This window comes from Tabrizicola sp., from assembly GCF_041913445.1.
Lineage (GTDB): Bacteria > Pseudomonadota > Alphaproteobacteria > Rhodobacterales > Rhodobacteraceae > Tabrizicola.
Window position 1 is genome coordinate 108,072 of the sequence record NZ_JAYSFG010000006.1, and the last position, 49,408, is coordinate 157,479.

Annotated in this window: 48 protein-coding genes; 22 read left to right on the forward strand and 26 right to left on the reverse strand. The window is 67.3% G+C overall.

Annotated elements, in window-relative coordinates:
* Window position 1: 1 nt before the first annotated feature.
* Window positions 2-1,837, reverse strand: coding sequence for a beta-N-acetylhexosaminidase (locus tag ACE3Q6_RS09300; protein WP_374431354.1), 1,836 nt, complete (start codon window positions 1,835-1,837; stop codon window positions 2-4).
* Window positions 1,834-2,595, reverse strand: coding sequence for a GntR family transcriptional regulator (locus tag ACE3Q6_RS09305; protein ID WP_374431356.1), 762 nt, complete (start codon window positions 2,593-2,595; stop codon window positions 1,834-1,836). Before ACE3Q6_RS09305 ends, ACE3Q6_RS09300 begins: the two co-directional genes overlap by 4 nt.
* Window positions 2,596-2,828: 233 nt before the next feature.
* Here ACE3Q6_RS09305 and ACE3Q6_RS09310 point away from each other — a divergent pair, with 233 nt between their 5' ends.
* The 10 genes from ACE3Q6_RS09310 to ACE3Q6_RS09355 all read left to right on the forward strand — a co-directional run bounded on the left by ACE3Q6_RS09310 (window position 2,829) and on the right by ACE3Q6_RS09355 (window position 13,993).
* On the forward strand, window positions 2,829-3,755 hold the full coding sequence (locus ACE3Q6_RS09310; protein ID WP_374431358.1) for a carbohydrate ABC transporter permease: 927 nt from the start codon (window positions 2,829-2,831) through the stop codon (window positions 3,753-3,755).
* A gap of 1 nt (window position 3,756) precedes the next feature.
* Complete coding sequence (locus ACE3Q6_RS09315; protein ID WP_374431360.1) at window positions 3,757-4,599, forward strand: carbohydrate ABC transporter permease; 843 nt, start codon at window positions 3,757-3,759, stop codon at window positions 4,597-4,599.
* A 32-nt stretch (window positions 4,600-4,631) separates the two neighbouring features.
* A complete protein-coding gene (locus ACE3Q6_RS09320) occupies window positions 4,632-5,840 on the forward strand; it encodes an ABC transporter substrate-binding protein (RefSeq protein ID WP_374431363.1) in 1,209 nt (402 codons plus the stop codon).
* 56 nt (window positions 5,841-5,896) lie between these two features.
* Complete coding sequence (locus ACE3Q6_RS09325; protein ID WP_374431366.1) at window positions 5,897-6,991, forward strand: ABC transporter ATP-binding protein; 1,095 nt, start codon at window positions 5,897-5,899, stop codon at window positions 6,989-6,991.
* A 14-nt stretch (window positions 6,992-7,005) separates the two neighbouring features.
* Window positions 7,006-8,148: a Gfo/Idh/MocA family protein gene (locus ACE3Q6_RS09330; protein ID WP_374431368.1), complete on the forward strand. Its 1,143-nt coding sequence runs from the start codon at window positions 7,006-7,008 to the stop codon at window positions 8,146-8,148.
* Between the two features lie 235 nt (window positions 8,149-8,383).
* Window positions 8,384-9,391 carry an SIS domain-containing protein gene (locus ACE3Q6_RS09335; protein WP_374431370.1) on the forward strand — a complete coding sequence of 336 codons (1,008 nt, stop codon included), beginning with the start codon at window positions 8,384-8,386 and terminating at the stop codon, window positions 9,389-9,391.
* Window positions 9,392-9,632: 241 nt separating this feature from the next.
* On the forward strand, window positions 9,633-10,691 hold the full coding sequence (locus ACE3Q6_RS09340) for a tagatose-bisphosphate aldolase (protein WP_374431371.1): 1,059 nt from the start codon (window positions 9,633-9,635) through the stop codon (window positions 10,689-10,691).
* A complete protein-coding gene (locus ACE3Q6_RS09345) occupies window positions 10,688-11,593 on the forward strand; it encodes an ROK family protein (protein ID WP_374431373.1) in 906 nt (301 codons plus the stop codon). The genes ACE3Q6_RS09340 and ACE3Q6_RS09345 overlap by 4 nt, the downstream gene beginning before the upstream one ends.
* Window positions 11,586-12,845, forward strand: coding sequence for a class II D-tagatose-bisphosphate aldolase non-catalytic subunit (locus ACE3Q6_RS09350; protein ID WP_374431376.1), 1,260 nt, complete (start codon window positions 11,586-11,588; stop codon window positions 12,843-12,845). Before ACE3Q6_RS09345 ends, ACE3Q6_RS09350 begins: the two co-directional genes overlap by 8 nt.
* Window positions 12,842-13,993, forward strand: coding sequence for an N-acetylglucosamine-6-phosphate deacetylase (locus tag ACE3Q6_RS09355; RefSeq protein ID WP_374431378.1), 1,152 nt, complete (start codon window positions 12,842-12,844; stop codon window positions 13,991-13,993). Before ACE3Q6_RS09350 ends, ACE3Q6_RS09355 begins: the two co-directional genes overlap by 4 nt.
* Before the next feature lie 213 nt (window positions 13,994-14,206).
* Here ACE3Q6_RS09355 and ACE3Q6_RS09360 read toward each other — a convergent pair whose 3' ends face one another.
* Window positions 14,207-14,683 (reverse strand): D-galactarate dehydratase, encoded by a 477-nt coding sequence (locus tag ACE3Q6_RS09360; RefSeq protein ID WP_374431380.1) that lies wholly within the window; start codon window positions 14,681-14,683, stop codon window positions 14,207-14,209.
* An 85-nt stretch (window positions 14,684-14,768) separates the two neighbouring features.
* Here ACE3Q6_RS09360 and moaA point away from each other — a divergent pair, with 85 nt between their 5' ends.
* On the forward strand, window positions 14,769-15,770 hold the full coding sequence (gene moaA, locus ACE3Q6_RS09365) for a GTP 3',8-cyclase MoaA (protein ID WP_374431381.1): 1,002 nt from the start codon (window positions 14,769-14,771) through the stop codon (window positions 15,768-15,770).
* Window positions 15,771-15,834: 64 nt separating this feature from the next.
* Here the strand turns inward: moaA and hemP are convergent, their stop codons facing one another.
* Window positions 15,835-15,993: a hemin uptake protein HemP gene (gene hemP / locus ACE3Q6_RS09370; RefSeq protein ID WP_374431383.1), complete on the reverse strand. Its 159-nt coding sequence runs from the start codon at window positions 15,991-15,993 to the stop codon at window positions 15,835-15,837.
* 253 nt (window positions 15,994-16,246) lie between these two features.
* Here hemP and ACE3Q6_RS09375 point away from each other — a divergent pair, with 253 nt between their 5' ends.
* Window positions 16,247-17,269 carry a phosphotransferase gene (locus ACE3Q6_RS09375; protein WP_374431385.1) on the forward strand — a complete coding sequence of 341 codons (1,023 nt, stop codon included), beginning with the start codon at window positions 16,247-16,249 and terminating at the stop codon, window positions 17,267-17,269.
* Window positions 17,266-18,579, forward strand: a complete 1,314-nt coding sequence (locus tag ACE3Q6_RS09380) for an aspartate aminotransferase family protein (RefSeq protein WP_374431387.1) — start codon at window positions 17,266-17,268, stop codon at window positions 18,577-18,579. The genes ACE3Q6_RS09375 and ACE3Q6_RS09380 overlap by 4 nt, the downstream gene beginning before the upstream one ends.
* Here ACE3Q6_RS09380 and ACE3Q6_RS09385 read toward each other — a convergent pair.
* The 4 genes from ACE3Q6_RS09385 to pstB form a co-directional block, all read right to left on the reverse strand.
* A complete protein-coding gene (locus ACE3Q6_RS09385) occupies window positions 18,576-18,980 on the reverse strand; it encodes a nuclear transport factor 2 family protein (protein WP_374431390.1) in 405 nt (134 codons plus the stop codon). The two genes, ACE3Q6_RS09380 and ACE3Q6_RS09385, sit on opposite strands and share 4 nt — an antisense overlap.
* 418 nt (window positions 18,981-19,398) lie before the next feature.
* Window positions 19,399-20,091, reverse strand: a complete 693-nt coding sequence (gene phoB, locus ACE3Q6_RS09390; protein WP_374431392.1) for a phosphate regulon transcriptional regulator PhoB — start codon at window positions 20,089-20,091, stop codon at window positions 19,399-19,401.
* Window positions 20,092-20,093: 2 nt separating this feature from the next.
* Window positions 20,094-20,795 carry a phosphate signaling complex protein PhoU gene (gene phoU, locus ACE3Q6_RS09395; protein ID WP_374431394.1) on the reverse strand — a complete coding sequence of 234 codons (702 nt, stop codon included), beginning with the start codon at window positions 20,793-20,795 and terminating at the stop codon, window positions 20,094-20,096.
* 11 nt (window positions 20,796-20,806) lie between these two features.
* On the reverse strand, window positions 20,807-21,604 hold the full coding sequence (pstB, locus tag ACE3Q6_RS09400) for a phosphate ABC transporter ATP-binding protein PstB (protein WP_374431395.1): 798 nt from the start codon (window positions 21,602-21,604) through the stop codon (window positions 20,807-20,809).
* Window positions 21,605-21,787: 183 nt separating this feature from the next.
* Here pstB and ACE3Q6_RS09405 point away from each other — a divergent pair, with 183 nt between their 5' ends.
* Entirely contained in the window at window positions 21,788-22,591 is an 804-nt protein-coding gene (locus tag ACE3Q6_RS09405; RefSeq protein WP_374431397.1) for an alpha/beta hydrolase, read from the forward strand.
* 167 nt (window positions 22,592-22,758) lie between these two features.
* Here ACE3Q6_RS09405 and ACE3Q6_RS09410 read toward each other — a convergent pair whose 3' ends face one another.
* The 8 genes from ACE3Q6_RS09410 to ACE3Q6_RS09445 all read right to left on the reverse strand — a co-directional run bounded on the left by ACE3Q6_RS09410 (window position 22,759) and on the right by ACE3Q6_RS09445 (window position 30,161).
* On the reverse strand, window positions 22,759-23,619 hold the full coding sequence (locus ACE3Q6_RS09410) for an ABC transporter permease (protein WP_374431398.1): 861 nt from the start codon (window positions 23,617-23,619) through the stop codon (window positions 22,759-22,761).
* 14 nt (window positions 23,620-23,633) lie between these two features.
* Window positions 23,634-24,560 carry an ABC transporter permease gene (locus ACE3Q6_RS09415; protein ID WP_374431400.1) on the reverse strand — a complete coding sequence of 309 codons (927 nt, stop codon included), beginning with the start codon at window positions 24,558-24,560 and terminating at the stop codon, window positions 23,634-23,636.
* A 2-nt stretch (window positions 24,561-24,562) separates the two neighbouring features.
* The gene (locus ACE3Q6_RS09420; protein WP_374431401.1) at window positions 24,563-25,642 is read right to left on the reverse strand and encodes an ABC transporter ATP-binding protein; all 1,080 of its coding nucleotides are present in this window, start codon (window positions 25,640-25,642) and stop codon (window positions 24,563-24,565) included.
* Between the two features lie 174 nt (window positions 25,643-25,816).
* Window positions 25,817-26,944 carry an extracellular solute-binding protein gene (locus ACE3Q6_RS09425; protein WP_374431403.1) on the reverse strand — a complete coding sequence of 376 codons (1,128 nt, stop codon included), beginning with the start codon at window positions 26,942-26,944 and terminating at the stop codon, window positions 25,817-25,819.
* Between the two features lie 257 nt (window positions 26,945-27,201).
* Entirely contained in the window at window positions 27,202-28,284 is a 1,083-nt protein-coding gene (modC, locus tag ACE3Q6_RS09430) for a molybdenum ABC transporter ATP-binding protein (RefSeq protein ID WP_374431568.1), read from the reverse strand.
* Window positions 28,281-28,979 carry a molybdate ABC transporter permease subunit gene (modB, locus tag ACE3Q6_RS09435; protein ID WP_374431404.1) on the reverse strand — a complete coding sequence of 233 codons (699 nt, stop codon included), beginning with the start codon at window positions 28,977-28,979 and terminating at the stop codon, window positions 28,281-28,283. The genes modC and modB overlap by 4 nt, the downstream gene beginning before the upstream one ends.
* An 18-nt stretch (window positions 28,980-28,997) precedes the next feature.
* Window positions 28,998-29,741, reverse strand: coding sequence for a molybdate ABC transporter substrate-binding protein (gene modA, locus ACE3Q6_RS09440; RefSeq protein WP_374431570.1), 744 nt, complete (start codon window positions 29,739-29,741; stop codon window positions 28,998-29,000).
* Between the two features lie 57 nt (window positions 29,742-29,798).
* On the reverse strand, window positions 29,799-30,161 hold the full coding sequence (locus ACE3Q6_RS09445) for a winged helix-turn-helix domain-containing protein (protein ID WP_374431406.1): 363 nt from the start codon (window positions 30,159-30,161) through the stop codon (window positions 29,799-29,801).
* Between the two features lie 106 nt (window positions 30,162-30,267).
* Between ACE3Q6_RS09445 and ACE3Q6_RS09450 the strand changes: the two genes are divergently transcribed.
* From ACE3Q6_RS09450 to ACE3Q6_RS09480, 7 genes are all read left to right on the forward strand, one after another.
* Entirely contained in the window at window positions 30,268-31,290 is a 1,023-nt protein-coding gene (locus tag ACE3Q6_RS09450) for a substrate-binding domain-containing protein (protein WP_374431408.1), read from the forward strand.
* Between the two features lie 135 nt (window positions 31,291-31,425).
* Window positions 31,426-32,703 (forward strand): ABC transporter substrate-binding protein, encoded by a 1,278-nt coding sequence (locus tag ACE3Q6_RS09455; protein WP_374431409.1) that lies wholly within the window; start codon window positions 31,426-31,428, stop codon window positions 32,701-32,703.
* A gap of 110 nt (window positions 32,704-32,813) precedes the next feature.
* On the forward strand, window positions 32,814-33,764 hold the full coding sequence (locus ACE3Q6_RS09460; RefSeq protein WP_374431411.1) for a carbohydrate ABC transporter permease: 951 nt from the start codon (window positions 32,814-32,816) through the stop codon (window positions 33,762-33,764).
* Window positions 33,761-34,594, forward strand: a complete 834-nt coding sequence (locus ACE3Q6_RS09465; protein WP_374431412.1) for a carbohydrate ABC transporter permease — start codon at window positions 33,761-33,763, stop codon at window positions 34,592-34,594. Before ACE3Q6_RS09460 ends, ACE3Q6_RS09465 begins: the two co-directional genes overlap by 4 nt.
* A gap of 4 nt (window positions 34,595-34,598) precedes the next feature.
* On the forward strand, window positions 34,599-35,600 hold the full coding sequence (locus ACE3Q6_RS09470) for an ABC transporter ATP-binding protein (protein ID WP_374431414.1): 1,002 nt from the start codon (window positions 34,599-34,601) through the stop codon (window positions 35,598-35,600).
* A 61-nt stretch (window positions 35,601-35,661) separates the two neighbouring features.
* Complete coding sequence (locus ACE3Q6_RS09475) at window positions 35,662-36,447, forward strand: ThuA domain-containing protein (protein WP_374431416.1); 786 nt, start codon at window positions 35,662-35,664, stop codon at window positions 36,445-36,447.
* Window positions 36,447-37,502 (forward strand): Gfo/Idh/MocA family protein, encoded by a 1,056-nt coding sequence (locus tag ACE3Q6_RS09480; protein ID WP_374431418.1) that lies wholly within the window; start codon window positions 36,447-36,449, stop codon window positions 37,500-37,502. Before ACE3Q6_RS09475 ends, ACE3Q6_RS09480 begins: the two co-directional genes overlap by 1 nt.
* A gap of 90 nt (window positions 37,503-37,592) precedes the next feature.
* Here the strand turns inward: ACE3Q6_RS09480 and ACE3Q6_RS09485 are convergent, their stop codons facing one another.
* Together ACE3Q6_RS09485 and murD are read right to left on the reverse strand one after the other, a co-directional pair.
* The gene (locus ACE3Q6_RS09485) at window positions 37,593-38,207 is read right to left on the reverse strand and encodes a hypothetical protein (RefSeq protein ID WP_374431420.1); all 615 of its coding nucleotides are present in this window, start codon (window positions 38,205-38,207) and stop codon (window positions 37,593-37,595) included.
* A 21-nt stretch (window positions 38,208-38,228) separates the two neighbouring features.
* Complete coding sequence (gene murD / locus ACE3Q6_RS09490; protein WP_374431422.1) at window positions 38,229-39,629, reverse strand: UDP-N-acetylmuramoyl-L-alanine--D-glutamate ligase; 1,401 nt, start codon at window positions 39,627-39,629, stop codon at window positions 38,229-38,231.
* 117 nt (window positions 39,630-39,746) lie between these two features.
* On the opposite strand from murD, the gene ACE3Q6_RS09495 reads away from it, so the two are divergent.
* On the forward strand, window positions 39,747-40,541 hold the full coding sequence (locus ACE3Q6_RS09495; protein ID WP_374431425.1) for an FkbM family methyltransferase: 795 nt from the start codon (window positions 39,747-39,749) through the stop codon (window positions 40,539-40,541).
* 42 nt (window positions 40,542-40,583) lie between these two features.
* Here ACE3Q6_RS09495 and ACE3Q6_RS09500 read toward each other — a convergent pair whose 3' ends face one another.
* The 8 genes from ACE3Q6_RS09500 to ACE3Q6_RS09535 form a co-directional block, all read right to left on the reverse strand.
* Window positions 40,584-41,354, reverse strand: coding sequence for an imm11 family protein (locus tag ACE3Q6_RS09500; RefSeq protein ID WP_374431427.1), 771 nt, complete (start codon window positions 41,352-41,354; stop codon window positions 40,584-40,586).
* A 36-nt stretch (window positions 41,355-41,390) separates the two neighbouring features.
* The gene (gene mraY / locus ACE3Q6_RS09505; RefSeq protein ID WP_374431429.1) at window positions 41,391-42,473 is read right to left on the reverse strand and encodes a phospho-N-acetylmuramoyl-pentapeptide-transferase; all 1,083 of its coding nucleotides are present in this window, start codon (window positions 42,471-42,473) and stop codon (window positions 41,391-41,393) included.
* Entirely contained in the window at window positions 42,474-43,913 is a 1,440-nt protein-coding gene (gene murF / locus ACE3Q6_RS09510) for a UDP-N-acetylmuramoyl-tripeptide--D-alanyl-D-alanine ligase (protein WP_374431431.1), read from the reverse strand.
* Window positions 43,914-44,205: 292 nt separating this feature from the next.
* Window positions 44,206-45,687: a UDP-N-acetylmuramoyl-L-alanyl-D-glutamate--2,6-diaminopimelate ligase gene (locus ACE3Q6_RS09515; protein WP_374431433.1), complete on the reverse strand. Its 1,482-nt coding sequence runs from the start codon at window positions 45,685-45,687 to the stop codon at window positions 44,206-44,208.
* Window positions 45,688-45,699: 12 nt separating this feature from the next.
* Entirely contained in the window at window positions 45,700-47,490 is a 1,791-nt protein-coding gene (locus ACE3Q6_RS09520; protein ID WP_374431436.1) for a peptidoglycan D,D-transpeptidase FtsI family protein, read from the reverse strand.
* A 1-nt stretch (window position 47,491) separates the two neighbouring features.
* Window positions 47,492-47,854 carry a cell division protein FtsL gene (locus ACE3Q6_RS09525; RefSeq protein ID WP_374431438.1) on the reverse strand — a complete coding sequence of 121 codons (363 nt, stop codon included), beginning with the start codon at window positions 47,852-47,854 and terminating at the stop codon, window positions 47,492-47,494.
* On the reverse strand, window positions 47,855-48,877 hold the full coding sequence (rsmH, locus tag ACE3Q6_RS09530) for a 16S rRNA (cytosine(1402)-N(4))-methyltransferase RsmH (protein WP_374431440.1): 1,023 nt from the start codon (window positions 48,875-48,877) through the stop codon (window positions 47,855-47,857).
* Between the two features lie 4 nt (window positions 48,878-48,881).
* On the reverse strand, window positions 48,882-49,391 hold the full coding sequence (locus ACE3Q6_RS09535; protein WP_374431442.1) for a division/cell wall cluster transcriptional repressor MraZ: 510 nt from the start codon (window positions 49,389-49,391) through the stop codon (window positions 48,882-48,884).
* Window positions 49,392-49,408 lie beyond the last annotated feature (17 nt).

Sequence of the window (49,408 nt, forward strand, 5' to 3'; positions counted from 1 at the left end):
CTCATGCTCCGCGATGACGTGTCCAGCCGATCCTGTCGAGAAGCGGCGCATAGGCCCCGGCGAGCGCCCTGATTCCCCCGCCGTCGGTCTTCCCGGCCGGCTCCCATGCCTTGGTCGCGATCCCCAGGATGCGAGGGGCGATCATGCCCTCGGCCTGGCCGTCCTCGGTGGTGAACTCGCCCCAGAAACAGGCCTCGACCCCGGCGATGCGGGGGGCGATGTCCTCGGCACCCTTGGGGACCGGGTCCCAGGCCACGGTCTTTTCCAGGGGCACGAAACCCGCCCAGGCCGCGCCCCAGTCGTCGGGGTCGGGCGAATGCGCGAGGTCGAAATAGGCGTGTTGCGCCGGGCACATCACCACGTCATGCCCCCGCCGCGCGGCCTCGATCCCCGGTCCCTGCCCCGTCCAGGAGAACAGGAGCGCCCCATTGCCGATCCCGCCCTGACAGCCCTTCGCCGCCTCTTCCCAGGCCGCAACCCGGATGCCGTCTGACCCCAACTCCTCGGCCAGCTTGGCCAGCATCCACCCTTGCACGTCGTCCGAAGTCGAAAGCCCCTCCCGGGCCTTCAGCGCCGCCACCGCGGGCGAGCCGTCCCAGGCTCCATGCGGCGCCTCATCCGCGCCAAGGTGGAGGATGCCAAGGGGGAAGAGGCTTGCCACCTCCTTCGCCAAGGGCACCAGCAGGTCCCAGGTCGCCGGGATCGCCGGGTTGACGATGTTGTCGAGATAGCCCTGGACCGAGACCTCTTCGCCATTGTCGCCGGGGTCGCGCAGACCGGGCACCGCCTTGACCATCGCGTGGGAATGCGCCGGAACCTCGATCTCTGGCAGGATGTCAATGTGCAGGGCCTTGGCGTGGGCCACGACCTTCGAAACGTCGGCCTTGGAGTAACTCCCCCCCGCCCTTATGCCGCCACCAAAGACCCCTGGGACCAGCTCGCCCTCGCCCCGGAAGGCCGTCCGTTGCCAGAGGAGCGGCTGGGTGTCGACCTCCAGCCGGAAGGCCTCGTCATCGGCGAAGTGCCAGTGGAAGCGGTTCAGCTTCAGAAGGGCCATCACGTCCAGAAGCCGCAGGATGAAGTCGACCCCGAAGAAATGCCGCGCGCAATCAAGGTGTTGGCCGCGGTAGCCGAAGCGCGGGGTGTCGGTGATCGTCCCGCAGGGCAGCTGCCCCCCGCATGTCTCGCGAAGGGTCAGAAGGGTGATCCCAGCGTAGTGCAGGCCCGCCGGCCCGCCCACCGTGACCGACAGGCCGGTGGGCGCGATGGTCAGGCGATAGCCCTCGGGGCCAAGCGAGGCGTTCTCGCTGACCGACAACTTCGATCCACCCGCGGCCACGACCGGGGCGAGACCAAGGCGCTCCGCCAGGCCAGCCACGCCCTCAAGCCCCGCCACCGGAGCCACGGCCGCAAACGCCAACGTCCCGCCCGCAGCCTTCCACTCCGTCGGCTGCGGGACCAAGGGCAATGTCCCGACAGGAAGCGCGGGCGCGGGCGGCCCCTCATCCTCGCGCAGCCCGATGTCGTTCCCCGGCGGCAGGGGCAGGCACTCCTTCCCCACCCGAAGGTAGGCGCCGAGCGGTAGCCAGGCCCGGTTCCGCGGCCCGAACTCCTTCACCGCGTGTTCCAGCACCACCTCATGCGCCACCCCCGGAGCCAGGTCCGGCAGCGCCACCTCGGCATAGCCAGCCACCCGCCGCACCATCGTCCCGCCCGAAATCACCTTCGGCGCGGCCATCAGCGAGAAGCAGAGGACCGGGGCCGTAAGGAGCTTGTCCGAACCAACAAGGCAGCGGATCTGGTTTCCGTCGATGCGGGTCCGGAAAGTCAGGGTCATGGCGCGTCCAGCCTCAATTCGGCAATGAAATCATAGATGTCGCTGCGGTAGAGGCCGCGCGTGAACTCGATCGGCCGGCCCGAGGGCAGGTAGGCCGTCCGGTCGATCCGCAGCACGGCCGCCCCTTCGGCGAGGAGCAACAGCTTCGCATCCACCGCCGTCAGGTTCACCGCCGTGATCCGCTGCACCGCCCTTGTCGGCGCCTTCCCCGAGGCCCGAAGCACGTCATAGAGAGAGGTTTCCACCGCCTCCGGGTCCGGCAGCACGTCCGTGGGCAGCGACGACCATTCCAGTGCCAGCGGCGTATCGTCGGCAAAGCGGAGTCGGTCCACCCGCGCCACCCTCTCTCCAGGAGGCAAGCCCAGCGCCATCATTTCGTCCGGGCTGGGTAGGAACAGCCCGCGCCGCATGATCCGGCTGGAGGAGGTCTTGCCCCGTTGCCGCATGTAGTCGGTGAAGGACAGAAGCGCAGAGAGCGACTGTTCGATCTTCGACTTCGGCGGCCGCACGAAGGTCCCCGCCCCGCGCCGCTGTTCCAAGACGCCATCCTCGACCAGCTGGCTGACGGCCTTCCGCACCGTGACCCGCGACACATCCGCGATCAGCGCCAGCTCGCGCTCGGGCGGGAGCTGCGCCTCGGGCGGCAGTTCCCCTGCCGCGATGGCTGCGGACAAATGCCGATACAGCTGCTCATACCGTGGCCCCCGCGCGGCGCGGAACCAGGCATCGGGGCGATACAGCGCCAGGTCGTCTTCCATCGGAAGCCCCCGAATTGGTATTGTTTCTATGGGACCAATCCCGTCGGTTCCGCGCAAGATGGACCAAGATAGCCTGTGAAAACAAGGGAAATCGGCACATGGTCCGGTTTTTCTGCAGACTTGGTATTATGATGGTAGCTTCACAGAAGTTTTTTGGTAACGTCATCCCAACGACATGATTCGACCCGCGCCGCCCCTGCCAGGGTGGCCCAAGGCTGAACAGGGGGAACCGCATGACGCTTGTCGCCGAAGGCACCGCACCGGACCGGATGCAGCGGCGTGAGCTGTCGGACAAGGCCTTCGCCTGGCTCCTGATCTCGCCTGCGCTCCTCTTCATCCTGGTCATCGTCGTCTGGCCTTTGGTGGAAACCATCCGCCTCTCCTTCACCGACGCCACGCTGGGGGGCGAGAACTTCGTCGGCATCGCCAACTATGCCGCGCTCTTCGGCGATCCGAAGTTCTGGCAGACCGTGGGCCGCACCTTCTACTGGATGGTCCTGGCCGTCAGCCTGAAGCTGATCGTGGGCCTGATCGGGGCGAGCCTCCTCAACGCCGCGATCCCCGGCAAGGCGCTGTTCCGCGTCCTCGTCATGCCGCCCTGGGTGATCCCGGTCGCCATTGGAGTGATCGGCTGGAAGTGGATGTACAACGGCTATTTCGGCCTGATCTCGGGCCTTCTGCAGGAGTTCGGGCTGGTCGAGGACCGCGTCGCCCTCCTCGCCACCAAGACCTCGGCCTTCTATTCCGCCATCGTCACCGACGTCTGGGTCGGCACACCGATGGTGACGCTCTTCTTCCTCGCCGCCATGCAGGGGGTCTCGAAGGACCTCTACGAGGCCGCCTGGGTCGACGGGGCCAGCCGCTGGTACCGTTTCCGCCGCATCACCATTCCCCAGATCATGCCGGTGATTGTCTCGATGGCGCTTCTCTCCGCGATCTGGACCTTCAACAGCTTCGAGATCATCTGGATCCTCACCGAAGGCGGCCCGCGCGGGGCGACGACGACCCTCATCATCGACACCTACAAGGTCGCCATCTCCTCGCAACGCTTCGGCGAGGGCGCGGCGCGGGCGGTGGTGATCGTGGTGCTGCTGGCCACCTTCTCGCTCTTCTACCTGTGGTTCCTGAACCGCGTGAACCGGCATTACGGGGCGAAATGACATGATCGACCGTCTGACCCTCCTCCAGAAGATCGGCGTCTACTTTGCCACCTTCCTGTTCCTGCTCTTCATCCTGATGCCCTTCATCGAGATGATCCGGGTCTCCCTCCGGCCCATGAGCCACCTGATGACCGCCGACTTCACCTGGTGGTCCGAGGATTTCAGCCTGCAGGCCTACCGCGACATGTGGAACACCGTGCCGCTTCTCGGCCGCTACATCTTCAACTCGATCTTCGTCGCCAGCGCCGTGACCCTGGTCACCATGATCGTCGTGATCCCTGCCGCCTACGCCTATGCCCGGCTGGAGTTCCCGTTCAAGGCCCTGTCGCTGGGCGGCTTCCTTGCCGTCAACATGTTCACCGGCGCGGTCCTGCTGATCCCGCTCTACCGGGTCCTGCGCAGCCTGTCGCTTCTCAACACCTACTGGGCAATGATCATCCCGGGCGTGGCCTTCCTGATCCCCACGGGCATCTGGCTTCTCCGCTCCTACCTGGAAAAGATTCCGAAGGAACTTGAAGAAGCCGCCTACGTTGACGGCGCCTCGCGCCTCTATACCCTCCGCCGAGTCGTGATCCCGCTGGCGATCCCGGGCCTGATCGTCGTCGGCACCGCGGTCTTCATCGGCGCCTATGCGCAGCAGTTCCTCTTCGCCATCACCTTCAACAACGTCCGCGAAATCCAGCCCCTGCCCGCGGGCCTCTTTGAATTCGTCGGTTACCAGGACACCACCTGGAACGAGCTGATGGCCGCCGCGCTGACGGGCGTCCTGCCGGTGATGCTCGTGTTCCTCTTCCTGCAGAAATACCTCGTCGCGGGCCTGACCGCAGGCGCGGTGAAAGAATGACCAACCAAGACCACCAACAAGGGAGACTACCAATGACCCACCTCAAGACCCTGACGGTCGCTGCCGCGCTGATGGCCGGCACCGCGCTGTCGGCCCAAGCGCAAGAGCTGCACTTCATCATGTGCGGCGGCGAAGTGCGCCCGGCCGACCAGGTCGTGATCGACAAGTTCCAGGCCGACAATCCCGGCGTCACCGTGAAGATGGAAGCGGTGGAATGGGGCACCTGCCAGGACAAGTCGATGCAACTTGCCGCCGCCGGTGACCCGCCGGACGTGGCCTACATGGGCTCGCGCACGCTGCGCCAGCTTGCCAACAACGACCTGATCGTGCCGGTGACCTTCACGCCCGAGGAAGAGGCCGCCTACCAGCCCGGCGTCCTCAAGACCGTGACCAACGGTGGCCAGTACTGGGGCATCCCGCACGCCTTCTCGACCAAGGCCCTCTACATCAACTGCACCGTGGTCGAGGCTGCGGGGGCCGAGTGCAAGGCGCCCGCCACCTGGGCTGACCTCGTGGCACTGGCGAAGACCGTGACCGACAACACCGACGCCGCAGGCATCGGCATTGCCGGCAAGGACTTCGACAACACGATGCACATGTTCCTCGACTTCCTCTATTCGAACGGCGGGAAGGTCTACAACGACGACGGCACCCCGGCGCTCGACAGCCAGCAGACCCGCGAAACCCTGCAGCTTTACGCAGACCTCCTGCCCTACATGCAGTCCGGCCCGACCGAATGGGAACGCGACCAGATGAAGGACCTGTTCAACGACGGCCAGATCGCGATGTACGTCTCCGGCCCCTGGGGTGAAGGCCAGCACAAGGAAAAGGTGCCGAACCAGATCGTCGCCCCGATCCCGGCCGGTCCTTCGGGCGTGTCGGGCACCATCCTGATCACCGACTCGCTGGCGGTCTTCAAGGGCACGGGCAACGAGGAACTGGCGACCAAGCTCGCCAAGGCGCTGACCTCGGGCGATGCGCAGTATGACCTCGACTCGTCCTGGGGCCTGACGCCGATCCTCGACTACGAAAAGCTCGGCAAGACCGACGTCTACTACAAGCAGGGCAACTGGCCGATCTTCGTGGCCGGGATCTCGACCGGCGGACCGGAGCCGATGGTCGAGGACTTCAAGGCGCTGCAGGCCGTCTTCACCAACATGATCCAGGGTATCATGCTGGGCGAAGGCACCGTGGACGAGCTGGTGACGCAAGCTGGCGTCGAGCTGGCCGCCGTCCGCTGATCCTGAACGGGGGCGCGGCCTGACGCGCCCCCACCCTACCGCAAGAGGACCCGCCGATGGCCACGCTTGACCTCCAAGGCATCACGAAAAGCTTCGGCACCGCCCAGGTGCTGTCCGGCATCGACCTCGCGATCCGCGACAAGGAGTTCGTGGTCTTCGTCGGGCCCTCGGGCTGCGGCAAGTCCACCCTCCTCCGCATCATCGCGGGGCTCGAGGCCGCGACCTCGGGCCACATTCTGATCGACGGCGTCGATGTCTCCGCCGCCGCCCCCGTGGATCGCGGCATCTCGATGGTCTTCCAAAGCTATGCGCTTTACCCGCACCTCTCGGTCTTCGAGAACATCGCCTTCCCCCTCCGCGTCGCCCGCCTGCCCGAGGCCGAGGTCAAGGCAAAGGTCGGCCGTGCGGCCGAGATCCTGCAACTGACCGAGAAGCTGTCGCTGAAACCCGGCCAGCTCTCCGGCGGCCAGCGCCAGCGCGTCGCCATCGGCCGCAGCATCGTGCGGAACCCCAAGGTCTTTCTCTTCGACGAACCGCTCTCAAACCTCGACGCCGCCCTCCGCGGCGAGATGCGGGTCGAACTCTCCGCCCTCCAGCGCGACCTTGACGCGACGATGGTCTACGTCACCCACGACCAGGTCGAGGCGATGACGATGGCCCACCGCATCGTCGTCCTCAACAAGGGCCGAATCGAACAGTTCGGCACGCCGATGGAGCTTTACCACCACCCCGCCACCCGCTTCGTCGCGACCTTCATCGGCCAGCCCAACATGAACCTCCTCCCCGCCACGGTCACCGGCGCGGATACGGACGGTCTGACGGTCGAATTCCACGGCGGCGCCCGGATGACCCTTCCGGTCGAAGCCACCGCGAAACCGGGAGACAAAGTCGACGTCGGCGTCCGCCCGGAAAACCTCAAGCTCGGCCAGGGCCTTGCCATGCGCCTCAGGGTCCTCGAACGCCTCGGCGGCACCGCCATCGCCTATGGCCAGATGGCCGACGGGCTGAAACTCTGCGCCGCCCTTCCGGGCGACACCACCGTCCACGAAGGCGAGGAGGTCGGCCTGACCTTCGCCCCCGCCGACGCCCATGTTTTCGACACCCAAGGCCGCGTGATGCGGCGGCGGCAGGCCCCCGCGCTCGCCGCCTGAAGAAGGAGACCGTTATGCGCATCGTCACCTCAGGCATCGGCCTGCGGGCCGGTCATGTCTTGACCACGCTGAAAGAGGAAATGCCGGAAGCCGAAGTGGTCGGCTACTACGACCCCCAGCCCACGCATCTGGAGATGATCGGCACCGACACCCCCCGCTATCCGTCGGTGGAGGCGATGCTGTCGGACGCCAAACCCGACCTCTATTGCGTCTTCTCGCCCAACGTCTTCCACCTCGACCAGATCCGCGCAGGCCTGGAAGCGGGGGTTCAGGTCTTCACCGAAAAACCCGTCGTCGTCTCGATCGAGGAAACCCTCGAACTCGCCCGCCTCCTCGCCAAACACGGCGGGGTGAACCGCGCCATGGTCGGCCTCGTCCTGCGCTATTCGCAGCACATGGTCGACCTCCGCGCTGCCATGGCGCAAGGCTGGCTCGGCGACATCACCAGCCTTGAGGCCAACGAACACATCGGCCCCTACCACGGCGCCTTCTTCATGCGCGACTGGCGGCGGAAGACCGGCCTTGCTGGCGGCTTCATGCTGGAGAAATGCTGCCACGACCTCGACATCTACAACATGGTCACCGGCTCGCGGCCCCAAAGGGTCGCCAGCTTCGGCGGCCGCAAGTCCTTCGTCCCGGCGAACGCGCCCAAGTCGAACGCGGAGGCCGAAATCTTCCACGTCAAGAAATCCGTCTGGGAATACACCGATGATCCCTTCAACTCCGACGGCGACATCATCGACTACCAGACCGCGATCCTGCAGTACGAAACCGGCGCCAGCCTCGCCTTCCACACCAACCTCAACGTCCCCGACGAACACCGCCGCTTCTGCGTGATCGGCACCCACGGCATGGCCGAGGGCGACTTCGTGCGCGGCTTCCTGAAAGTCACCGCCCGCGACGGCCGCCGCCTGGCCGACCACGACTACACCCAAGGCACCGCGATGAAAGGCGCCCACTATGGCGCCGACCAGCTGATGTGCCGCGACATCACCGCCTATCTGCGCGGCCAGGCGGACAGCCTCCCCGTCTCCATCCTCGACGCGATGGAGGCCGGCATCGCCGCCATCGCCCTGGACCAGGCCCGCACCACCGGCCAGGTGGTCGACCTCACCGAGACCTGGGCGCAGCTCGACCAACACGGCCTCCGCCAATGACCCTCCTCACCTTTCATACTGGCCCAAATATCCCCGCCGGAGGCTCCGACCTCGGCCGCCGCTCTGCGGCACCCCGCACCGTCCAACCCTTTCATCTTTGTGCAAATATCCCCGCCGGAGGCTCCGCACCCACAACCCGCGCCACCGCCTGCCTACCGCACCCCCGCCATCCCAAGCGCCTCCCGTCCACCTGCGTGGGGAGGGGCCTGGGGTGGGGGACCATCGGAACTACGAAATGACCGACCTCCCCGCAAACGCCGGCCAGCACATGGCGAGCGAGATCGCCGAGGCTCCGGCGGTCTTCGCCACCGCCATCGCGCAACCCGTCACCCTGCCGAGCCTCCAAGACCTCCGTGCGATCTACACCGTCGCCCGCGGCTCCTCCGACGCCGCCGCGAACATCCTCGCCTATGAACTCATGCGGGAAACCCACCTCCCCGTGACCTCCCTCCCCCCCTCGATCTTCTCCGTCGGAGACGGCGTCCGCCTGACCGACGCCGCCGTCCTCGTCGTCAGCCAGTCCGGGGCCTCCCCCGACCTCGTCCGCTCCACCGAAGGCGCCAAAGAAGCCGGGGCCACCGTCCTCGCCCTCACCAACGCCCCGGGCAGCCCCGTCGAAGCCAAGGCCCACGCCACCCTGAAGATCAGCGCCGGCCCCGAACAGGCCGTCCCCGCGACCAAATCCGTCGTCGGAGCCATCGCCGCCGGCATGGCCCTCCTCTCCACCCTCTCCCCCGCCTATGCCCCCCGTGCCAGGGCTTCCGCCCAAACCATCGCCGCCCTCCAAGGCAAGCAACTCCCCCAGACCAAAGCCCTCCTCGCCGCCCTCCTCCGCACGTCACACGTCTACGTCATCGGGCGCGACACCGGTTACGGCGCGGCGCAGGAACTGGCCCTCAAACTCAAGGAATGCTGCGCCCTTCACGCCGAGGCCTATTCCTCCAGCGAAGTCCTCCACGGCCCGCTTCAACTGGTCACCAACCCCCTCCTCATCCTGATCCTCGACACCGAGCAACCCGAAGTGCAGGACTCCCTCGACACCGCCGAACACCGCTTCAAGGCCGCGGGAGGCACCACCTTCCGCCTCCGCCCCTCCGACGTCGGCGCCACCAATCTCACCCCCGCCGCCGCCGCCGCCGCCCTCCTCATCCTCACCTACCCGCTGGCCCTGCAAACCGCCCTCGCCCTCGGCCACGACCCCGACCGCCCCACAACGCTCGCCAAGGTCACCCAAACCCGATGACCCGCCCCCTGCCTTTCACCTGGCCCCAAATATCCCCGCCGGAGGCACTTCGCCCGAGCCGGTTGGCCGCAGGCCAGAGGCGAGACAAAAGGCTCGCGCCGCAGGCGCTCCGCTTTGCAGCCGCAGCCATCAAGCCCACCGGCATCCCGTTGAGCACACGCACAGCCCCAAGCGCCTCCCCTCCCCCCCGTGGGGAGGGGCCGGGGGAGGGGGGCACCACAGAAGACCGAGAAGCACAGACATGACCGACCTCACCCGCCACGCCACCTTCCGCGAAATCCTCGCCCAGCCCGCCATCTGGCGCGACTGGGGCGCAGAACTCCCCGTGGCCGACCTCCGCCAATGGATCGCCAGCACCGGAACGCAGGAAGTCTGGTTCTGCGGCGCCGGCACCTCCGCCTACATCGGCGACATCCTGACGGCGGGCCTCGAAGGCCAGGACGGCCCCCGCCTCCGCGCCACGCCGACCACCGACATCGTCGCCCGCCCCCAGGCCTACCTGCGCGGGTGCCCCAAACTCATCGTCAGCTTCGGCCGCTCCGGCAACTCCACCGAAAGCGTCGGCCTCCAGGCCGCATTGGACGCCCTCGCCCCGCACTGGCCCCGCCTCCACATCACCTGCAACGCCCGGTCCGCCCTCGGCCAGGACTCCAAAGCCAAAGTCATCACCCTGCCCGAAGCCACCCACGACCAGGGCTTCGCGATGACGTCGAGCTTCTCCACCATGCTCCTCACCGCCGCTGCCCTCTTCGACCGCAGCCTCCCTGCCGACCAAACCCCACTGCGCCTCAAAACCCTCGCGGGCAGCCTCCAAACCCTCCTCCCCACCTTCACCGAGGCCGCAAGAACCGCCCGCCGCCCCGACCGGGCCGTCTTCATCGGCTCCGGCCCCCTCGCCTTCGCCGCTCGCGAAGCGGCCCTCAAGGTCATGGAACTCGCCGCAGGCCGCATCCCGGCCCTCTGGGACTCCACCCTCGGCTTCCGCCACGGCCCGAAAAGCTTCACGGTGGGCGCGACCGACCTCTGGCTCTTCCGCTCCGCCGACCCCCACGCCCGCGCCTATGACGAGGACCTCCTCGCCGAGCTTCGCAGCCAATACCCGGCCAGCCACATCACCGCCCCCGACATCCCCCAACCCTTCGGCGACCTCTGGTCGGCCCCCCTCTACGTCGCCCTCGCCCAACTCCTCGCCGTCCACTGGTCCGACGCGCTTGGCCTGAACGTCGACGACCCCTTCGCGGGCCAGGGCACCCTGACCCGCGTCGTCTCCGGCGTGCGCCTCCATCCGGTGGCCCCATGATCGCAGGCGGCATCGACCTCGGCGGCACCAAGATCGAGGCGCAGGTCTTCGCCCCCGACTGGAGCCTTCTGGCCCGGAACCGCTGGCCCACGCCCAAGGACTACCCTGCCTTGGTTCAGGCCATGACCGACGCGATCCATTGGTGCGCAACCCACGGAGAAGCCCCCATCGGCATCTCCGCCGCAGGCCTCATCAACCCCGCCACGGGCCTCGCCCTCACCTCGAACCTCTCCGCCACCGGCAAACCCTTCCCCGCTGACGTCTCAAAAGCCGCCAACCGCAAGATCGCCTGGATCAACGACTGCCGCGCCCTCACGCTATCCGAGGCCACCCTCGGAGCCGCCAAAGGCGCAGACCCCGCCGTCGGCCTTATCCTCGGCACCGGCGTCGCAGGCGGCGTCGTCACCGGCGGAAAACTCCTCCCCTCCCCAGCCCAAACCGGAGGAGAATTCGGCCACTTCCCCCTCGCCGCACCGCCCATCGCCGCGCACAACCTGCCCATCCTGACCTGCGGCTGCGGCCGCGACGGCTGCGTCGAAACCTACCTCTCCGCCCCCGGCCTCACCCGCATCGCTGCCCACCTCACCGGCACCCAGCACGCCCCCGAAACCATCGTCGCCGACCGCGCCACCACCCCCGCCTTCGCCATGGCCTGGGACATCTGGCTCGACCTCGCGACCGAGTTCCTGATCACCCTCTGCCTCACCATCGACCCCGAAGTCATCGTCCTCGGCGGCGGCCTCTCCCGCGCCCCCGGCCTCACCGACGACCTCACCCAACGCCTCGCCAAAGCCACGCTGAAAGGCTTCCCCATCCCCGCCATCCGCCTCGCCGAAGGCGGCGACGCCAGCGGAGCGCGCGGTGCGGCCCTCCACGCATTGAACGAGGGCCAGCATGCCTGACCTCCGCCAGATCATCGCCCGCAACCGAGCCGGGGAAGCCATCGCCATCCCCTCCGTCTGCACCGCCCACCCCGACGCGCTTGAAGCTTCCCTCACCCTGGCCGAGAACCTGGACCAGCCCGTCGTCGTCGAGGCCACCTCGAACCAGGTCAACCAGGATGGCGGCTACACCGGCCTGAAACCCGCTGACTTCATCAGCTTCGTCAAGGACATCGCCGCCAAAGCTCACGTATCACATGAACGCATCCTCTTCGGCGGCGACCACCTCGGCCCTCAGGCCTGGCGCAAGCTCCCCGCCGACGAGGCAATGACCAAAGCCCACCGCATGGTCGCCGACTATGCCGCCGCTGGCTTCACCAAGATTCACCTCGACTGCTCCGAAGGCTGCCAGGGCGAACCCGCCCAGCTCCCCGATCAAATCACCGCCTCCCGCTCCGCCGCGCTGGCCGCCACCGCGCTGAAACACGCCCCGAACCCCGACCACCTGCTCTTCGTCATCGGCACCGAAGTCCCGCCCCCCGGCGGCGCGCGCACCGACGATCATGGGCTGATCCCGCCCACCACGCCCGCCTCCGCCAAGGCCACCCTCGCCGCCCACCGCGACGCCTTCACCGCCGCGAACATCCCCCTCGACCTGATCGGCGGCCTCGTCGTCCAACCCGGCGTCGAGTTCTCGCCGATGGAGGTCCACCACCTCCCCCTCAAACGCGACCCCCAGCTCCTCGACGCCCTGGCCGACTGGCCGGGAATTTGCCTGGAGGCCCACTCCACCGACTACCAGCACCCCGAGGCCTACCCCCGCCTCGCCCAGCTCGGCTTCGCCTTCCAGAAGGTCGGTCCCGCCCTCACCTTCGCCTGGCGCGAAGCGCTCTACGCCCTCGACAGCATCCGCACGCAAAACGGCTGGTCCACTGGCCAAAGCCTCCCCGACGTGATGGAAGACATCATGCTCGCCAATCCCACCTACTGGCAGGCCCATATCCACGGCCCCGACCCGCGCCTGCAACGCCACTTCGGCCTCGCCGACCGCATCCGCTACTACTGGCCCGACCCGAGGGCGCAGCGGGCCGTCGACCGCCTCCTCTCGGACCTGTCAGACAAACGCCTCCCCGACCCGCTCCTCCTCGCGCATTTCCGCCCGGATGAGATTGCATTCGCCCGCGAAAGCCGCCATTCGCTGCCCCGCGCGCTGGCACTCGCCCGGGTGCAGACGGCGCTCCGCCCCTATTTCTTCACGGGACACAGGCCATGACCGCCAAACCCGACCTCTGGCTGATCCCCGGCGCGATCTTCGACGGCACGCGCCTCTGCCCCGGCGCGGCCATCGGTATCGCAGGCACCCGCAGCCTGACCATCGGCACCCCGCCCAAGGACGCCCCCATCCGCCGCATCAAGGGCACCCTCACCCCCGGCTTCCTCGACCTGCAGGTGAACGGCGGCGGCGATGCGCTTCTGAACAACGACCAGTCGCCCCAGGCGCTCCACACAATGGCCGCCGCCCACCGTCGCTTCGGCACCGTCGGCATCCTGCCCACCGTCATCACCGACGCGCCCGAGGTTCTGACGCGCGCGGTCGAGGCGACCCTCGCCGCCCACAACGAACCCCAACCCGACCGGAGCCTCCTCGGCCTCCATATCGAGGGCCCGCACCTCAGCGTCCCCCGCCGCGGCACCCATGCCGCCGAATACATCCGCCCCTTCGACGCCACGACCCTCGCCCATGTCCAGCGCCTCCGCGCCGCGGGCATCTTCGTCAAGATCACCGTGGCCCCTGAGAGCACCACGCCTCAGGACGTGGCCCGCCTCGCCAGCCTTGGCGCCGTCGTCTCCATCGGCCATTCCGACACCACCGCCGAAGCCGCCCGCGCCCTCCTCGACGCAGGCGCCACCTGCTTTACCCATCTTTTCAACGCCATGTCCCCGATGCTGAACCGCGCCCCCGGCGTGACGGGCGCCTGCATCAACTCGACCGCCTACGCGGGCATCATCTGCGACGGCATCCATGTCGCCGACGAAATGGTCGGCCTCGCCATCCGCGCCCGCCCCCTGCCAGGCCGGATGTTCCTCGTCTCCGACGCCATGTGCACCGTCGGTGGCTCCGACCACATGCGCCTCTACGGCCAGGACATCTGGCTGAAGGACGGACGTCTGGTGAATGCCGAAGGCTCCTTGGCGGGGGCCCATGTGACCATGGCCGAAGGCCTTCGCCGCCTGATCACCGTGGTCGGCACCCCGCCCGACACCGCCCTCGACATGGCCGTATCCGCGCCCGCCCGTGTCCTGAACCGACCCGACCTCGCCACACCCGAAGCGCGCGACCTGGCCGACCTCCTCCTCCTCGACGCCGACTGGCGTGTCATCGCCAGTCTCGCCGACGCACTCTCCACCCAGCCGGCCTGACCCAGGCTTTCATCTTTGCCCAAATATCCCCGCCGGAGGCAGCAAACGCTCCCCTGCGAACAAGCCTTTCATACTGGCACAGATATCCCCGCCGGAGGCCCGACGCCCGCAGCACCGATCAAACCCGAGGAGGAGGGGTGCTAAGCCCCGACGACGAGACAAAAGGTGCGCGCGTAAGCGCTCAATTCGATAACCGCCCCGCAGCCCCGGGGACTACGGCCCGTAGATCGTCACCTGAGGCAGCTCGGTCAGCGACAGCCCCAGCGCCTGGAAGGCCGCCAGCGACAACAGCGCCCCGCCCGTCCCAGGCCGCAACTCCACCGCCAGCGACTTGCCCGCTGCCGTCACGATGCGACCTTGCGCCTTGGCCTTGACCAGCGGCGAGGACAGCCAGATCCCCTGCTCCACCGGCGGACCCAGCGCCACGACAGTCTTGCCGAGCTCGCGCTCCCCGCCCGAAGCCGGGGCCGCGAGAGCCGCCGCCTTCTCCTCGGCCGTGGTCTTGTCCAGCGCCGCCGCGCTTGTGGCCCGGGTTGTGCCAAGCACGCTCGTCGATACAGCGGGCGCGAATTCGGTCGCGGGCTGCGGCTCGGCCGGTCCGGTCACGCCCGACCGGCCCCCCTGCTTTTCGAACAGGGCGCAGCCCGACAGGGCCACGGCGAGGACGGGGATCATGGCAAGTTGTCTCATGGTCGTAGGCTACCCTGCCGCCCCAGGTGCCGCAATCGTCGCTCTCGCACTTGTGCGGCCCCCCGCTCGGGCCTACCTTCCCCCTATGGCTCCGCTCATCGATCCCTTCGCCCGCGCGATCAGCTACCTGCGCGTCTCGGTCACCGACCGCTGCGACTTCCGCTGCACCTATTGCATGTCGGAGCACATGACCTTCCTGCCCAAGGCCGACCTCCTTTCCTTGGAGGAACTCGACCGCCTCTGCTCCACCTTCGTCCGCCTCGGCGTCCAGAAGCTCCGCATCACCGGCGGAGAGCCGCTCGTCCGCAAGGGCATCCTGACCTTTTTCGAGGCGATGTCGCGCCACCTCGCCACGGGCGCCCTGAAGGAACTGACGCTGACCACCAACGGCAGCCAGCTCGCCAAATTCGCCCAGCCCCTGGCCGACCTGGGCGTGAAGCGCATCAACGTCTCCCTCGACACGCTCGACCCGAAGAAATTCCAGGACATCACCCGCTGGGGCCGCCTCCCCCAGGTCCAGGGCGGGATCGAGGCTGCCAAGGCCGCCGGCCTCCGCGTCAAGATCAACGCCGTGGCCCTTAAGGGCTTCAACGAGGACGAGCTCTTCTCCCTTCTCGACTGGTGCGCGCAAGAAGATCACGACCTCACCTTCATCGAGGTCATGCCGATGGGCGAGGACATGTCCCCTCTGCGCCTCGACCAGTACTGGCCGCTGAAGGACCTCCGCGCCCGGCTCGCCCAACGCTTCACCCTGACCGACCTCACCGAGCGCACGGGCGGCCCGGCCCGCTATGTCCGCATCGAGGAAACCGGCCAGAAGGTCGGCTTCATCACGCCGCTGACCCACAATTTCTGCGAAAGCTGCAACCGCGTGCGGCTCACCTGCACAGGAGAGCTCTACATGTGCCTCGGCCAGGAAGACATGGCCGACCTCCGCGCCCCCCTGCGCGCCAGCCCGGACGACGCGGTTCTTGAGCAAGCCATCCGAGCCGCCATCGCGCGCAAGCCCAAGGGCCACGACTTCGACTACAGCCGCCAGAAGGTCGCAGGCCAGATGACCCGCCACATGAGCCACACCGGGGGCTGAGTGGGCGGCTGAGGGTCCAAATTCCTTAAGCAAGGAATTTGCCCTTGGGCCCGACCGCCGCGCCCTATTTAGTAAGGATCAGCTTCCCCGCCCGCGTGATACGCAGGGAATAGACCTGCCCATCCAGCACGATCCGCGCCAGCGATCCGCCCTCGGTCAGCACCCGAGCCTCATGCACCGGCGTCGCATCCGTGGTCAGCCAGGTTTCCACATGCGCATTCATCCCCGCACCTCCAGCCGCGCAATCAGCGCTTCCAGGACCGGGCCGGGAAAGACTGCGGCCACGCTCAACAGGTCAAGGAACTCCCCCCAGGGGGCACGGCGTTCGGGCATGACATCCTCCAGACTGACGATCACACCGGGCGTGCCCCGACAGGGCTGGCTAGGCTTGCCGCTATATCCTGACTAAATCACTCAACCATGTCAACGCATATTCCGCTGGCCCCCCGCGCGCCAATCCTTATCCTGCCCGCAACATGACCCAAGACCCCGCCGGAAGCCTCCTCTCCCTCCCCCCGCCGCAAGTGCCAACTGAGGCTCTGGCGACCCTGGCCGCCAGCCACTGGGGCCTCACCGGCACCCTCCACCCTCTCACCTCCGAGCGTGACCAGAACCACCGCCTCGACACCGGCACCGCCAGCTACACCCTGAAACTCGCCAACCCGGCCGAGCCCACCGCCCTCACCGACTTCCAGACCCAGGCCCTCCTCCACACCGCCCGTGAGGCACCCAACCTCCCCACCCCCCGCGTCCTCCCCACCCGCGACGGCCAGTCCATCCTCCCCACCCCCGACGGAGCCCTGAGGCTCCTCACCTGGCTCCCCGGCACCCCTCTCGCGCACCTGCCCCGCACCCCGGCCCTCGCCGCCTCCATCGGCCGCGCCCTCGGAGAACTCGACGCCACCCTCGCCCACTTCCACCACCCGGCCTCGGACCACCACCTTCTATGGGACATCCAGAACACCCCCGACCTCGCCCCCCTGACCGAGGCCTTGCCGGGCGACCTGAAACCCAGGATCATCACCTTCCTCGCCCGCTTCACCACCCACATCGCCCCGGCCCTGAAACAACTCCCCCGCCAAGTCATCCACGGCGACTTCAACCCCCATAACCTCCTCGCCGACCCTGCCGACCCAAGCCACCTCACCGGCATCCTCGACTTCGGCGACATGACGCTCTCCCGCCGCATCTGCGACCTCGCCGTCGCCGCCTCCTACCTGATCGACCCCACGGACCCGGCCTCGCTCCTCATCCCACTCACCCAGGCCTACCACCAGGCCAACCCATTGACAGCACAGGAACTCCACCTCCTCCCCGACCTCATCACCGCCCGCCTCGTCACCACCCTCACCATCTCCGCCTGGCGCGCCGCCCGCTACCCTGAAAACGCCCCCTACATCCTGCGGAACGCCCCGACCTCCCGAGCGGGCCTGGACGCGCTGACGAACCCCGGTGCACTTGCCGAAACCCTTACAAAAGCCTGCGGAACCCCGACATGACCCGCCAGACCACCATGCTGAACGCCTACACCCCCGGCGCCGGGCACCTCTCCCCGGCCGACGAGGCCCTGGCCTACCGCCGCGCCAAGTCCCTCGGCCCCGCCTACCGGCTCTTCTACGAAACCCCGGTCCACCTGGTGCGGGGCGAGGGCGTAAACCTCTACGCCCCCGACGGCACCGCCTACCTGGACTGCTACAACAACGTCGCTTCCGTCGGCCACTGCCACCCCCGCGTCGTCGAAGCCCTCTCCCGCCAGGCCGCCACTCTCGCCACCCACACCCGCTACCTCCACGATGGCATCCTCGCCTATGCCGAGCGCCTCCTCGCCCTCTTCCCGCCCGAGCTCTCCCACGTGATGTTCACCTGCACCGGGTCCGAGGCGAACGACCTCGCCCTCCGCATCGCCCGCGCGGCCACCGGCGGCACCGGGGTCATCGTCACCGACAACGCCTACCACGGCGTCACCCTCGCCACGGCCGAGATGTCGATGTCCATCGGCCCCGCCGTCGCCCCCGGACCCACGGTCTTCCCGATCCCGGCCCCGTCCGCGCAGAACTACCCGCAGGGCATCGCCGAAGGCTTCGCTGCAGCCGTCACCGAAGCCTGTGACCGCATGGCCGACCAAGGCATCAAACCCGCCCTCCTGATCGTCGACACGATCTTCTCCTCCGACGGCGTCTACCCCGAGCCCGCCGGCTTCCTCGCCCCCGCCGCCGCCGCGATCCGCGCACGCGGAGGCCTCTTCCTCGCCGACGAAGTCCAACCCGGCTTCGGCCGCACCGGCAGCCACTTCTGGGGCTTCCAGCGCCACGGGGTGATCCCCGACATGGTCAGCATGGGCAAGCCGATGGGCAACGGCTACCCGCTCGCGGGCCTCGTCCTCAAACCCGAAACCATCGCCGAATTCGGCGCAAAGGCGCGCTACTTCAACACCTTCGGCGGCAATGCCGTGGCCGCCGCCGTCGGCCTCGCCGTCCTCGACGTGATCCACGACGAAGCCCTGCAACAGAACGCCCAAACCACCGGCCACGCCTTCACGCAAGGCCTGAAGACTCTCGCCCAACGCCATGAAACCCTTGGGGAAACCCGAGCCGCGGGCCTATTCATCGGCCAGACCATCCTGACCGACGGAAAACCCGACCCCGCCCGCACCGCCCGCCTCGTTAACCGCTTGCGCGAGCACCACATCCTGATCAGCTCCACCGGCCCCAGGGGCGACAGCCTGAAAATCCGCCCGCCGCTCCCCTTCAGCCTGAAGGACGTGGATCAGGTCCTCACCACCCTCGACCGCCTCTTGCCAACCGTCTAGGCACCAGGCGGCAACCCGCGCCCGGCATGGACGTGATAGGCCTTGGTCACGATCTGCCAGCGACCCGACGCGTCCGGCCGGTCCTTCACCATCACCAGGTAATCGGTGAAATCCGTCCCGAAACAGGTGTCCGTCAGCTTCGCCACCGCCACCGTCCCCGTCACCTCGATCGACAGAAGCTCCGCGATGATCGGCGAGCCCTCCGCTTCCGTCTCCTCGCCCTTCAGCCAGGCGATGAACTCCTCCAGCGGGAAGAACTCATAGGTCGCGCCGAAATGCCCGACCTGCAGTGCGCCGGGATGGAAGGCCCGCCGCAGCTTCGCCTCATCCCCCCAGCACATTCCCTCGAGGTAGTCCACCACGACCGCCCGCACCGCATCATGCTCCGCACCCCAGGCCATCCGTCCCTCCCTTGTGACCCCATCCCAGACTGCACCGCCCCACAGAATTCGCAAAGCCTTTCATCTTTGCCCAAATATCCCCGCCGGAGGCCCCGAGCGGCCCGAAGCACAAGCTCTTTCATACTGGCGCAAATACCCCGGGGATCTCGAGGGGCAGCGTCCCTCGTCAGCCGAGGAGGAGGGCGAAGTCCCGACGACGAGACAGAAGCTTCGCGCGACACCGCTCAATTCGAAACCCGCCCCTAAAGCGCAACGCCCGGGCCGCCGGGAACAGACCTCTCCACCCGCGCCCCCTCTCCCCCCCGGGGGAGAGGGCCGGGGTGAGGGGGAAACCCGCCCGAAATCCTTGACGAAACCTGAACGACCGCAGCCAAGCCCTTGATTCACAAGGATTCAAGAAACTGCCCACCGTGGACCGTTACCCCAGCGAATACCCCGCCCCACGCACCGTCCGCACCGGATCCGACCCGCCGTGCTGCATCAACGACTTCCGCAGCCGCCCCACATGCACGTCCACCGTCCGGGTGTCGACATAGATGTCCCGCCCCCAGACCAGGTCCAAAAGCTGCTCGCGCGAGAACACCCGCCCCGGCCGCTCCATCAAGGTCACCAGCAACTTGAACTCCGTCGGCCCCAGCTTCAGCACCTTGTCCGCCCGGTAGACCCGGTGGCTCTCCGGATCCAGCCGGATATCCTCATGCTCCAGCACCACCCCGGCGGTGGAAGGCCGCACCCGCCGCAACTGCGCCCGGGCGCGGGCCATCAACTCAAGCACGGAGTACGGCTTCACCACGTAATCATCCGCCCCCGTCTCCAGCCCCCGGATCCGGTCAACCTCCTCGGCGCGCGCCGAGAGCATGATGATCGGGATCCCCCGCGTCTCGGGCCGCATCTTCAGCCGCCGGCAGACCTCGATCCCCGAAACCTTCGGCATCATCCAGTCGAGGATGATGATGTCCGGCTCCTCCTCGTCGACAAGGACCATCGCATCCTCGCCGTTGTCGGCCTGGGTCACCGCAAAGCCCTCGGCCTCGAGGTTGTAGGCCAGCACCGTCCGCTGCGCGGGTTCGTCCTCGACCAGCAGGACCTTCGGCTGCCCGCCCTTCGCCATCCTCAGGTCCCCGCGCCGGTGCTGTCGACCTTGGGGCGCTCATCCTCGGGCATCGCGCCGGTGACGAGGTAGATGACCTGCTCGGCCACCGCGGTCGCATGGTCCCCTACCCGCTCGATGTTCTTCGCGATGAAATGCAGGTGCATGCAGGGCCCGATGGTGCGGGGGTCCTCCATCATGTGGGTCAGGAACTCGCGGAAGATCGAGTTGTACATCTGGTCCACGTCGCGGTCCCGGGTCCGCACGTCCTCGGCCAGCTTCAGGTCGCGCCGGATATAGGCGTCCAGCGCGTCGGTCAGCATCTGCACGACCGCCTTCGCCAGCCTCCGGATCGACGCCGAAGCCCCCGGCACCGGCTGCATCTGCGACAGTGCCGCCGTCCGCTTGGCCAGGTTCTTCGCGTAATCCCCCGCCCGCTCCAGCGCGGCGGCGATCTTCATCACGGTCAGAACCGTGCGCAGGTCGCCCGCCGTCGGTCCACGCAAAGCCAAAAGCAGCGCGCATCGGTTGTTTATCTCATCCTCCAGCGCGTCGATGGCCTTGTCCCCGGCGCGCACCCGAGCGGCCAGGTCTTCGTCCCGCGTGTCCAGCGCTTCGGCCGCATCCAGAAGCGCCGTCTCGACCAGCCCCCCCATCCGGACCACCAAGGCCTGTGCGGCCTCAAGGTCCCGGTCGAAGGCAGTCAGGATATGTCCGGTATTCATTATGGTGCTCCTCAGCCGATCCGGCCGGTGATGTAGGCCTCGGTCCGCGGGTCCTTCGGATTGGTGAAGATATGCGTTGTGTCCGCGTATTCGACCAGGTGGCCCAGATGGAAGAACGCCGTCTTCTGGCTGACCCGCGCCGCCTGCTGCATCGAGTGCGTCACGATGACCACCGAGAACTGGCTGCGCAGCTCGTCGATCAGCTCCTCGACCTGCGCCGTCGCGATCGGGTCCAGCGCCGAGCAGGGCTCGTCCATCAGAAGGACCTCCGGCCCCGTCGCCACCGCCCTCGCGATGCAAAGCCGCTGCTGCTGGCCGCCTGACAACCCGGTGCCGGGGGCGTCGAGCCGGTCCTTGACCTCGTTCCAAAGCGCAGCCTTGCGCAGCGAGGATTCGACTATCGCGTCAAGCTCAGCCTTGTTCCGGGTCAGCCCGTGGATCTTCGGCCCATATGCCACGTTGTCATAGATCGACTTCGGGAAGGGGTTCGGCTTCTGGAACACCATCCCGACCTTAGCCCGCAATTGCACCGGATCGACGCGGGGGTCGTAGATGTCCTCACCATCGAGCAGGATCGTCCCCGAGACGCGCGCCGAGGCGACGGTGTCGTTCATCCGGTTCAGGCAGCGAAGGAAGGTCGACTTGCCGCAGCCCGAAGGGCCGATGAAGGCCGTCACCGCGCGATCCAGGATCTCGACCGAGACATCCTTCAGCGCATGGTTCTGGCCGTAGTGGACCTGGACGTTGGAAGCGCTGATCTTCATGGTCGTCGCCCCGATGTCCCTGACCGTTCCCCGCATGTCGTCCATCGCCCACTCCATGACGGCCGCAGCCTGCTGCCCACTCCGCGGCTTTAGGGCCGCTTGGTGAAGCCTATGCGACGGTTTTGTAACAGTCCAATGACAGTGCCGAAGCCTCGTCTCGAGCGCAGCAGGGCCTTGCGACGGATGCCGGAGCGGCGCAGTCTGCCGGAACCCTGAGAGGAACCCGACGTGACCGACCGCCCTGCCTACAGCTGGCCCGATCCCGACCGCGACTATGCCAACGGGGCCTTCATCCCCGGGGCAGGCGACTATCCCCCGCGCTGGTCCAGGGAGGCCGCCGCCCTCCGCGAGGCCCTGGGACCACGGGCCGAGCTGGACCTCGCCTACGGCCCCTCCCCGCGCGAAAGACTGGACCTTTTCCTGCCCGCGGGAGCGCCCAGGGGGGTCGTGGTCTTCGTCCACGGCGGGTACTGGCATCTCTTTTCCAAGGCCGAGTGGTCGCATTTCGCGGCCGGGCCGCTGGCGCGGGGCTGGGCGGTGGCGATGCCCTCCTACACGCTGGCCCCCGACGCCCGGCTTTCCGGGATCACGGCCCAGATCGCGCGGGCCTGCAACTTTGTGGCGTCGCGGGTCGGGGGGGCGATGGTGGTGACCGGGCATTCCGCGGGCGGGCATTTGGCGGCCCGGATGGGATGCGCGGACCTGTCTGTGCCGGTGGCGCGGGTGGTGCCGATCTCGCCCCTGGCGGAGCTGGGCCCGCTGATGGCGACCGGGATGAACGCGACGCTGAAGATCGACGCGGCCGAGGCGGCCACGGAAAGCCCGGCGCGGCTGCGGCTGCGGGACGGGGTGACCGCGCATGTCTGGGTCGGGGCCGAGGAACGGCCGGCCTTCCTCTGGCAGGCGCGGGTGCTGGCCGAGGAATGGGGCTGCCCCTGGACGGCCGAGCCGGGCCACCACCATTTCAGCGTGATCGACGGGCTGAAGGATCCGGAGTCCGACCTTTGCCGGGTGCTCCTGGAGGGGCTTTAGCGGGCCCTGTCCACGGTGGACATTTCCGGATTTCCCTTTGCCAACAACATTTTGCCCGTGGGCGTTAGGGGTTCGTTAAGCGTCTGGTTAACAGGCTTCGCCGGGAGCTTCGGTCCTCCTCGCGGGACGGCGCGAGGAGGAGACGAAGTCGAAAGACGAGCTTTCCCTTACAGCATCGCCTCTTCCGCCCGGCGCGCCTCGGCCTCGCGTGCGGCCTCGATGCGGGCGCGGCGGCGGCGGTTGATCTCGTAGACCAGGGCCATCACCAGGGTCACGCAGATCAGCAGGAAGGCCAGAGCGTTGATCGTCGGCGTGATCCCCGACCGGACCTGGCTGAAGACATAGACCGTCAGCGTGTCCGCGCCGCCCCGGGTGAACTGGGTGACGTTGAAGTTCTCGATCGACTGGAAGAAGGCCACCGCCGCCCCCGCACCGATGGCGGGGTAAAGGTGCGGCAAGAGAATGCGGCGCATCACCTGGGAATGGCTTGCGCCCAGGTCCAGCGCGGCCTCTTCCAGGCCTGCGTCGAAGGACTGCAGCCGCGCCAGCACCAGAAGCATCACCATCGCGGCGATGTAGCTGACCTGACCCAGCACGCTGAGATGCAGGCCCGGGTTGAACAGGAAGAACTCTGTCCCCAGCGCATTGCCCATCTTGGTCCAGAGGATCATCGTCGAGATGCCGATCACCACGCCGGGGATCAGGATGGTCGAGATCATCAGACCGTAGAGCAGGGTCCGCACCTTCCCGGCGATGGAGTTGATCAGGATGGCCGAAGCGGTGCCGACGATGACCGAGATGATCGCCACCGCCACAGCCACCCAGAGCGTATTGGCGAAGGCCAGCATCATGCGCTGGTCCTGCACCATCTCGGAGAACCACATCGTGGTGAAGCCGCGCCAGGGCACGATGGAGGGCAGCTTCGAATCGTTGAACGCCGCGCCGGACATCACCACGAGGGGCGCGAGCAGGAAGACCAGGAACAGCACCATGTAGAGATGCGCGAGGGTCTGGCGGAAGCGATGCATGGTCCCCTCCCCCCTTACTTCGCGATGTCCGAGAGCTTCACCCGGAACACCCACATCGCCAGGCTGACGAAGAGGGTGCAGAGCAGAAGCAGCAGGAAGGCATAGGCCGAGGCTGTGTTCCAGTCGAGCGCGTCGTTGAACCACTGGTTGATCGTCTGGGTGAACCACTGCGAGGTGGTGGAGCCCAGGATCGACGGCACCAGAAGCGAGCCCGCGGAGAGCATGAAGACCATGACCGAGCCCGAGGCGATGCCCGGCTTCGAATGCGGCAGCACGATACGCCAGTGGATCTTCCACCAGGGCGCGCCCAGATCCTCGGCCGCCTCGATCTGGTTGGTGTCCAGCGACTGGATCGCGTTGTAGATCGGGAACAGCATGAATAGGACGTAGGTGTAGACAAGCCCGATGACGACGCCGGTGTAGCCCATGTTGGTCCAGCGGATCGGGTCCTCGATCAGCCCGACTGCGAGCAGAAGCGCGTTGAGCGGCCCCTTGAACGCCAGGATGATCCACCAGGCGAAGGCGCGCAGCACTTCGGACACCCAGAGCGGGATGAAGAGAAGAAGGATCAGCGTCGGCAGCGACTTCGGCTGAACGATCTTGGCCATGTAATAGGCCAAGGGATAGGCCAGCAGGAAGCAGAGCACGGTGACGACCATCGAATACCAGATGGTCAGCCAGAAGGTCAGGACATGGACCGGCACCGTGAAGGTGTAGCCGAAGATGCTGCGTTCGATGCTGCCGTCGAAGACCTTCAGATAGTTGTCGAAGCTGTAGACGTCCTTCGGCCCGCCGATCTCTGTCACCGGCAGGTAGGGTCGGAAGCTTTGCTCGAAGAGCGTCATGTTCGGGATGATCACCAGCATCAGCAGCCAGAAGGCCACCAGAAGCGCCATGATCAGCGTGAGGCCAGGTCCGTAGCGGCGGAGAAGGTCCTGCATCGTCAGCCCCTGACGTTGGCGTCGGGCAGGATCGCGGCCCGGGCGGGATCGAAGGACATGAAGGCCCTGGAGCCTCTCTCGGGCACGGTGGCCGCACCGTCGTTGCGCACTTCGGAGGTCAGCACCGCGCCGGTATCCGTGGTCGCATGGACCGAGATGAAGTTGCCCTCGAAGGCGACGTCGCTGATGGTCACGGCAAGCGAGTTCTCGAAACCCGGGTTCGCGGTGATCATCGTGTGTTCCGGGCGGACGTAAAGCTTGCCGACTTTTCCCTCCAGCGCGCCAAGCCGGGCGCGGAAGGTGCCGTGGGGGGTGGCGAAGCTGGCCATGCCGTCAGCGGCTTGCTGAACCTCGCCCTGGAAGATGTTGTTTTCGCCCACGAAACTGGCGACGAAACCATTCACGGGGTTGTTGTAGATCTCGCGCGGGTCGGCGATCTGCTGGATCCGGCCTTGGGACATGACGCCCACGCGGTCGGACATGGCCAAGGCCTCGCCCTGGTCATGGGTGATGTAGATGAAGGTGACGCCCGTGCGCTGCTGGATGGCCCGAAGCTCGGCCCGCATGTGCTGGCGAAGCTTGAGGTCGAGCGCCGAGAGCGGCTCGTCCAGAAGCATGACCTGCGGCTCGACCGCCAGCGCGCGGGCGATGGCGACGCGCTGCTTCTGGCCGCCGGAGAGCTGGCTGACCATCTTGTCAGCGGCTCCGGGCAGGTCGACGAGTTTCAGTAGCTCTTCCGCCTTCCGCCGGCGGGTGGCCTTGTCGACGCCGCGCACTTCCAGCCCGAAGGAGATGTTCTCCCAGATCGGCATCAGCGGGAAGAGCGCCAGGTTCTGGAAGATCAGCGCGGTGGGCCGCTGGTTCGGCCGCTTGCCGCGCACGTCCTCTCCGCCGATGCGGATCACGCCCTGGGTCGGCTCGATGAAGCCCGAGACCATGCGCAAGATGGTGGTCTTGCCGCAGCCCGAGGGCCCGAGGAACGAGAAGAACTCGCCCGGCTTGATCGAGACATTGGCATTGTCCACGGCCCGGAAGGTGCCGAAGTCGCAGCAGACGTTTTCGAGATCGATTCCCGCGCTCATGACGCGTGGTCCCCCTGAGTGTCATTCTTTTTGTTGCAGGCTAGCAGGACGCCCCGCCCCTGCAATGGGTATCGCCAGATTCTGCCCGGTCATGCGTCCAGGGCGACAGGGCCGCGCCCAAAAAAGTCACGCCGAGCCCTTTCGGACCCGGCGTGTCTTTCTTGTCGGCTGCGATCAGGCCGCCTTGTACTTGTCGGCGTATTCGGCGCGCTTGGCCAGGAATTCGGCCGACTGGTCGGGCCACCACCAGAGCTTGGACAGCGCCTCGTCGTTGAAGGTGCCGTTGTAGTAGGCGGCGACGTCGGGGCTCATCAGGTCGGACGCGCCCTTGCCCACCGGGTTCGACGAGAAGGCCGAAGCCCAGCCCGCCGCGCCTTCGGCGGTCGAGACGTATTTGACGAACTCATGCGCCTGTTCGACGTTGGCGGCGTTCTTCATCAGGACGAAGCCCTGGTGCCAGGCGAAGGCGCCCTCGGCCGGCGAGAGGTAGGCGTAGCCGTCGTTGCGCAGGTTGAAGCCGGTCGAATCCCAGCACAGGCCCACGGTCGCGCCGTTCGCGGTGAAGCCGGCGTTGGCCTCGTTCTCGCCCGACCACCACTGGACGACGTTGCCCTTGGCCTTGATCGCCTCGGCCAGCGCGATGTCCCAGAGTTCGGTCATCGCGGCCATGTCGCTGTAGCCGTCCATCCACGGGCGCGGCAGCTTGCCGGTCGCGTCGAGCCAGCGGCCCATCGCGGCCAGCGCCGAGTGCGGACGCAGCACGACCGAGTTTTCCGGGTTGAAGAGGTCACCCAGCGAGGCGGGCGAGGACAGTTTCGCGTCGGCGGTGTTGACCACCAGCGATTCCGTGCCCCAGTTCGACGGGACGTACTTCAGCGCGCCGCCGGGACGCGAGCGTTCGCCCGCCGCGCCATCGGCGAGACCGGGCAGGTAGTTGTCCATGGCCAGCTTCGATTCGTCCCAGGCGCCGAGAAGCCCGTTCGAATCCCAGGCGCCGACGCGGTCGATGGTCGGCTCGATCACGTCGATGCCGCCGGCTTCCAGCGCGACCTTGGCTTCACCGAACATGGTGTCCTGGTCAGGAAGTTCCTTGAAGTTGACCTTGATGCCGGTGGCGGCGGTGAAGGCCGGGAAGACCTTCTCGGCCAGCGCCGGATAGCCGGCCCAACCGGTGAAGTTGATCTCGCCCGACGAGGCCAGCGCCTTGGACGAGATGATCGCCGGCGCGGCGAGCAGGCCCGCACCCGCGGCGGAACCCTGCAGGAACCGGCGGCGGCTGAAGGCGGAGGTGGAGTGTTTCACGGTTAGTCTCCCTGGTTGATGTCAGAGGCGCGGGCTGTCCCCGGGTGTTCTGGTTCTTGCGGACGCGCGCTGCCAGCATAAGCACTGCCCCGTGTAACAGGACCTTGTCATGCTGTCAGGAACGCCCCCTGCGCCGCAGCTTAATCCGGCATCCACTGGCCCTGTCAACGATCCAATGCAGGCATACAACCGAAGGTGAGCGCGGACGCCGTCCGTGGTCGTTTTTCCAGCGGAATTCCGGGCTTCCAACCGATTCCTCAGGCCGAATCGGCCGGGTGGCGCGCGCCCACATCGGACTGGGCGACGGCCACCGATTTCAGGATGGCGTGGACGGCAAGCCCGGGTGCCAGGTCCAGCCCCTGGGCCGAGCGGCGGGTGATCCGCGCCAGCAGGAACTCGCCACCGAGGTCCAGCCGCACCAGCACCCCGGGTCCCTGCCCCTCGTGCAAGGCCGCGATGGTCGCGGGCAGGATGTTCAGCGCCGACAGACCCTCGGGCCGGCTCCGCGACAGGATCACGTCCTGTGCCGCGATCCGCACCCGAAGGACGCGGCCGGGCTCTCCTGCGACATGCGGCAGCCAGAGCGGCCCCGCCGCCGTCACCAGCCGGGTCAGACCGTCCCCCTCCTGCGCTGCGATTTGCGCCGTCAGCACCGCGCCAGCATCGCGCAAACCCAGAAGTGGCGCGGTCTCGGGGTCCGACAGCAGGTCAGCCGCCGGGCCGAAAGCCGCGACCCGGCCCGCCTCGATCACCGCGATGGAGGTGGCCAGCCGCGCGACCTCGGGCAGCGAATGGCTCACGTAGAGGATCGGCAGCCCGGTTTCGTCCCGCAGCGCCTCGATGTAGGGCAGGATCTCGGCCTTCCGCCCCTCGTCCAGCGCGGCGAGCGGTTCGTCCATGAGCAAAAGCCGGGGCCGCGACAGAAGCGCCCGGCCGATGGCGACGCGCTGCTTCTCGCCGCCCGACAGGGTCCCCGGCCGCCGTGCCAGAAGCGGGCCGATCCCCAGAAGGTCAACGATCCGGTCCATTCCCTGCGGCGGCTGACGGCGGACTCGGGGGCCGTAGGTCAGGTTCTGCGCCACGGTCAGATGCGGGAAAAGCCGCGCGTCCTGGAGGACATAGCCCACCTCGCGCCGATGCGGCGGCAAGTCGTGCAGCGCCACGCCATCCAGCACGATCCGCGCGCTTTCGGGGCGAAGGAGCCCCGCCACCGCATTCACGATACTGGTCTTGCCCGAACCCGACTTGCCGAAAAGACAGGTCAGCCCGCCCGGCAGGGTCAGATCCACATCCAGCCGGAAGTCTGCGAAGGCGTGGGCGATGCGGATTTCCAGCGTCATCGGCCCGCGATCCTTCTGGCGACCCGGCGTGACAGCCATTCCGATAGCGCCAGCGCCCCCATCGCCACCGCGACCGAGATCAGGACCAGTTTCAGCGCCGCCCCGTCGCCTCCCGGGACCTGCAGGAAGCTGTAGATCGCCGTCGGCAGGGTCTGCGTCTCACCCGGGATGTTGGCGACGAAGGTGATCGTCGCCCCGAACTCTCCCATCGCCTTGGCGAAGGCGAGGACCGCGCCTGCGATGAGGCCGGGCAGGATCAGGGGCAGCGTGACCGTGGCGAACACCACCGGACGCGAGGCCCCAAGGGTGGCAGCGGCCTCTTCCAGCTTCGGGTCTACCGCCTCGATCGCAAGCCGGATCGCGCGGACCAGAAGCGGGAAGGCCATCACGCCGGCGGCCAGCGCCGCGCCGGTCCAGCGAAAGGCGAAAGTGACGCCGAACCAGTCCCACAGAAGCGACCCGACCCAGCCTTGCCGCCCGAAGGTCAGAAGAAGAAGGTAACCGGTGACCACGGGGGGCAGGATCAGCGGCAGGTGGACAAACCCGTTCAGAAGCCCATGCCCCGGAAACCGCCAGCGCGCCAGAGCATAGGCCACCAGCAGGCCCAAAGGCAGACTGACCAACGTCGCCACCAGCGACACCTTGAGCGAAAGCGCCAGCGCCGTCGCGGCCTCGGGCGGAAGCCAGTCGGTCATGGCTCGCCACCGGGGGCGTCAGGGCAGCGGGGCAAAGCCATTGGCCTGGAACACCGCCTGCGCGGCGGGGGAAAAGAGATGGTCAAGGAACGCCGCCGCATCGTCGCCCGCCGTCAGGGTCAGCGCGGCGGGATAGACGATGGGCCTATGGCTGTCCTTGGGGAAAGTGCCGATCACCGTCACGCCCGGTTCGGCAATGGAATCCGAGGCATAGACGATGCCCAGGGGTGCCTCACCGAGAGCCACCAGTTTCAGAGCGGCGCGGACGTTTTCCGACTGCACCACGCTGGGTTCGACGGCCGCCCAAAGGCCTAGGCTTTCCAGCGCCTCTTTCCCATATTGGCCAGCCGGCACCGCATCGACAAGCGCCATCGACAGCTTGCCGCCATCGAGGAGCGCCGCAAGGTCAAGCGTCGCGTCGATGGTCACCGGCGCGGCCTCGCCATGCGCTACAAGGATCAGGCTGTTGCCGATCAAGTCGCGGCGGGTATCGGGCTTGATCAGAGCCTTGGCCTCAAGGTCGTCCATCCAGGCTTCCGAGGCCGAAACGAACAGGTCCGCGGGCGCGCCCTCGGCGATCTGTTTCGCAAGCGCCGGGGTGCCGCCGTAGGAGAGAGTGACCTTCGTGCCGGTTTCGGCGGTCCAGTCCTGCGCGATCTGGTCCAGCGCCGTCTTCAGGCTGGCGGCGGCAAAGACGGTGACATCGGCCAAAGCGGCCTGCGCAGACAGGATCAGGGCAAGGGCAGAGAGGGCCAGGCGCATGACGGGTCCGATATGTTCTGCCGAACATATGGCGCGGGGCTTGCGTGCGGGCAAGCGTTATTTCCCGTCGGCCATATCCCGCAGAAGCGCCGCCATCCGGGCGATTTCCGGCGCGGCGGCGACGTCCACGGCCGCCAGCATCGCGCGATAGGCGGACAGAACCTCCTGCCCCTCGGCGGTCAGCTGCGCCCCGCCGCCGCCCGCCCCGCCCCGGGCCGAGGCGACCAGCGGCGCGCGGAAGGCGGCGTTCATCTCCTCGACCAGCGCCCAGGCGCGCTTGTAGCTCATCCCCATCGCGCGGCCCGCGGCGGCGATGGAGCCGGTTTCCGCAATGCGCGCAAGGAGTTCACCCTTCCCCGGACCGAAGACCAGCCGGTCGCCGAAGAGAAGCCGCAGGCGCAGGGTGACGGGGTCCGACATGGGTGCAGAATTGCGGGGGACGCACGCGCTGGCAAGCCGATCCGGAAGATTCCGATTGATTTTCGCTTCCGAAATGTTTCGGATACCAGTCAAAGGGGTTTGGGTCATGGCGACACTCAAAGACATCGCACGGGCCTTGGATCTGTCGATCACCCAGGTCAGCCGGGCGCTGAACGACCATTCCGACGTGAACGAGGAAACGCGGCTGCGGGTGAAGGCCACGGCGCGGGCGATGAACTATCACCCCAACGCCTCGGCGCGGAAGCTGGTCTCGGGGCGGTCGGGGATGGTGGGGCTGGTGGTGCCGAACTACCGCAACATCGGCCAGGACCGGCTGTTCATGGAGGTGGTGGCGGGGCTGTCGACCCAGTTCTCGGGCCGGGGGATGCAGTTCGTCCTGCACATGATGGCCGAGCATGAACCCGCGCTGCCGACCTACCAGCGGCTGATCGGCAAGGCGATGCTGGACGGCTTCGTGCTGATCGACCCGCAGGACCAGGACCCCCGGATCGACTTCCTGCGCAAGGCCGGGATCTGCTTCGTCGTGCACGGGCGCAGCGGGAAGGTAATCGACTATCCGTATTTTGACATTGAAAATGAACAGCTTGCCTATGATCTGACCTTCCACCTGACCCAGCGCGGGCATCGCCGGATCGCCTTCCTGAACGGGCTTGCGGGACGGTCCTATGTCACGGTGCGGGAACAGGGCTATCTGCGGGCGCTGCAGGATGGCGGGGCCGAGGTCCTGCCGCACCTCCACCTCCACGGCGAGATGGACGAGGCGCACGGGCTGACCGACACGGTGCGCCTCTTCTCGGGCGACATGCCGCGCCCGACCGCAATCGTCTGCGGCAACGTCCGCCTGGCACAGGGGGTCTACCAGGCATTAGCCGCGCTTGGCCTGTCGGTGCCGGGCGACGTCTCGGTCGTGGCGCATGACGACGAATTGCCCGCGCTGCGCGCCTCGGCCTTTTTCCCCGCGCTCACCGTGACGAAATCCCCCCTGCGCGACAGTTGGGAGCCGCTCGCCGACTGCCTGGCTGGCGCGATCGAGGGCAAGCCGCTTGGAACGCTCCAACGGGTCGGAACCTACAGCTTCATCGAACGCAACTCGGTCGCCGCTCTGTGACAACCGGGAGGCGTACACGAATCGTTGACCGAAAGCGCTTTGGAGACTATGTTTTCCGAAACGTTTCGGGAAATCCGGGCGTTTTGCTATGAGAAAATGGCACGCCACACCGGCGGCCTTCTGGGAGGAAACCAAATGACCATCATGAAAGGCCGCGCACTCCGCGCGACCGCCACTGCCGCCATGCTCGCCGTCTTCGGCTCGCCGGTTGTCGCTGAAGAGCTGTTCTACGTCTCGGGCGCCGTCGGCAACGCGGTCGAGAACTTCAAGACCCTGGTGAAGCCCTGGGAAGAAGCCACCGGTAACACCGTGACCTTGGTGCCGATGCCGGCCTCGACCACCGACCAGTTCGGCCAGTACCGCCTGTGGCTTGCCGCCGGTGCCACCGACATCGACCTCTACCAGACCGACGTGATCTGGGCGCCGCAGCTCGCCGACCACTTCGTCGACCTGACCGAGGCTGCCAAGGACCTGGCGCCGCAGCACTTCCCCTCGATCATCGAATCGCAGACCGTGAACGGCAAGCTCGTCGCACTGCCGATCTTCACCGACGCGCCCGCGCTCTACTACCGCAAGGACCTGCTGGAAAAGCACGGCAAGACCCCGCCGAAGACCTGGGCGGAACTGGCCGAGACCGCCAAGTTCATCCAGGACGCCGAGCGCGCCGAGGGCAAGGCCGACATGTGGGGCTTCGTCTGGCAGGGCAACGCCTACGAAGGCCTGACCTGCAACGCGCTGGAATGGGTCAAGTCCTTCGGCGGCGGCCAGATCGTCGAGCCCGATGGCACGATCAGCATCAACAACGAGAACGCCGTCGCCGCGCTTGAGGCTGCGAAGTCCTGGGTCGGCACCATCTCTCCCGATGGCGTGCTGGCCTACCAGGAAGAGGAAGCCCGTGGCGTCTGGCAGACCGGCAATGCCGTCTTCATGCGCAACTGGCCCTATGCCTACGGCCTGGGCAATGGCGACGACTCGGCGGTCAAGGGCCTCTTCGGCGTGACCACCCTGCCGGTCGGCAAGGAAGGCGACAGCTCGGCGGCCACGCTCGGCGGCTGGAACGTCGCGGTTTCGAAGTACTCGACCAAGCAGGAAGCGGCCATCAGCCTCGCCCTGTACCTGGCCGGGCCGGAAGCCCAGAAGCAGCGCGCCATCGCGGAATCGAACCTGCCGACCATCATCTCGCTTTACGATGACGCCGACATCGCCGCCGCGCAGCCGATCATCCCGCAGTGGAAGGACGTGTTCCTGAACGCCGTGCCGCGCCCCTCGGCGCCGACGCTGGGCAAGTACAACGAGGTTTCGGCCAAGTTCTGGTCGGCCGTCCACAACACGCTGTCGGGCAACGGCTCGGCTGCCGAAAACCTGGAACTGCTTGAGGTCGAACTGACCGACATCAAGGGGTCGGGCTGGTAAGTCCTCCCGGACCTGACTGACCCCAAGGCGGGCGGCTTCTGAAAGGTGGGGGCCGCCCGCTTCTGCACTAACGGGTCTCGGAGGGGGACCCGGACACGGGGAGGGACATCATGGCAACGAATTCGGGGGGGCTCAGCCTTACCCAACAACGCCAGCGCGCGGCCTTCTGGTTCATCGCGCCCATGCTGGCAGCACTGTTCTTCGTCGCGGCCTGGCCGCTGATCCGCACGATCTGGTTCTCGCTGACCGACACCGCGCTGTCTGACCTTTATGGCGGGCAGTGGATCGGCTTCGACAACTACCTGTCGCTGCGCGTGCTGGAATCCGGCCGCTGGATCTGGCGCGGGACGCTGGTCGATCCGGCCTGGTGGAACGCCGTCTGGAACACGGTGCGCTTCGCCTTCGTCTCGGTCTTCTTCGAGACCGTGCTGGGCCTGATCGTGGCGCTGGTGCTGAACGCCGAATTCAAGGGACGCGGCTTCGTCCGCGCCGCGATCCTGATCCCCTGGGCCATCCCCACCATCGTTTCGGCCAAGATGTGGGCCTGGATGCTGAATGACCAGTTCGGCATCATCAACGACATCATGCTGAACCTTGGCCTGATCGACCAGAAGATCGCCTGGACCGCCTCGGTCGATACCGCGATGTATGCCGTCCTGATGGTCGACATCTGGAAGACCACGCCCTTCATGGCGCTTCTGATCCTCGCCGGCCTGCAGATGGTCCCGCGTGACATCTACGAGGCCGCGAAGCTCGACGGCATCAACCCGGTCAAGGTCTTCTTCAAGATCACCCTGCCGCTGATCCGCCCCGCGCTGGCCGTCGCGATCATCTTCCGGATGCTGGACGCGCTGCGGATCTTCGACCTGGTCTACGTGCTGACGCCCAACTCGGCCGCCACCAAGACCATGTCAGTCATCAGCCGCGAGAACATGATCGACTTCGACAAGTTCGCCTACGGGGCCGCGCAGTCGACGCTTCTCTTCGCCATCATCGCCGTCTTCGTCAGCCTCTACATCTGGCTGGGCAAGGTCGACCTTTCCGGGGAGGGCCAGAAATGACCGCGCAAAAGCTTCTGACCAACATCGCCTTCTACGCGCTTGTCGTGGTGATCGTCGTCTTCTCGGTCTTCCCGTTCTACTACGCGATCGTCACGTCGTTCTCGACGGGGACCGAGCTGTTCAAGGTCAACTACTGGCCCGCGTCCTTTGACTGGGGCAACTACACCCAGGTCCTCGGCGGGCGGAACTTCATCCAGTCCATCGTGAACTCGGTCTTCATCGCCACGACCACGGTCGTCTTCGCGCTGTTCCTGGCCGTCACCGCGTCCTACGCGCTGGCCCGGGTGCGGTTCCGGGGGCGGGGGCTTTTGCTGATGATGATCCTTGCCGTGTCGATGTTCCCGCAGATCGCCGTGCTGGCGGGGTTGTTCGAGCTTGTCCGCTTCCTTGGCATCTTCAACACGCCCTGGGCGATGATCATGTCCTACGTGATCTTCACCCTGCCCTTCACGGTCTGGGTGCTGACCACCTTCATGCGTGACCTGCCGGTCGAGATCGAGGAGGCCGCCATCGTCGACGGGGCAACCCCCTGGGTTATCATCACCAAGGTCTTCCTGCCGCTTCTCTGGCCCGCCCTGGTGACCACGGGCCTTCTGGCCTTCATCGGCGCCTGGAACGAGTTCCTCTTCGCCCTGACCTTCACCTCATCCGAGACGACCCGGACGGTGCCGGTGGCGATCGGCCTCCTCTCGGGCGCAAGCCAGCAGGAAATCCCCTGGGGTCCGATCATGGCGGCTTCGGTCATCGTGACCGTCCCGCTGATCATCCTCGTCCTCATTTTCCAACGCAAGATCGTCGCGGGTCTGACCGCGGGCGGCGTGAAGGGCTGACATCATGGCAAAGATCGAGTTGAAGAACGTCACCAAGTCCTACGGCGCCGTGCAGGTGATCAAGGGCATCGACCTGACCATCGAGAAGGGCGAGTTCATGGTCTTCGTCGGCCCGTCGGGCTGCGGGAAGTCCACGCTGCTGCGGCTGATCTCGGGGCTGGAAGAGATCACCACCGGCGACATGCTGTTCGACGGGGAAAGGGTGAACAACCTGATCCCGTCGAAGCGCGGCATCGCCATGGTGTTCCAGAGCTATGCCCTCTACCCGCACATGAAGGTCTACGACAACATGGCCTTCGGGATGAAGCTGGACAAGACCAGCGAGGGCGAGATCCGGAAGCGGGTGGAAAGCGCCGCCAAGCTCCTCCAGATCGACCACCTCCTCGACCGCCTGCCGAAACAGCTGTCCGGCGGCCAGCGCCAGCGGGTGGCCATTGGCCGCGCCATCGTCCGCGATCCCCGCGTGTTCCTGTTCGACGAGCCGCTGTCGAACCTCGACGCCGCGTTGCGGGTGCAGACGCGGCTGGAAATCGCGAAGCTCCACCATTCGATGTCCAACGTCACGATGATCTACGTGACCCACGACCAGGTGGAAGCCATGACCCTGGCCGACCGCATCGCCGTGTTGCGCGACGGGCGGCTGGAACAGGCGGGCACCCCGGCGGAGCTGTATGAGCATCCGAACTCGCTCTTCGTCGCGGGCTTCATCGGCAGCCCGAAGATGAACTTCCTGACCGGCAAATTCGCCGAAGCGGAAGGCTGCACCACCCTTGGCGTCCGCTCGGAACATCTGGACGTCGTCCCCTCCAGCCCCTGGACGGGCGAGGTCCTGCATGTCGAGGACCTGGGGTCGGACCACTTCCTCTTCGTGGAAATCGGCAGTGACGAGCCGGTCATCGTCCGCCGACCCGGCAAGGCCGACATCGCGGTGGGGACCACCGTCTCCATCGCGCCGAAGGCCGGGCACCTCTACCGCTTCGACGCCGACGGCAAGCCCGTCCGCTGAAACATACCCCGCGCGCCCGCGGTTTCCTTCGGGCGCGCATCCATTTCAAGGAGACTACCCTATGACCATACGAGTCACCGTTTGGGGCGAAAACGTCCATGAACAGAAGAACAAGGTGGTGGCCGAGGTCTATCCGAAGACCATGCACGGCACGATTGCCGAGTTCCTGAACAAGGAAGACGGCATCACCGCCTCGACCGTCACGCTGCAGGACCCGGAACACGGGATGACCGCGGCGAAACTGGCCGAAACCGACGTTCTGATCTGGTGGGGCCATGCCGCCCACGGCCAGGTCGAGGACGCCATCGTGGAACGCGTGGCCGAGGCCGTCTGGGCCGGCATGGGGATGATCTTCCTGCACTCCGCCCATTTCTCGAAGCCCTTCAAGCGCCTGATGGGCGCGCCCTGCAACCTGTCCTGGCGCGAAGCCGGTGAGAGGGAGCGTCTTTGGGTCACCAGCCGCCAGCACCCCATCGCCCGCGGCATCCCGGACCATTTCGAGATCGAATACGAAGAGATGTATGGCGAGCCCTTCGGCGTCCCGGAACCCCTGGAGACCGTCTTCGTCAGCTGGTTCCAGGGCGGCGAGGTGTTCCGCTCGGGCCTGACCTACCGGCGGGGCGCGGGGAACATCTTCTACTTCCGCCCCGGCCATGAGACCTACCCGACCTACCACCAGCCGCTGGTGCAGAAGGTGATCGCGAACGGCGTCCGCTGGGCCTACAACCCGGAAGCGCGGCTGGCCAAGCCCACCGACGCGCCCAACACCCCCATCGGCAAGACGCTGGAACCGCTGGAAGAACGCGGGCCCCGGCTCCATCATGACGGCGAGGCTGGATACCGCTGATGCAACCCGTCCGCATCCTGATCCTCGGCACCGGCGGCATGGCGCGGAACCATGCCGAAGCCTTCGCGGCCATCCCCGGCGTCACCCTCGTCGCCGGGATCGACACCCGCGCCGAGCAGCTTGCCGCCTTCCAGAAGGCGCACAACATTCCCCACGGCTTTGCCTCGGTTGGGGAGGCCATCGCCTGGGGCGAGTTCGACGCGGTGACGAACGTCACCCCGGACGCCGCCCACTACCCGACCACCCTGCCCTTCCTGCAGGCCGGGAAGCATGTCCTGTGCGAAAAGCCGCTTGCGACCAATGCCCGGGACGCCGATGAAATGACCGCCGCCGCCGCACAGGCGGGCGTCGTCAACATGGTCAACCTGTCGTACCGCAACGTGCCTGCGCTGCAGCACGCCGCGCAGATGGTGCGCGACGGGGCCATCGGCACGATCCGGCATTTCGAGGCCTCCTATCTGCAAAGCTGGCTCACCCAGCCCGCCTGGGGCCACTGGGACAAGGAGCCGCAATGGCTCTGGCGCCTGTCCACGAAGCACGGCTCCAAAGGCGTGCTGGGTGACGTGGGCATCCACATCCTCGACTTCGCCACCTTCATCGCCGGGATGGACGCGACGCAGGTCTCCTGCCTTCTCCAGACCTTCGACAAGGCGCCCGGCGGGCAGATCGGCGAATACGTGCTGGACGCCAATGACAGCGCCACGATGCAGGTGCGCCTCTCGAACGGCGCGCTTGGCACCGTCGCGGCGACGCGCTTCGCCACCGGCCACCTGAACGACCTGCGCCTGCGCCTTTACGGCCAGACCGGGGGGCTTGAGGTGCGTTTCGAGAAAGCCGTCAGCGCGCTGCGGGCCTGCCTTGGCGAGGACGTGCAGACCGGCACCTGGCATGACGTGGAATGCCCCCCGGTCCCCACGATCTACCAGCGCTTCATCTCGGCGATCCGCGGCGAAAGCGCCGCCGACCCCGACTTCGCCCGCGGGGCCGCCCTCCAGCGCCTCCTCGACCGCGCGGTGGATTCGGCCGATCAGGACGGGAAACTGCTGGCCGTGTAACCGACGCTTCGGGCCGGAGTTTTCGAAAACTCCGGTCCGGAGCCTTCAAAGGCTCCGTTGCGATTTCTTCGAAGAAATCGCCCCCTTGGTTCAGCGCCTTTCCCTTGGCTTGGCGGGCCCCAACCCCCGAAGGCTGATCCCGCTCTCCCCTGCGCTGCCCCGGATCAGGAAGCCCGGAGCCTGCACCTCGGGATGGGCTTCGGCCCAATCGCGGAACCTGTCGTTGGTCACGATCCGCGCGCCGAACTCCCGCGCGGTCTGCAAGAGGAAGGGGTCGGCCTGCGTCCCCTTCGCCACCACCAGCACCTGCCGCGCCTCGACCCCCAGCATCTTCGCAAACTCCTGGTCGTGCAGATAGCGCCCGAACAGCTTCCACCCCGCATTCGCGTCGAAGACCACACCGGGCACGTAGCCCAGCCTGCGCACCTGATCGACCACCTTGCGGACGGTCTCCAGGCTGGGCGTGTTGTCCTGCCAATGCATCACGTTCGACCCGTCGATCAGCAGCCAGTCTTCCTCGACCTCGCGCGCGGCAGGCCGCAGGCGGTGCCAGAGCCGGGGCAGAAGGAACAGGGCCGCAAGGAAGACCGCCAGAACCGCCATAGCGACGATTGCCTCGGTTCCGAGGTTCGACGGAACGGGTTCGACCGGAGGATCGATCCGGATCGTCTTCGAATCGAGAAGCGGAAGAAGCAGAGGACCCATGGCACCCTTACCCGACGGGGATCACCCGATCAGCGCCTTGACCTTTGCGGTGAAATCCTCGCCCCGCTTTTCGAAGTTCGGATACTGGTCGAAACTCGCGGCCGCCGGGGCGAGGAGCACGACCTCCCCGGCCTCAGCCTCCTCGGCGGCCCGGGCCACGGCGCGGTCCATCGTCTCGCAGATCTCATGCGGCAGGTCGCCCACCTGCAGCGCGAAGTCGCGGGCGGAGTGGCCGATGAAATAGGCCTTCACCACCGACCCGAGGAGGGGCTTCAGCGCAGCGATCCCGCCCTCTTTCCCAAGGCCTCCCGCGATCCAGCGGATCTTCGGGAAGGCCTGCAGCGCCTTCGCAGCCGAATCCACATTGGTGGCCTTGGAGTCGTTGATGAACCGCACCCCGCCGCGTTCGCCGACCAACTGGCTGCGGTGCGGCAGACCGGCGAAGCTGTGCAACGCCCCCTCTATAAGCTTCGGCGCGATCCCTAGCGACCGGCAGGCCGCATAGGCCGCGCAGGCGTTCTGGTGGTTGTGGGCACCCGGCAGCCCCTTCACCTCGCGCAGGTCGATCGAGGCCACCTGCCGCCCCTTCCGCCATTCGGCGAGGAACCCCTTCCGGGCAAAGACCGACCAGCCGAAGCCTTCGAGCTTCTGGCCGGAGGAGACGCGGATCACCCGGTCATCGCCCGCCCCCTGCGCCAAGGCGCCCGCGAGATACCGCCCCTCGACCTCATCCACGCCCACCACGGCGCGGTCCGGTCCGCCCAGCGTGAAGAGCCGCGCCTTGGCCGCGAAGTAACCGCCCATCCCACCATGCCGGTCCAGGTGGTCGGGCGAGAGGTTGGTGAAGACCGCCACGTCCGGCGTGAGCGCCCGGGCCAGTTCCGTCTGGTAGGAGGACAGCTCCAGCACCACCACCTCGCCATCCTGCGGCGGGTCGATGCTGAGCACCCCCTTACCGATGTTCCCGGCCATCTGCGTCGGTTTCCCGGCGACCTGCAGGATATGGTGGATCAGCGCCGTCGTCGTCGACTTGCCGTTCGAGCCCGTCACCGCCACCACCTTGGGCGGGGTCTCCATCTCGTCCCACTCCGGCCCCGCGGCGCTTTGGAAGAAAAGGCCGATGTCGTTGTCGACCGGGATCCCAAGCTCCAGCGCGCGGGCGATGATCGGGTTCGGCGTGGGATACAGATGCGGGATTCCGGGCGAGGTGACGAGGCAGGCCATCCCCTCCAGGCTCGCGTTGCGCGTCAGGTCGGTCAGGGTGAACCCCTCCGCCTCGGCCTTCGCGCGTGCCTCGGGGCTGTCGTCCCAGAGGAGCGGCTCGGCCCCCCCGGCCCGCAGGGCGGCCGCCGTGGCCAGACCCGACCGGCCCAGGCCCAAGACCCCGACCTTCGCCCCCATGTAGCCCTTCACCGGGATCATGCGCCCACCCCCATCTGCTTGCTCCGAAGGGATAGGCGAGGCGCGGGCAAAGGGAAAGGGGAGCCGCTTCCGCTTTGCGCTGCGCCTCTCTAGTCTTGGCGGTGGAAGGAGCAAGCCATGCAGGCGCAGATCCCCGTCTTTCCCCGCGTCGAGACCCGGTTCGGGCCGATGTTCACCCTGCAGGGCGACACGGTGATCGGCCGGTCGCTGCGGGTCTATGGCGAATTCGCGGGCGACGAGGTGGATACGATCCTGTCTTTGGCGCGGCCGGGGGATCATGTGCTGGACCTCGGGGCGAACATCGGGTTTCACACGCTGGGATTGGCGCGCAGGGTCGGACCGCAAGGCCAGGTGACCTCGGTCGAGCCGCAGCGCTACTGCTTCCAGCTTCTCTGCGCCAACGTCACGCTGAACCAGCTGCCGTGGGTCCATTGCCTGCGCGCCGCGGTGGGCGACGCGGACGGGACATGCCAGGTGCCGGTGGCCGACCCTTCCCATCGCCAGAACGTGGGCGCGACCCAGGTCTCGCTGGAGCCGGGCGCGGGACCGTCGGACACGGTGCCGCTCGTCACGGTGGACAGCCTTGGACTGGCGCGCTGCGACCTGATCAAAGTGGACACCGAGGGCTTCGAGGACCGGGTCGTCGAAGGTGGACTGGACACCCTGTCGCGCCTGGAGCCCGTCCTTTATGTCGAGGTCCACGACCGCGAGAAGCTGCAGCGCCTGATGGGCCGGCTGAAACCGCTGGGCTATGGCCTGACGCTGCACCGCACGGTCTTCTTGCGCGAAACGAACCCGGCGGGCGAGGCTGCGAATATCTTCACCCCCACTGCCGGCGGCACCGCCCTGATCGCCCTGCCACCGGGACGAACCCTGCCCGATGGCCTGCCGGGAGTGCTGCGTCCGCTGTGACATCGCCGGGTTATGGCTGCTGCAGGGACCGAAGCGACCCGGTCACGGCCCCTTGCGGTGGAACAGCACCCGGATGATGTTCCCCAGGCCGCGCTTCACGACCGGCACATCGCGGACGGGCCGCGGACGGTCCTCCGCCTCGGGTGGCAGTCCCGCCACCAGGTTCTGCTCGTGGAACCTGACGTTGCGCAGGCCGATGCCCTTCAGCGCCTCGCGGAGCGTGCCAGAGCAGAACCAGGCGTTGTAGTAGTCCGGCGTGTACCAGAGGTGACAGTCCCGCACCTGCTCGGCACGGATCGTCAGGGCCTTGTCCAACACATCCCCACTGCTGGCCAACGCCACGTGCCGCGGGTGCAGCCGCTTGTAGACTGACCCCTCGTGCGGCGGGCTCATCCGTGAATGCTCGGCACTGATCGTCCCGACCAGCGCCCTGCCCCAGGCCAGACCGAAGTAGCGGTGCTCGGACGGGCGGCCATCGGCATGCTGGACCGGAATCTCGGGTGTGAAGGCGTGGATTCCGGGTTCGAGCATCTCGATGATCGCGCGGATGTCCGCGCTGACGGCGATCCATTCGTTCTGGCTTAGAAGCTTCGGGATCGCCTTCATCTCGCGGTTCAGCCGCAGGGTCCGCGGGACGTAAAGCCCTGACTCCAGATCGGCCCGGTCCCCGAAATGGCGAGAGAACGGCCGCCGTCGTTCGGTCTGGAAGAAGGTGGGCTCTGCATTCCAGTCAGGCTCGACCGAGAAGGTCGGGCTGTCATGCCGCTCAACTCCGGTCCGGAAGCTGAAGACCCGTTCCTTGGCTTGGCTCACCCCTTACTCCGTCGACACTTGGAAACCCTGTAACCGTCACCTTACCTTCAACGTCGCCAGACCGATCATCGCAAGGATCAGGCTGATGATCCAGAACCGGATCACGATCTGCGGCTCGGCCCAGCCCTTCTTCTCGAAATGGTGGTGGATCGGCGCCATCAGGAAGATCCGCTTCTTGGTGCGCTTGTAGTAAAGGACCTGGATGATAACCGACAGCGCCTCAACCACGAAAAGGCCGCCGACGATCGCGAGCACGATCTCGTGCTTGGTGCAGACCGCGATGGCCCCCAGCGCCCCGCCCAGGGCCAGCGATCCTGTGTCGCCCATGAAGACCGCCGCTGGTGGCGCGTTGTACCAGAGGAAGCCGAGCCCACCGCCGAAGAGTGCGGCCGCGAAGATCAGCAGCTCCGAGGTGCCGGGGACGTAGTGCACGTCAAGATACTGGGTAAAGTCGACCCGGCCCACGGCATAGGCGATGATCCCCAGCGTCCCGCCCGCGATCATCACGGGCATGATCGCCAGCCCGTCGAGACCATCGGTCAGGTTCACGGCATTGGCCGCACCGACGATCACGATCATCCCGAAGGGCACGAAGAAAAGGCCAAGATTGAAAAGCGCATCCTTGAAGAAGGGGAAGGCCAGCTGGTTCGTCAGTTCAGGCGGATGGAACATCGAGGCCGCATAGGCCGCCAGTGCCGCGATCAGAAGGCCAAGGCCCATCCGCACCTTGCCCGAGACGCCCTTGGTGTTCTGTTTCGTCACCTTCGCATAGTCGTCAGCGAACCCGATCAGGCCGAAGGCCAGCGTCACCAGGATCACGATCCAGACGAAGGGATTGTCCAGTCTTGCCCACAGGAGCGTGGACACCATCAGCGCCGACAGGATGAGGAGGCCCCCCATCGTCGGCGTCCCGGCCTTGGACAGGTGCGACTGCGGGCCGTCGTCGCGGATCGGCTGGCCCTTGCCCTGCTTGCGCCGCAGCAGGTCGATCAGCGGACGCCCGAAGAGAAAGCCGAAAAGAAGCGCCGTCACGAACGCTCCGCCCGCGCGGACGGTGATGTAGCGGAACAGGTTGAAGACCCCGCCCCCGTCCCCGAAATCGGCAAGCCAGTAAAACATTTAAAGCGTCCCTTCCTTCGGCGCTGCGGCCTGCCCCATTTTTCTCAAGACGTCAACGACGAGGCTGACCTTCGACCCCTTGGACCCTTTCACCAGAAGGATGTCGCCGGCGTCGATCAGGCTGCGGGCCCTGGGCGCGAGGTCCTGGGCCGTTTCGACCCATTCGCCCCGCTGCTGGCGCGGCAGGGCATCGTGAAGCGCCTTCATCCGGGGTCCGACGCAGTGGATCACATGCACCGCCGCCAGGCCCGGATGCCGGGCGATGGCCGCGTGCAGCTCGGCCTCGGTCGGCCCAAGCTCCAGCATGTCGCCCAGGACCGCGATCCGGCGGCCGCCGCCCACGCGACCGATGCCGTCGACCGGCTTTGCCGCGATCAGCACGTCCAGGCTTGCCGCCATCGAGGCCGGGTTGGCGTTGAAGGCGTCGTCGATCAGGTCGAAGAAGGTCTCTTCGACGATATCCAGCACGATCCGCTCTCTCTGGCCCCGCCCCGCAGGGGGCATCCAGCGGCCAAGGTCATGCGCCGCGATCATCGGGTCGGCCCCCAGCGCCTCGGCCACCGCCAGCGCGCCAAGCGCGTTCAGGACGAAGTGACGGCCAGGGGACGAGACCTTGAAGAGCACCGGCTCGCCGCGGCGGCTGGCCTGGCAGACCGTCGCCTCATCGGCGATCTGGGCCGAGAGGAGGCGGTAGTCCGCGCCCTCGGCCGTCCCGAAGCTGACCGGCTTCGCGCCCACCTCCAGCGCCTTCCCGCGCAGGATCGGGGCCCATTCGATGTCGGCGTTGAAGACCGCCACCGCGCCGAGTTTCAGCCCGTCGAAGATCGAGGCCTTCTCATGCGCGATCCCCTCGACGCTGTCGAACGCCTCCAGATGCGCAGGCGCGACCGTGGTGACCATCGCCACGTCGAGCTGCGCCAGCCGGGCCAGGGGCGCGATCTCGCCGGGGTGGTTCATCCCGATCTCGATCACCGCGAAATCCGCGTCCGCGGGCATCCGCGCGAGAGTCAGCGGCACGCCCCAGTGGTTGTTGTAGCTGGCTTCCGCCGCATGGGTCCTGCCCTGCCCCGACAGGATCGCGCGCAGCATCTCCTTGGTCGAGGTCTTGCCGACCGACCCCGTGACCCCCACCACCCGCGCCTTCGTCCGGGCCCGCGCGAAAGCCCCAAGACTCTCCAGCGCCTTCAGCACATCCGGCACGATCAGCAACGGCGCATCTGCGGCCACGCCCTCGGGCACGCGGGACACAAGCGCCGCCGCCGCGCCCTTCTCCAGCGCCTGAGCGACGAAATCATGCCCGTCCCGCACATCCTTGAGCGCGACGAACAGCTCACCCGGCTGCAGCGTCCGCGTGTCGATCGAGACACCCGTCGCCTGCCAGGGCCGCGTCACCCGCCCGCCCGTCGCCTTGGCTGCGTCGTCAGAGGTCCAGAGGGTCATGCGCATCCTCCAATCGAGAAGCGCGACGGTTGCCCCAAGCGCTTCCCTCCCCCCCCGTGGGGGAGGGATAGGGTGGGGGGGGCGGTCGACAAAAGTGCCCGCGGGGTGGTCAGCGCGGGGGGGGGGGGCGCCGCCCCCCCCCCCCCCCCCCCGGGGGGGGGGCGCGCCCCCCCCCCCCCCCCGGCCCCCCCCCCCCCGCCCCCCCACCCCCCCCACCCAAGACCCCAGCCCCCCGCGGGGGGAGGGAGGCACCCGGCCCCGACCTTGCACCACGCTACCTGCGCGCAGACCATCAGATCACCCCATCCAGCGCGGCCACGGCGACGCTGGCCTGTTCCACGTCGTCGAAGGGGTAGACGTCGGTGCCCACGATCTGACCGCTTTCGTGGCCCTTGCCCGCGATCAGGACCGCATCGCCCGGCAAGGCTGCATCCACCGCCCGCAGGATCGCCTCGGCGCGGTCGCCGACCTCGTTCGCCTCGGGACAAGCGGCCAGGATCGCCGCGCGGATGGACGCGGGGTCCTCGGTGCGGGGATTGTCGTCGGTCACGTAGAGCACATCGGCATGGGCCTTGGCCGCTGCGCCCATCAGGGGCCGCTTGGTCCGGTCCCGGTCGCCGCCCGCGCCGAAGACGACGATGATCCGGCCCATCACATGCGGCCGCAAGGCGCGCAGGGCCGTCTCGATGGCGTCCGGCGTATGGGCGTAATCCACGTAGACCGCCGCCCCGTTCTTCCGTGTGGCGGCCAGCTGCATCCGTCCCCGGACGCCCGTCAGGCGCGGCAGCACGCCCAGCACCGTCTCGGGCGCATCGCCCGCCGCGATGGCAAGGCCCGCCGCCACGGCCACGTTCTCCGCCTGGAACGCCCCGATGAGCTGAAGCCGCGTCTGGAAGGCGCGCCCTTGCCACAGGTAGCGCACCTCCTGCCCCGTCGCGTCGGGCCGGCTCGCGGCGATCTGCAGGTCCGCCCCCTGTCCCTTTCCAACGGTCAGGACACGCAGACCCCGATTCAGCGCCAGTTCCGCCATGTCGGACCCGCGCGCGCCGTCCAAGTTCACCACCGCCACCCCGTCCTCCGGGAGCAACCGGGTGAAAAGCTGGGCCTTGGCCTCGAAATAGGCCTCCATCGTGCCGTGATAGTCGAGATGGTCCTGCGTCAGGTTGGTGAAGCCCGCCGCCTTGAGCCGCACCCCGTCCAGCCGCCGCTGGTCGATCCCGTGGGAGGAGGCCTCCATCGCCGCATGGGTCACGCCCCCCTGCGCCGCCGCCGCGAGAAGCTTCTGCAACGTCACCGGGTCGGGCGTCGTGTGCCCGCTTGGGGCCGTCCAGGCCCCCTCGATCCCCGTCGTGCCGATGTTGATCGCCTCATGCCCGAGAGCCGCCCAAATCTGCCGGGTAAACGTCGCCACGGACGTCTTCCCGTTCGTCCCGGTCACCGCCACCATCACCTCGGGCTGCGCGCCGAACCACAGCGCCGCGGCACAGGCGAGGGCCGCCCGAGGGTCCTCGGCCACCACCAGCGCCACGTCGCTGTCGGCCAGAGCGTCAGCTGCCATCCGCGCGCCCTCGGCATCGGTCAGGATCGCCGCCGCGCCCTGCTCCAGCGCCATGCCGATGAACTTTGCGCCATGCACGGCCGTCCCCGGCAGCGCGGCGAAAAGCATCCCCGCCCGCACCGCCCGGCTGTCTGCCGTCACCCCCGACAGCGCCGGATCGCGGCCGGCCCGGGCGGTCAGCCCAAGGTCGGATAGCCGTGTCGCGCGCGCTGTCATCGGATACCCCCGTCAGTTGCTGGCGGCAGTTACCGCATCCACGGCGACAGGTTCAAGCTTGGGTCGAAGACCCATGAGCGGCGCGACGCGACGGATGATCTCGGATGCGACCGGAACCGCCGTCCAGCCCGCCGTCCGCCGCGTCTCGGAAAGCGTGTCATCCTGCGGCTCGTCCAGGGTCACGATCAGCACATACTGGGGATTGCTGGCCGGGAACATCGAGGCGAAGGTGTTCACGACCTTGTCATCGTAGTAGCCACCCGATTTCTTCGGCTTGTCCGCCGTCCCGGTCTTGCCCGCGACCTCGTAGCCCGGCACTTCGCCCAGGGAGGCCGTGCCCTCGGTCACCACGCGGCGCAGCATCGCGACCGAATCCATCGCGGTCTTCTCGCTCATCACCCGGACGCCCGTGGTCGGGCCTTCCCGCTTCAGAAGCGTGGGCTTGATCATCACGCCACCGTTGGCAATGGCCCCATAGGCCGCCGCAAGATGCATCGGACTTGCCGACATGCCATGACCGTAGGAGGTGGTGATGGTCACGATCTCGGGCCATTTCTTCGGGATCAGGGGCTTCGCACCCGGGGCCTCGATCAGCTCCAGCGGCGTCGGCTCGAAGAAGCCCAGCGACTTGAGGAAGGCCTGCTGCCGCAGGGGCCCGATCATCAGCGCGATATGCGCGGTGCCCACGTTCGAGGATTTGGCGATGACGTCAGTGACCGACAGGAGCGGGCCATAGTTCTTGCCCTCGAATTCCTTGATCTTGTGGCGGCCCCACTGCATCGGCGCGTTGGCGTCCACCATCGTCTCGGGCGTCACCAGACCCAGCTCCATCGCCTGCGCGGCGGCGAAGATCTTGAAGGTCGAACCAAGCTCGTAGACCCCCTGCACCGCGCGGTTGAAAAGCGGGCTGTCGCCGGGCTCGGCATTCTTGTCGACCAGCGGGTTCGGGCGGTCGTTCGGATCGAAGGTTGGCAGCGAGGCCAAGGCCAGCACCTCGCCCGTGCGCGCATCCATCAGGATCGCCGCCGCGCCCTTGGCGTTCAGCATGGTCATGCCGGCGTAAAGCACTTCCTCGATGGTCGATTGCAGCGTCAGGTCAATGGACAGCGTCAGGGGCTTGCCACCCTGCGCCGGGTCGCGGAGGCGTGCATCCAGCGCCTTCTCGATGCCCGCGGTGCCGATCACCTCGGCCGAATGGACGCCTTCCGCGCCGAAGGACGTTCCGCCCAGCACATGGGCCGCGAGGGCTCCGTTCGGGTAAAGCCGCATCTCGCGCGGGCCGAAGAGAAGGCCGGGATCGCCGATCTCGTGCACCTTCTGCATCTGCTCGGGGCTCAGGACCTTGCGGATCCAGACGAAGCTGCGGCCATCGGTGAAGCGGCGCTCCAGCGCCTTGGCGTCAAGCTCGGGGAAGATCTCGGCCAGTTTCACGGCCGTCCCCTTGGGGTCAACCATCACCTTCGGGTGCGCGTAAAGCGCGTGGGTGGTCATGTTCGTCGCCAGCACGCGGCCATTGCGGTCGGTGATGTCGGCGCGTTGCGCAATGATCTCGGCGCCGGGGGCGCTGGCGCGGGGTTCCTGCGGCTCGGTCGCGGCCATCAGGCCCATCCGCGCGCCAATGGCGCCGAAGGCGATGACGAAGCTTGCACAAAGGATCATCAGCCGGAACTGCGCCCGGCCCCGCGCCTTTTCGCGCATCGCCTCGTGGCGGAGCTTCAGGTTCTCCTTCTCGATCACGTCGGGGTTCAGCCCTTCCTGGCGGGCGTGAAGGATGCGGGCAAGCGGGCGAAGCGGGGTGCGCATGTTACAGGCCCTCCGGTCCGGCGGGGTCGGTGAGAGTGCCCTGGACATCCTGGCTGAAGCTGATGTCAGGCAGTTTCGGTGCCGGATAGGCCACCTGCGCCGCCGTGCCGAACTGGCTTGGTTCCATCGGCAAAAGGCCCAGCCGGTCGAAGTTGACCGTGGCCAGTTCGCGCAAGCGATCCGGGCGGTTGAGGTAGGCCCATTCCGCCTTCTGCACCGTCAGCGCCTCGCGCAGGCCGACGATCTGGCGTTGCAGCGCCTCGACCTCCTTCAGCGCGGCCTGGGTCGCATAGTTCTCGCGGTAGGCCCAGAAGCCCAGCGCGATCAGGCCAAGGAAGGAAAGCACGTACAACACGGGGCGCATCTAGCGGCGTCCTTTCTTCTGGATTTCCGGCAGGCCGAGGTCGGCCGGTTGAAGCGTCTTTGCGCGGGCCGCTGTCCGCCGCCCTACCCGCAGCTTGGCCGAGCGCGCGCGGGGATTGCGGGCGATTTCGGCCTCGTCGGGGGCCACGGCCTTGCGGGTGACCATCTCGAACCTTGCGGTGGTGTCGGCCTTCGCGGGGGCATAGCGGTTGGCATTGGCCTCGTGGCCCGAGGCAAGCTGGAAGAACCGCTTCACGATCCGGTCCTCCAGGCTGTGGAAGGTGACCACGGCCAGAAGGCCACCGGGCTTCAGCGCCCGTTCGGCGGCATTCAGCCCCTCGGCCAGTTCCTGGAATTCCGTGTTCACCGCGATGCGGATCGCCTGGAAGCTGCGCGTCGCGGGATGGCTTTGCCCCGGCTTCGGGCGCGGCAGGCACTTCGCCACGATCTCGGCGAGCTTCGCCGTGGTTTGGATCGGCTCCACCGCCCTCGCCGCGACGATGGCATGGGCGATCCGGCGCGAGGCGCGTTCCTCGCCGTAGTGGTAAAGGATGTCAGCCAGCACGCCTTCGTCGGTCGTGTTCACCAGGTCCGCCGCCGAAGGCCCGGACTGGCTCATCCGCATATCGAGCGGGCCGTCCTTCATGAAGGAGAACCCCCGCTCCGCCTGGTCCAGCTGCATGGATGAGACCCCAAGGTCCAGGACCACCCCGTCCAGAGCCTCGCCCGCCAGGTCATCCAGGTCGGAAAACGTCCCCGCCACCAGCCGCACCCGGTCGCCATAAGCGCCGGCCCAACCCTCGGCCATCGACAGGGCCAACGGATCGCGGTCCACCCCGATCACCCGGTCAGCCCCGGCCTTCAGAAGCGCGCGCGTATACCCACCGGCCCCCAGCGTCCCGTCCAGCCAGACGCCCTGGACAGGAGCGCATTCCCGCAGGATCGCGTCGATCAGAACCGGAACATGAGGATCGTCATTGGACGGGCGGCCAGTTTCCGAGGACCGGGGCAGCGGACCCTTCATCGACCTACCCCGCCCGCTTGTGCCGCCCGACAAGGGTCAGCGGGTCGATGTCGTCGTCTTCGTCGTCCTCGGCCAGTTCCGCGTCATAGACCTCGCGGCGGTAGAGCCGGAAACGGTTGGTGAAACCCGCAAAGGCCGCCTCGCCGCCGCCAGCCAGGTCGTCACCGTGAAATCCCATCTTTTCCCGCACCTGAGGCGGCAGGACGATCCGCCCCTCGCCATCGACCTCGACCATCACCGACCGGCTGATCAGGTCGCGTTCGGCGCGCGTCCGTTCCTTCGAGCCAAGCTCCATCGACTCGATGTCCTCGGCCAGTCGGTCCGCGCCCTGCTTGGAATAGCATTCGACGAAGTTCCGCGCCTTGCCGCCATAGACCATGTAAAGCCGGGGGCGCTGCGAGTTCGAGGCCAGCGGATCGTCGGCGAGGAGAATGGCGCGGAAGGCGGCCGGGATCGAGACCCGCGCCTTCCCGTCTACCTTCTGGTAGAACTCGCCTCTGAATGCCTCTGCCATTGCCTGGCCTTTTCAAA

Excerpts from the sequence above, each read along its gene's own strand:
- ACE3Q6_RS09330 (WP_374431368.1), top strand. The coding sequence starts at position 7,006 with ATGCGCATCGTCACCTCAGGCATCGGCCTGCGGGCCGGTCATGTCTTG.
- pstB (WP_374431395.1), bottom strand. The coding sequence starts at position 21,604 with ATGGACGACATGCGGGGAACGGTCAGGGACATCGGGGCGACGACCATG.
- ACE3Q6_RS09305 (WP_374431356.1), bottom strand. The coding sequence starts at position 2,595 with ATGGAAGACGACCTGGCGCTGTATCGCCCCGATGCCTGGTTCCGCGCC.
- ACE3Q6_RS09535 (WP_374431442.1), bottom strand. The coding sequence starts at position 49,391 with ATGGCAGAGGCATTCAGAGGCGAGTTCTACCAGAAGGTAGACGGGAAG.
- ACE3Q6_RS09335 (WP_374431370.1), top strand. The coding sequence starts at position 8,384 with ATGACCGACCTCCCCGCAAACGCCGGCCAGCACATGGCGAGCGAGATC.
- ACE3Q6_RS09380 (WP_374431387.1), top strand. The coding sequence starts at position 17,266 with ATGACCCGCCAGACCACCATGCTGAACGCCTACACCCCCGGCGCCGGG.
- modC (WP_374431568.1), bottom strand. The coding sequence starts at position 28,284 with ATGACGCTGGAAATCCGCATCGCCCACGCCTTCGCAGACTTCCGGCTG.
- ACE3Q6_RS09360 (WP_374431380.1), bottom strand. The coding sequence starts at position 14,683 with ATGAGACAACTTGCCATGATCCCCGTCCTCGCCGTGGCCCTGTCGGGC.
- ACE3Q6_RS09350 (WP_374431376.1), top strand. The coding sequence starts at position 11,586 with ATGCCTGACCTCCGCCAGATCATCGCCCGCAACCGAGCCGGGGAAGCC.
- ACE3Q6_RS09515 (WP_374431433.1), bottom strand. The coding sequence starts at position 45,687 with ATGACAGCGCGCGCGACACGGCTATCCGACCTTGGGCTGACCGCCCGG.
- ACE3Q6_RS09450 (WP_374431408.1), top strand. The coding sequence starts at position 30,268 with ATGGCGACACTCAAAGACATCGCACGGGCCTTGGATCTGTCGATCACC.
- ACE3Q6_RS09410 (WP_374431398.1), bottom strand. The coding sequence starts at position 23,619 with ATGCATCGCTTCCGCCAGACCCTCGCGCATCTCTACATGGTGCTGTTC.
- ACE3Q6_RS09470 (WP_374431414.1), top strand. The coding sequence starts at position 34,599 with ATGGCAAAGATCGAGTTGAAGAACGTCACCAAGTCCTACGGCGCCGTG.
- ACE3Q6_RS09315 (WP_374431360.1), top strand. The coding sequence starts at position 3,757 with ATGATCGACCGTCTGACCCTCCTCCAGAAGATCGGCGTCTACTTTGCC.
- rsmH (WP_374431440.1), bottom strand. The coding sequence starts at position 48,877 with ATGAAGGGTCCGCTGCCCCGGTCCTCGGAAACTGGCCGCCCGTCCAAT.
- ACE3Q6_RS09320 (WP_374431363.1), top strand. The coding sequence starts at position 4,632 with ATGACCCACCTCAAGACCCTGACGGTCGCTGCCGCGCTGATGGCCGGC.
- modB (WP_374431404.1), bottom strand. The coding sequence starts at position 28,979 with ATGACCGACTGGCTTCCGCCCGAGGCCGCGACGGCGCTGGCGCTTTCG.
- ACE3Q6_RS09455 (WP_374431409.1), top strand. The coding sequence starts at position 31,426 with ATGACCATCATGAAAGGCCGCGCACTCCGCGCGACCGCCACTGCCGCC.
- ACE3Q6_RS09445 (WP_374431406.1), bottom strand. The coding sequence starts at position 30,161 with ATGTCGGACCCCGTCACCCTGCGCCTGCGGCTTCTCTTCGGCGACCGG.
- ACE3Q6_RS09325 (WP_374431366.1), top strand. The coding sequence starts at position 5,897 with ATGGCCACGCTTGACCTCCAAGGCATCACGAAAAGCTTCGGCACCGCC.
- ACE3Q6_RS09480 (WP_374431418.1), top strand. The coding sequence starts at position 36,447 with ATGCAACCCGTCCGCATCCTGATCCTCGGCACCGGCGGCATGGCGCGG.
- ACE3Q6_RS09475 (WP_374431416.1), top strand. The coding sequence starts at position 35,662 with ATGACCATACGAGTCACCGTTTGGGGCGAAAACGTCCATGAACAGAAG.
- ACE3Q6_RS09355 (WP_374431378.1), top strand. The coding sequence starts at position 12,842 with ATGACCGCCAAACCCGACCTCTGGCTGATCCCCGGCGCGATCTTCGAC.
- phoB (WP_374431392.1), bottom strand. The coding sequence starts at position 20,091 with ATGGCGAAGGGCGGGCAGCCGAAGGTCCTGCTGGTCGAGGACGAACCC.
- ACE3Q6_RS09520 (WP_374431436.1), bottom strand. The coding sequence starts at position 47,490 with ATGCGCACCCCGCTTCGCCCGCTTGCCCGCATCCTTCACGCCCGCCAG.
- ACE3Q6_RS09375 (WP_374431385.1), top strand. The coding sequence starts at position 16,247 with ATGACCCAAGACCCCGCCGGAAGCCTCCTCTCCCTCCCCCCGCCGCAA.
- murD (WP_374431422.1), bottom strand. The coding sequence starts at position 39,629 with ATGATCCCGGTGAAGGGCTACATGGGGGCGAAGGTCGGGGTCTTGGGC.
- ACE3Q6_RS09300 (WP_374431354.1), bottom strand. The coding sequence starts at position 1,837 with ATGACCCTGACTTTCCGGACCCGCATCGACGGAAACCAGATCCGCTGC.
- ACE3Q6_RS09345 (WP_374431373.1), top strand. The coding sequence starts at position 10,688 with ATGATCGCAGGCGGCATCGACCTCGGCGGCACCAAGATCGAGGCGCAG.
- ACE3Q6_RS09385 (WP_374431390.1), bottom strand. The coding sequence starts at position 18,980 with ATGGCCTGGGGTGCGGAGCATGATGCGGTGCGGGCGGTCGTGGTGGAC.
- ACE3Q6_RS09525 (WP_374431438.1), bottom strand. The coding sequence starts at position 47,854 with ATGCGCCCCGTGTTGTACGTGCTTTCCTTCCTTGGCCTGATCGCGCTG.
- ACE3Q6_RS09415 (WP_374431400.1), bottom strand. The coding sequence starts at position 24,560 with ATGCAGGACCTTCTCCGCCGCTACGGACCTGGCCTCACGCTGATCATG.
- modA (WP_374431570.1), bottom strand. The coding sequence starts at position 29,741 with ATGCGCCTGGCCCTCTCTGCCCTTGCCCTGATCCTGTCTGCGCAGGCC.
- ACE3Q6_RS09485 (WP_374431420.1), bottom strand. The coding sequence starts at position 38,207 with ATGGGTCCTCTGCTTCTTCCGCTTCTCGATTCGAAGACGATCCGGATC.
- ACE3Q6_RS09460 (WP_374431411.1), top strand. The coding sequence starts at position 32,814 with ATGGCAACGAATTCGGGGGGGCTCAGCCTTACCCAACAACGCCAGCGC.
- ACE3Q6_RS09310 (WP_374431358.1), top strand. The coding sequence starts at position 2,829 with ATGACGCTTGTCGCCGAAGGCACCGCACCGGACCGGATGCAGCGGCGT.
- ACE3Q6_RS09495 (WP_374431425.1), top strand. The coding sequence starts at position 39,747 with ATGCAGGCGCAGATCCCCGTCTTTCCCCGCGTCGAGACCCGGTTCGGG.
- moaA (WP_374431381.1), top strand. The coding sequence starts at position 14,769 with ATGGCTCCGCTCATCGATCCCTTCGCCCGCGCGATCAGCTACCTGCGC.
- ACE3Q6_RS09465 (WP_374431412.1), top strand. The coding sequence starts at position 33,761 with ATGACCGCGCAAAAGCTTCTGACCAACATCGCCTTCTACGCGCTTGTC.
- ACE3Q6_RS09420 (WP_374431401.1), bottom strand. The coding sequence starts at position 25,642 with ATGAGCGCGGGAATCGATCTCGAAAACGTCTGCTGCGACTTCGGCACC.
- ACE3Q6_RS09340 (WP_374431371.1), top strand. The coding sequence starts at position 9,633 with ATGACCGACCTCACCCGCCACGCCACCTTCCGCGAAATCCTCGCCCAG.
- murF (WP_374431431.1), bottom strand. The coding sequence starts at position 43,913 with ATGACCCTCTGGACCTCTGACGACGCAGCCAAGGCGACGGGCGGGCGG.
- mraY (WP_374431429.1), bottom strand. The coding sequence starts at position 42,473 with ATGTTTTACTGGCTTGCCGATTTCGGGGACGGGGGCGGGGTCTTCAAC.
- hemP (WP_374431383.1), bottom strand. The coding sequence starts at position 15,993 with ATGAATGCGCATGTGGAAACCTGGCTGACCACGGATGCGACGCCGGTG.
- phoU (WP_374431394.1), bottom strand. The coding sequence starts at position 20,795 with ATGAATACCGGACATATCCTGACTGCCTTCGACCGGGACCTTGAGGCC.